The 46,036-nt window shown below is 44.2% G+C and carries 39 protein-coding genes and 1 pseudogene; 20 read left to right on the top strand and 20 right to left on the bottom strand.

The annotated features are described in order from the left end of the window. Nucleotides 1–298 precede the first annotated feature (298 nt). Both IQ263_RS14315 and IQ263_RS14310 read left to right on the top strand, forming a co-directional pair. The gene (locus tag IQ263_RS14315) at nucleotides 299–1,303 is read left to right on the top strand and encodes a multicopper oxidase domain-containing protein (RefSeq protein WP_194068010.1); all 1,005 of its coding nucleotides are present in this window, start codon (nucleotides 299–301) and stop codon (nucleotides 1,301–1,303) included. 162 nt (nucleotides 1,304–1,465) lie between these two features. Continuing rightward, nucleotides 1,466–2,491 carry a ComEA family DNA-binding protein gene (locus IQ263_RS14310; protein WP_194068009.1) on the top strand — a complete coding sequence of 342 codons (1,026 nt, stop codon included), beginning with the start codon at nucleotides 1,466–1,468 and terminating at the stop codon, nucleotides 2,489–2,491. A gap of 99 nt (nucleotides 2,492–2,590) precedes the next feature. Here the strand turns inward: IQ263_RS14310 and IQ263_RS14305 are convergent, their stop codons facing one another. After that, complete coding sequence (locus tag IQ263_RS14305) at nucleotides 2,591–2,785, bottom strand: hypothetical protein (protein WP_194068014.1); 195 nt, start codon at nucleotides 2,783–2,785, stop codon at nucleotides 2,591–2,593. On the opposite strand from IQ263_RS14305, the gene IQ263_RS14300 reads away from it, so the two are divergent. Together IQ263_RS14300 and IQ263_RS14295 are read left to right on the top strand one after the other, a co-directional pair. Further along, on the top strand, nucleotides 2,760–3,716 hold the full coding sequence (locus IQ263_RS14300) for an FTR1 family iron permease (protein ID WP_194068008.1): 957 nt from the start codon (nucleotides 2,760–2,762) through the stop codon (nucleotides 3,714–3,716). The two genes, IQ263_RS14305 and IQ263_RS14300, sit on opposite strands and share 26 nt — an antisense overlap. Before the next feature lie 81 nt (nucleotides 3,717–3,797). Further along, entirely contained in the window at nucleotides 3,798–5,270 is a 1,473-nt protein-coding gene (locus IQ263_RS14295; RefSeq protein ID WP_194068007.1) for a sensor histidine kinase, read from the top strand. Between the two features lie 406 nt (nucleotides 5,271–5,676). Here the strand turns inward: IQ263_RS14295 and IQ263_RS14290 are convergent, their stop codons facing one another. Further along, nucleotides 5,677–6,159 carry a hypothetical protein gene (locus IQ263_RS14290; RefSeq protein WP_194068006.1) on the bottom strand — a complete coding sequence of 161 codons (483 nt, stop codon included), beginning with the start codon at nucleotides 6,157–6,159 and terminating at the stop codon, nucleotides 5,677–5,679. A 437-nt stretch (nucleotides 6,160–6,596) separates the two neighbouring features. On the opposite strand from IQ263_RS14290, the gene IQ263_RS14285 reads away from it, so the two are divergent. Continuing rightward, on the top strand, nucleotides 6,597–6,905 hold the full coding sequence (locus IQ263_RS14285) for a hypothetical protein (RefSeq protein ID WP_194068005.1): 309 nt from the start codon (nucleotides 6,597–6,599) through the stop codon (nucleotides 6,903–6,905). Between the two features lie 521 nt (nucleotides 6,906–7,426). Here IQ263_RS14285 and IQ263_RS14280 read toward each other — a convergent pair. The 7 genes from IQ263_RS14280 to IQ263_RS14250 all read right to left on the bottom strand — a co-directional run bounded on the left by IQ263_RS14280 (nucleotide 7,427) and on the right by IQ263_RS14250 (nucleotide 17,060). Next, nucleotides 7,427–8,047 (bottom strand): phosphatase PAP2 family protein, encoded by a 621-nt coding sequence (locus tag IQ263_RS14280; protein WP_333192841.1) that lies wholly within the window; start codon nucleotides 8,045–8,047, stop codon nucleotides 7,427–7,429. A gap of 161 nt (nucleotides 8,048–8,208) precedes the next feature. Then, nucleotides 8,209–9,456, bottom strand: coding sequence for a sensor histidine kinase (locus tag IQ263_RS14275; protein WP_194068003.1), 1,248 nt, complete (start codon nucleotides 9,454–9,456; stop codon nucleotides 8,209–8,211). 175 nt (nucleotides 9,457–9,631) lie between these two features. Continuing rightward, a complete protein-coding gene (locus tag IQ263_RS14270) occupies nucleotides 9,632–10,309 on the bottom strand; it encodes a response regulator transcription factor (protein ID WP_194068002.1) in 678 nt (225 codons plus the stop codon). A 143-nt stretch (nucleotides 10,310–10,452) separates the two neighbouring features. After that, on the bottom strand, nucleotides 10,453–13,548 hold the full coding sequence (locus IQ263_RS14265) for an efflux RND transporter permease subunit (RefSeq protein WP_194068001.1): 3,096 nt from the start codon (nucleotides 13,546–13,548) through the stop codon (nucleotides 10,453–10,455). 213 nt (nucleotides 13,549–13,761) lie between these two features. Next, entirely contained in the window at nucleotides 13,762–15,690 is a 1,929-nt protein-coding gene (locus tag IQ263_RS14260; RefSeq protein ID WP_370589101.1) for an efflux RND transporter periplasmic adaptor subunit, read from the bottom strand. A gap of 189 nt (nucleotides 15,691–15,879) precedes the next feature. Then, entirely contained in the window at nucleotides 15,880–16,170 is a 291-nt protein-coding gene (locus IQ263_RS14255) for a hypothetical protein (protein WP_228050049.1), read from the bottom strand. A gap of 191 nt (nucleotides 16,171–16,361) precedes the next feature. Further along, entirely contained in the window at nucleotides 16,362–17,060 is a 699-nt protein-coding gene (locus tag IQ263_RS14250; RefSeq protein WP_194067999.1) for a DUF305 domain-containing protein, read from the bottom strand. Nucleotides 17,061–17,284: 224 nt separating this feature from the next. On the opposite strand from IQ263_RS14250, the gene IQ263_RS14245 reads away from it, so the two are divergent. From IQ263_RS14245 to gloA, 4 genes are all read left to right on the top strand, one after another. After that, nucleotides 17,285–17,530: a heavy-metal-associated domain-containing protein gene (locus IQ263_RS14245; protein WP_370589100.1), complete on the top strand. Its 246-nt coding sequence runs from the start codon at nucleotides 17,285–17,287 to the stop codon at nucleotides 17,528–17,530. A gap of 216 nt (nucleotides 17,531–17,746) precedes the next feature. After that, a complete protein-coding gene (locus tag IQ263_RS14240; protein WP_194067998.1) occupies nucleotides 17,747–20,002 on the top strand; it encodes a heavy metal translocating P-type ATPase in 2,256 nt (751 codons plus the stop codon). Nucleotides 20,003–20,021: 19 nt separating this feature from the next. Then, nucleotides 20,022–20,531: a cupredoxin domain-containing protein gene (locus tag IQ263_RS14235; protein ID WP_194067997.1), complete on the top strand. Its 510-nt coding sequence runs from the start codon at nucleotides 20,022–20,024 to the stop codon at nucleotides 20,529–20,531. Between the two features lie 110 nt (nucleotides 20,532–20,641). Then, on the top strand, nucleotides 20,642–21,067 hold the full coding sequence (gene gloA / locus IQ263_RS14230) for a lactoylglutathione lyase (protein WP_194067996.1): 426 nt from the start codon (nucleotides 20,642–20,644) through the stop codon (nucleotides 21,065–21,067). A 232-nt stretch (nucleotides 21,068–21,299) separates the two neighbouring features. Here gloA and IQ263_RS14225 read toward each other — a convergent pair whose 3' ends face one another. Both IQ263_RS14225 and IQ263_RS14220 read right to left on the bottom strand, forming a co-directional pair. After that, nucleotides 21,300–22,286 carry an SGNH/GDSL hydrolase family protein gene (locus tag IQ263_RS14225; RefSeq protein ID WP_194067995.1) on the bottom strand — a complete coding sequence of 329 codons (987 nt, stop codon included), beginning with the start codon at nucleotides 22,284–22,286 and terminating at the stop codon, nucleotides 21,300–21,302. 458 nt (nucleotides 22,287–22,744) lie between these two features. Then, the gene (locus IQ263_RS14220; RefSeq protein ID WP_194067994.1) at nucleotides 22,745–24,160 is read right to left on the bottom strand and encodes an MBOAT family O-acyltransferase; all 1,416 of its coding nucleotides are present in this window, start codon (nucleotides 24,158–24,160) and stop codon (nucleotides 22,745–22,747) included. Between the two features lie 384 nt (nucleotides 24,161–24,544). Here IQ263_RS14220 and IQ263_RS14215 point away from each other — a divergent pair, with 384 nt between their 5' ends. The 3 genes from IQ263_RS14215 to IQ263_RS14205 all read left to right on the top strand — a co-directional run bounded on the left by IQ263_RS14215 (nucleotide 24,545) and on the right by IQ263_RS14205 (nucleotide 28,071). After that, entirely contained in the window at nucleotides 24,545–27,505 is a 2,961-nt protein-coding gene (locus tag IQ263_RS14215; protein ID WP_194067993.1) for an AAA family ATPase, read from the top strand. 87 nt (nucleotides 27,506–27,592) lie between these two features. Next, nucleotides 27,593–27,823, top strand: coding sequence for a DUF433 domain-containing protein (locus tag IQ263_RS14210; protein WP_193972510.1), 231 nt, complete (start codon nucleotides 27,593–27,595; stop codon nucleotides 27,821–27,823). Continuing rightward, on the top strand, nucleotides 27,820–28,071 hold the full coding sequence (locus tag IQ263_RS14205) for a DUF5615 family PIN-like protein (protein ID WP_333192863.1): 252 nt from the start codon (nucleotides 27,820–27,822) through the stop codon (nucleotides 28,069–28,071). Before IQ263_RS14210 ends, IQ263_RS14205 begins: the two co-directional genes overlap by 4 nt. A gap of 214 nt (nucleotides 28,072–28,285) precedes the next feature. On the opposite strand, the gene IQ263_RS14200 is transcribed toward IQ263_RS14205, so the two are convergent. Next, the gene (locus IQ263_RS14200; protein ID WP_194061113.1) at nucleotides 28,286–28,513 is read right to left on the bottom strand and encodes a photosystem II protein, Psb35-related; all 228 of its coding nucleotides are present in this window, start codon (nucleotides 28,511–28,513) and stop codon (nucleotides 28,286–28,288) included. 465 nt (nucleotides 28,514–28,978) lie between these two features. Between IQ263_RS14200 and treS the strand changes: the two genes are divergently transcribed. Next, a complete protein-coding gene (treS, locus tag IQ263_RS14195; RefSeq protein ID WP_194067992.1) occupies nucleotides 28,979–32,374 on the top strand; it encodes a maltose alpha-D-glucosyltransferase in 3,396 nt (1,131 codons plus the stop codon). A gap of 149 nt (nucleotides 32,375–32,523) precedes the next feature. Here treS and IQ263_RS14190 read toward each other — a convergent pair whose 3' ends face one another. Then, nucleotides 32,524–32,844, bottom strand: coding sequence for a 2Fe-2S iron-sulfur cluster-binding protein (locus IQ263_RS14190; RefSeq protein WP_194010552.1), 321 nt, complete (start codon nucleotides 32,842–32,844; stop codon nucleotides 32,524–32,526). A 119-nt stretch (nucleotides 32,845–32,963) separates the two neighbouring features. Continuing rightward, the gene (locus IQ263_RS14185) at nucleotides 32,964–33,611 is read right to left on the bottom strand and encodes an RNA polymerase sigma factor (protein WP_194010551.1); all 648 of its coding nucleotides are present in this window, start codon (nucleotides 33,609–33,611) and stop codon (nucleotides 32,964–32,966) included. 221 nt (nucleotides 33,612–33,832) lie between these two features. On the opposite strand from IQ263_RS14185, the gene IQ263_RS14180 reads away from it, so the two are divergent. Further along, entirely contained in the window at nucleotides 33,833–34,621 is a 789-nt protein-coding gene (locus tag IQ263_RS14180) for a DUF5131 family protein (RefSeq protein WP_194067991.1), read from the top strand. Here the strand turns inward: IQ263_RS14180 and IQ263_RS14175 are convergent. The 3 genes from IQ263_RS14175 to IQ263_RS14165 all read right to left on the bottom strand — a co-directional run bounded on the left by IQ263_RS14175 (nucleotide 34,602) and on the right by IQ263_RS14165 (nucleotide 40,395). Next, complete coding sequence (locus IQ263_RS14175; RefSeq protein WP_194067990.1) at nucleotides 34,602–35,729, bottom strand: three-Cys-motif partner protein TcmP; 1,128 nt, start codon at nucleotides 35,727–35,729, stop codon at nucleotides 34,602–34,604. The genes IQ263_RS14180 and IQ263_RS14175 overlap by 20 nt on opposite strands. Nucleotides 35,730–35,766: 37 nt before the next feature. Further along, entirely contained in the window at nucleotides 35,767–39,465 is a 3,699-nt protein-coding gene (locus tag IQ263_RS14170) for a hydantoinase B/oxoprolinase family protein (RefSeq protein ID WP_194068011.1), read from the bottom strand. A gap of 69 nt (nucleotides 39,466–39,534) precedes the next feature. Next, a complete protein-coding gene (locus tag IQ263_RS14165) occupies nucleotides 39,535–40,395 on the bottom strand; it encodes a M20/M25/M40 family metallo-hydrolase (RefSeq protein WP_194067989.1) in 861 nt (286 codons plus the stop codon). 591 nt (nucleotides 40,396–40,986) lie between these two features. Here IQ263_RS14165 and IQ263_RS30110 point away from each other — a divergent pair. After that, a complete protein-coding gene (locus tag IQ263_RS30110) occupies nucleotides 40,987–41,175 on the top strand; it encodes an AAA family ATPase (RefSeq protein WP_228050047.1) in 189 nt (62 codons plus the stop codon). 490 nt (nucleotides 41,176–41,665) lie between these two features. On the opposite strand, the gene IQ263_RS28550 is transcribed toward IQ263_RS30110, so the two are convergent. Further along, nucleotides 41,666–41,809: a hypothetical protein gene (locus IQ263_RS28550; protein ID WP_228050046.1), complete on the bottom strand. Its 144-nt coding sequence runs from the start codon at nucleotides 41,807–41,809 to the stop codon at nucleotides 41,666–41,668. A gap of 17 nt (nucleotides 41,810–41,826) precedes the next feature. Here IQ263_RS28550 and IQ263_RS14150 point away from each other — a divergent pair. Then, nucleotides 41,827–42,228, top strand: a pseudogene (locus IQ263_RS14150) (hypothetical protein); the annotation flags it as partial. Nucleotides 42,229–42,454: 226 nt separating this feature from the next. On the opposite strand, the gene IQ263_RS14145 reads toward IQ263_RS14150, so the two are convergent. Further along, nucleotides 42,455–43,441 carry a DUF6263 family protein gene (locus IQ263_RS14145; protein ID WP_194067986.1) on the bottom strand — a complete coding sequence of 329 codons (987 nt, stop codon included), beginning with the start codon at nucleotides 43,439–43,441 and terminating at the stop codon, nucleotides 42,455–42,457. A gap of 4 nt (nucleotides 43,442–43,445) precedes the next feature. Beyond that, entirely contained in the window at nucleotides 43,446–44,135 is a 690-nt protein-coding gene (locus tag IQ263_RS14140; protein WP_194067985.1) for a polysaccharide deacetylase family protein, read from the bottom strand. 80 nt (nucleotides 44,136–44,215) lie between these two features. Between IQ263_RS14140 and IQ263_RS14135 the strand changes: the two genes are divergently transcribed. From IQ263_RS14135 to IQ263_RS14120, 4 genes are read left to right on the top strand one after another with little or no spacing between them, the layout of a single operon-like run. Then, a complete protein-coding gene (locus IQ263_RS14135) occupies nucleotides 44,216–44,509 on the top strand; it encodes a DUF433 domain-containing protein (protein WP_194067984.1) in 294 nt (97 codons plus the stop codon). Next, nucleotides 44,506–44,877, top strand: coding sequence for a DUF5615 family PIN-like protein (locus tag IQ263_RS14130; protein WP_194067983.1), 372 nt, complete (start codon nucleotides 44,506–44,508; stop codon nucleotides 44,875–44,877). The genes IQ263_RS14135 and IQ263_RS14130 overlap by 4 nt, the downstream gene beginning before the upstream one ends. Then, the gene (locus IQ263_RS14125; RefSeq protein WP_194067982.1) at nucleotides 44,870–45,055 is read left to right on the top strand and encodes a hypothetical protein; all 186 of its coding nucleotides are present in this window, start codon (nucleotides 44,870–44,872) and stop codon (nucleotides 45,053–45,055) included. The genes IQ263_RS14130 and IQ263_RS14125 overlap by 8 nt, the downstream gene beginning before the upstream one ends. Beyond that, nucleotides 45,052–45,819 carry a ChaB family protein gene (locus IQ263_RS14120; RefSeq protein WP_194067981.1) on the top strand — a complete coding sequence of 256 codons (768 nt, stop codon included), beginning with the start codon at nucleotides 45,052–45,054 and terminating at the stop codon, nucleotides 45,817–45,819. The genes IQ263_RS14125 and IQ263_RS14120 overlap by 4 nt, the downstream gene beginning before the upstream one ends. Nucleotides 45,820–46,036 lie beyond the last annotated feature (217 nt).

Genomic DNA, 46,036 nt, shown 5'->3' with positions numbered 1-46,036 from the left:
AGCTGTTGCTCATATAGATTGTGTATGGCGATTGAGGGTCCGATGGGGATCAGGGGAGAGGGGGAGAGAATTTGACGATTTTTGATTGTCATCAAAATATACAATGTTTATTTGCACAACAGCTTATTAGCTGCCGCCAGCGCTAACCCCCAACATATAAGTTGACACACTTAAATGAAATCGTTATGAAATTTCTTGAGTTCGCATAAAAAAATAACAGTTGACATAAATTGACAATAAGCTAAAAATGTCTTATACTCGGATGCAGCCCAAGTTTTGAGAATAATTATCAAGAAGTATGGCAGACTTATCCGATCGCTCCGCGAGCAAAAAGCCGGGGTACTGGACTCGCCGCCAACTCCTACAGCTAGGAATAGCTGGTGCTGGGGTAGCGTCCGGCGCGATCGCACTGCAAAATTTTACCCAAAAGCGATCGGCTGCACCGAGAATACCGCCAATGGCTGCCGATCCAGTCGCAGCTAGCACGATCAATCCGATGCAAATTGCGCGGGATTTTGATTACGGCACGGTGACGCGGGAAAACGGGCGCACGGTGCGGGAATTTCGCATGGAAGCGAACACATCGATCGTCCAACTTAACAGCGCCGTTAGTTTCAACACTTGGAATGTGAACAATCGCGTGCCCGGGCCGACATTGAGAGCAACTGAGGGCGATCGCATCCGGGTCATTTTTTCTAACAAAGCCGGACATTCTCATTCGCTGCACTTCCACGGCGTTCATCCCGTAGAAATGGACGGCGTTAAACCGATCCGAAACGGCTCTGCGTTTATCTATGAGTTCGACGCACTTCCCTATGGCGTGCATCTATATCACTGTCACATTGCCCCAGTGACCCGCCACATCGGTAAAGGACTTTATGGAATGTTCATTGTCGATCCGCCAAAACCTCGCCCACCAGCAGACGAAATTCTGTTAATCATGGGAGGTTACGACGTAAACGACAAACAAAAAAATGAGCTTTACGCTTTTAACGGAATACCCAATTATTATATGAAAAACCCGATCCAGATTTACAAAAATCAGCTTATCCGGCTGTATGTAATGAACATGATTGAGTATGAATCAGCCGTGACTTTTCACCTGCACGCCAATTTTTTTGACCTATATCGCACGGGAATGACTTTAACACCCAGCGAGAAAACAGATGTCATTACAATGGGAGTAGCTGAACGACATATTTTAGAATTTAGCTACAGCTACGGCGGAAAATATATGTTTCATCCCCATCAAGATGCGATCGCCGAAGCAGGCTGCATGGGTTTATTTGAAGTCATCGCTTAACCCAAATCGCGATCGATCTGCGCCGATTTTAGTTAAGAAAGTCTTAAATTATCTACCAAAATTTATCCTAAATAGGTAGAATCATTAACTCGCAAATAATTAAGAAACTTTCTTGATAACAGGCGAGTCAAACTGCACCCAACCCAAAAATCATCAACTGCCATGTTACCATCCTTTCGTCAATTACCGACAGCCGCTGCTACAGCCATCCTCGTTGCTTTGACTGGTTGCGTTTCCACCCCCACCAACACCAGCAGCACCGCCTCACCCACCCCCACTGCTACTACCGCAGCAACAAGCGGCCACAGCATGAATCACGGCGGCAAACCCGGTATTAACATTAATACCGCCATTCTTTCGGAGTTAGATAAACTCGAAGCCAAGTTAGGAATTCCGGCACTTTCTAACAAAATTCAAGCCAGCCGCCCCTACGGAAAAACCGAAGAATTGGTATCTAAAAATGTCATTAATCAAGCCCAATTTGACCAAATTAAAGACATGGTAACTATTGAAGATGTTGTCCTCACAGGGGAAGCTAAAGATGTAGACTACATGACTAAACTTGGCTTGATGAAAGGGCATCTTTTGGTAGCAAAAGAACTCTTGGATGCAGGCAAACCAGACCAAGCCGAACCGCACATCGGTCACCCGGTAGAAGAAATTTATGCCGATGTGGAAGACCAGCTAAACGAGCGAAAAGTTCCCGAATTCAAGACAACTTTAATTAAATTGCAGGATTTAATTAAAGCGGGTGCAAAAGATCCGGCTGAAGTAAATGCAGAATTTAACACATCAATGCAAGCTGTAGATGGAGCAATTGCCGCCCTTCCCGAAGCGCAGCGCCAAGATCCGAAATTCGTGCTGCAAGTGATTAACGGCTTGCTAGATACAGCTAATTCCGAATACGGAGCGGCAGTTGCTAACGGCAAAATTTCCGCAGTTATTGAATACCAAGATTCGCGGGGTTTCGTCATGTACGCGGAAACCCTGTACCAAAATATTGCCGCTCAAGTGGCTAAAACTAACCCGGATATCGACAAAGCAATTGTTGCTAACATGACTGAACTTAAGGCAAATTGGCCAACTGCGATCGCGCCACCAGCCCCGGTAAAAACCACCGAACAAGTGGCCGTGCTCATTAAGGCGATCGAAAACGACAGCCAAAAAGTGCTCAAACCCGCCTCTTAAAAACGGTTTGTAGTGCGGACTTAAGTCCGCACTACAAACCTTTCAAATATTATCGAAATTAAGTAAGTCTTTTTCCTTCTTCCTTAAGTCGCCGGATAACTAAAGCCTTCTTCCCTCTTCCCTCTTCCCTCTTCCCTCTTCCCTCTTCCCTCTTCCTTCTTCCGACGGACTTACATCCGTTACATCCGTTACATCCGTTACATCCGTTACATCCCGTACATTGCTCGTTGCCGAACTTCCTTCTTCCTTATTCCTTCTAATTAAAAAAATGAATTTCAGCGAAGCATTACCCACATTTGTAATTACCCTCCGCGAAGGAGTAGAAGCCGCCTTAGTTGTTGGAATCGTTCTAGCTTGCCTCAAAAAATCGGGACAAAGTTATTTAAGTCCTTGGGTTTATGGCGGTGTCGCCGTCGGACTTATTGCCAGCGCTTTGATAGGTGTACTGTTTGGCTGGACAATTCAAATTTTGTCCGCATCCAATCAACCCTTTGCACCAATTATGGAATCTCTGCTAGAGGCAAGTTTTGGAGTTTTAGCAATAGCAATGCTGAGCTGGATGCTGCTCTGGATGACCAAGCAAGCGCGATTTATGAAAGCCGAAGTCGAAGGCGCAGTAAGTGCTGCCTTAACGGACAAATCTCATGCAGGCTGGGGCGTATTTAGTTTAATTTTGATTGCCGTTTTGCGCGAAGGATTTGAAACCGTTTTGTTTGTCGTCGCTAAGTTTCAACAAGGCCTTCTTCCAGCCATCGGCGCTTTGGGAGGAATACTTTCAGCCGCCGGAATTGGCGTGCTGCTGTTTAAATGGGGAGTAAAAATTAATATCCGCCTATTTTTTAAGTATATGGGCATTTTATTGCTCTTTATTGTAGCGGGTTTAGTGGTATCTACTTTGGGATTATTTGACAGCGCTGTGAATATTTTATCGCAAGCCAATCGCGAGTCAGCAGGGATGTGTTTCTATTACGAAAGATTTGCCAAAGAGCACTCTTGCATTCTCGGGCCGATGGTGTGGAATACCTCGAAAGTGCTTCCCCAAGAAAAGTTTCCCGGCTTGTTGCTGAGCGCGATGTTTGGCTACACGGACAAACTTTATTTGGTGCAGGGCTTTGCTTATTTCGTCTTTCTAATCACCGTGGGTGGGATTTATCTCCAAAGTTTGAGCGGTAGAGTATTTTTTCCAATCAAATCAAAAAACAGGAGTAACGAAATAGGAAATTAAGTCCAAACAACAGGGTGCATCTATCTAGAAACTTAAAATTAGTGAGATTTAAACCCAATTCAAATTAACTAAGGATTGTTTATGATTGACTTAGCAATTGCTACGGTGTCAGCAAACTCTGGATTTTTTAATTCGGAATGGCTGCAAGTTATCATCGTAATTTCCTATTATGCAATTCCCACAATGCTGGTTTACTCGCTTTACAAAGGGCGAGATATCCCGTTTCAGTGGATGTTTCTGGTATTCGGAGCATTCTTCGTCGCCTGCGGCACAATTCACGTAATTCAAACATGGTATCTGTGGTTTCCTGAATCTTTAGTCTCACAATTCATGAAAGCAATTACGGCTTTTGTCGCTGGGAGTTCAGTTTTGTTGCTGTTAACATTGATGCCTTTTGCACTGGCACTTCCCAGCCCAGCAAGGCTAGAAGCCGCAAATTTAGCATTAGAAAATGAAATTGCAGAACGCCGGAAAGCTGAGACAGCACTGGCTGAACTAGCCGAATTATTGGAACAGCGAGTGCAAGCAAGAACTGGCAAACTTTCCCGAGCAAATAATTATTTAATTAAAGAAGTTCAAGAGCGAAAAAAAGCTAAAAAAGCTCTGCAACAATCTGAAGCAGAATTGAGAATAAAAGCCCGAGAATTAGAGCGAGCTTTGCAAAAACTTCAGGAAAGTCAAGCTCAATTAGTACATACCGAAAAATTATCAGCTTTGGGTGAATTGACAGCAGGAATTGCCCACGAAATTAACAACCCCATCAACTTTATTGATGCGAACATCGCCTACGCCCGCAATTATGTTGAAGATTTGTTGCGTTTGGTCAACCTCTACGGCGAACATTATCCGAATCCGGTAGAAGAAATTCAGGAGAAAATTCAGACAGTAGAATTAAATTTTCTCAGCGAAGATTTGCCCAAACTAATTACTTCAATGAAGGTAGGAACTGACAGAATTTGCGCGATTGTTTCGTCGATGCGTAATTTTTCGCGTTTGGATAAAGATGGCATGAGTGTGGCTTCGATTCACGAAGGAATCGACAGCACTCTGTTAATTCTCCAGCACCGACTGAAAGCGAACGGCAAACTTCCGGGTATCGAATTGATTAAAGATTACGGGAATTTGCCGCTGGTAGAATGTTATGCAGGGCAATTAAATCAGGTGTTTATGAATATTATCAGCAATGCCATTGATGTTTTGCGAGATAGTTCTAATGCGGGTGTTTTGAATTGTCACAGAGGCTGTCCTACAATTGAGATTAGCACGGAAGTCGCGGAGGGCGATCGGGTAATCATCCGCATTTCGGACAACGGCGCTGGAATGACTGAAGAAGTCAAGTCTAAAATATTTAACCACTTTTTCACCACGAAACCCGCCGGTAAAGGAACGGGTTTAGGGTTATCAATTAGCTGCGAGATTGTTCGAGAAAAGCACTGTGGCAGCTTGGAGTGCCTTTCGAGAGTTGGAGAAGGTACTGAGTTTGTAATTTCGCTACCAATCAGGCAGCAGAAGTCTGAAACTAGCAGGTTATTGGCAATGCAGGAAGCAGTTTGAATTTGATCTTTTTAACGGCAGGTAGCCCAACGGGCGGCACTGTTGGTATTAGCAAACAGGTCAAATTCGCTATTAAAGAAGGGTTTCAACCCCTGTCTAATAGCAAAAGTCCTTGGCGGTCTTTCTGGCTTAAGTTAACACTAGCTGGGCGGGAGGTTCGTGCTACAATAAACGGGAATTTTGACTTTTGTAAAATGAGAGGAAAGCACAAAATCTTTGAATAAGGTGAGGAATATTAGCATTTTGCATGGCTCCTCCTCCAATAGTAATGGGGGCATTAGATGCAAGCAGGATTTACGCATTTATACCAAAGAAACCGGGTTTTTTCACGAAAATCCTTCGTTGCACCCCAAAAATTAGGCAAAAAACCCGGTTTCTGGCTATCTGTGCCTCCAGGACTGTCAAACTACTGAGTGAATGTAAAACGACCGTCTACTTTTTCTCCGTTAATATCCGCATTCACCTTCACAGGATATTGACCCGGTTCTTTGCCGGGAAACACAACAGCGTAATGTTTGCCCTCTGGATCGTATTTGAGAGCTAGGGTTTGCTGCTTTCCATTCTGCAACTGCACTTGAGCCGTCACTTTTGCGTCAGGAACTGGTTCCTTTTTATCGCCTTTTTGCAGATACAAATCTAAGTGAGTTCCCGTAGCTTCTTTTTCAGGTACAAACTCTAAATGGTAAGCACCAGAATTGACAACTTGACCCCCGTTAGCTCCTTTCGCAGCAGAAGTCGTGGCGGGAGCGGAAGACGCAGGTTGAGAGGCCGCAGGTGGTGGTGGTGGAGTAGTATTTGTATCGCTTGTTTGGTCGGCTTTACCGCAAGCTCCCAAAAAGAGCAATCCGACACTGCCTAGAATAATTAAACTTGACTTGAGCGTTTTCATGTGATTTACTCTGGGCGGACAATGATTGGTAAATTATGGCACTTTGAGACAGCTAGTTAATAAAAATTATTAAAACTTATTCATAAATTAGCCAACATAACTGTTGAAACAATGCTGGGTGAATATCAGTAATTTAAAAACATATCGCCCTTGGATATGAGCAGAGACGACTATTAATTGAGAGATATTTTCACGGTTGATGGTATTTTGGTCTGTGGCTGCGAAAACTTGCACGCTTGATACTTGCTATCTTAAGTGCGATCGCACTCCTCACCGCGACAGCACCTCATTCATGTTCGATCGCCACTTAACCTAGGTTGACTCCCAAAAATGAAATCAAGATGAAATTTCTTAACTTTTAGACAGATAATCTTGCCAAGTTCTTGACATTTGCCCTGTAGAGTGAAATCGCCAACTCACATTGAAGGGATTTAACGGTGAAAACTTCAACTAAAATCACTCTTGTTGACAACTTAAGCAACGGCGAGATTAATGAAGACTCGTTAGCTGCGGATAATGCCAGCACAGACAAGATGCTGGGCGGGCAGACAAAAGATGTGGTTCCACCATTCATTAATAATTTAGACGGCAGAATGTGGCACGATCCACTCGATCGCGCAATAGGTAACGATTTGCTATCCGGTGAAGAAGAGAACGAGAAATCACTTAAAAAATTGCTAACTAAAATAAATCTTGCTAAGTTTTTGACTTTGGCGATCGACAGTGAAACTACCAACCTAAATTGAAAAAATTTAACACCATAAGACCTTCAACAAAAATCGCTCTAGCAGCACCTTTTGTCGGTAGTTGATAACTCAATCGATTAGTCCGAACTGTGTACAGCCAGCAAAATCTCTGGTTGCCGCCATGCCTCGCAATAGCAGCAATCCCCAAGCAGAAGCCAGTGATGGCGACGGCGAAACTAACGACGATGCCAAAGAAAAGCAAGAATTAAATCGCCTGCAATCTAACGATGAATAAAATTGGTTGGTAGTGAGGACTTTAGTCCTTATATTTTGATAAAAACTTCAGTTTTTACTACAAACACCTGCTGATTGCGAGCAACTAACCAAACATTATATAGCGGTAGCGGTTCTCACAAAAGTGAGGTATACCCTATGCTCTATGCCCTATGCCCTATGCCCTATGCCCTATGCCGGATAGTACCTCATATGAGAGCACAGAAAGGCTATATGATAGGGTAGCTTGATTTTTACCACAATCACAAGCTACCCTTTGGCATTCGCTGGAATTGAGCAAAGCAATACTAGACTTGTCTGGTTTGTAACCTCAGCATTGCGATGCAAAGCGTCAGCCAAAGATAGCCGATTCCGTAGCCACCAATGATATCTGTTGGCCAGTGTACTCCTATATACATCCGACTCAGGCCAATAAGAGCGATCGTCAAAACAGCTAAAGTATATATTAATTTGGAAAACTTCGGAAAGTGAGCGGAAAGCAGGTAAGCTAGAAACCCATACATTACAAAACTTCCTAAAGCATGACCGCTCGGAAAACTAAAGGATGTTTCTGCAATTAAGCTCGGAAAAAGATGTGGACGAGGTTTCGTAAAAAACAACTTCAATCCAGTATTTAGAATCAAGGCTCCCAAACAAGCAAGAGCAAAAAATTTAGCTTCCTCGCGGTGATGCTGCCACCATAGAATTCCTAGCGTGACTGCCACAATCACTATAACTACACGGGCATCAGCAAGCTGAGTAATTGTTAGCATCACAGCATCTAGACTCGGATTTGCATATCCGTGCAGCCAGTACAGCCAAGAAGTATCAAAAGCAAAAGCTTCTCGTTCTAATATTTCTTCAAATAGCCACGCTAAAATAAAACTGATTAGCAGACAACTGGTAAGTCCAACTACACCAATTGTCACAATTAAAGTATTTAAGCGTGGGTTGATATGCTGCAACCAAAATTCATATATTTTTCGTAACACAATCAATCCAACTCAACAAAGTTCAAATCATGTACAATTTATCTCACTATTTTTAAATAGTTTTTAATATTCATAAAACATCAATAAAGCGATGTATTTTAACTTATTTTAAAAAAGTGATCTGGCAATTTTACAGTGAAACAACTGCCAACTCCGAGCTTACTGGTGACGGTAATTGAGCCACCGTGATTTTGGGCAATGGTTTGGGCGATTGCTAATCCCAAACCAGAACCTCCATTCCAATAGGAACGAGATTCATCTGCTCGCCAAAACCGCTCAAAAATCAGCTTAATCTGCTCCGGTGCAATTCCCACACCCGTATCTCGCACGCTGACAATGCAATAGGAAACGAGACGGTTGACTGTAATTTCTACTGTTCCTCCAGATGGCGTGTAGTGAAGTGCATTTTGAATCAAATTGGTAAACAGTCGCGTTAGTTGGTTTGAATCACCTACTAAATTAATGTTTTCTGTTAGTTGAGATTTTAAATTAATTTGTTTGAGTTCGGCCCGAGACTGATAAAGCTGAACCAAATTCTCCAAAACTACAGTTAAATTGACAGAAGCTTTATGGATGCTGGCCACTTTATCGGTTCTTGCTAACAGCAGCAAATCTTCGGTTAGCTGCGTCATTTGATTCGCCGCACTAGCAATAGCCTGAAACTTTTCTGCATCTAACTCTCTCATCCCCTCTGGGTATTTTAGTGCTACGGCTAGATTACTTTTTATAGCCATCAAGGGGCTGCGAAATTCGTGAGAAGCATCGGCGGTAAACTGCTTTAAACTTTTAAAACTATCCTCAATTGGCTGCATCGCTAAACGAGTCAATATCACTCCGCCAACACCGCTAAAAATCAAGGCTATCAGGATTCCACTCCCTAGCCCTAAATTGAATTTATTTAAGGTTTCGTCAATTTCATCGAGGGATTGGCTTACTCTTATATAGCCGATTAGTTTACCATTTCCCCTCTCAATTATTGGTAAGGTAATTCCTTGAATTCGATTTTTTGCTGTTGGTAATTGTACTGTCTCGCTGAATGATAATGGTATGGCAAGCACAAACCTACCTTGTTGAATTATCGTATTTCCTTTAGTGTCAAATAATTCCAAACCTTGATTGTTATCAATTATAGTTTGCGCGCTAAAATCAGTATCAAATCTTATACGTCCGTTTTCCCATTCTGTATTGGCAGAGGCTCCTTCTCCTAAAACTGTCAGTTTGTCTGTTAGCTGGTCGGTGAGACTGCGAGCGAAGATTAGTCTAACGCCAATTGCAAAAATACTTAATATTGATGCCAGTACAAGCAGGTAAGATAATAGCAAACGAGAGCGAATTTTTTCAAACATAATGAGGACAAATTATTAGCTATAAAAATTTCAAATATATTGGGAGATCTTCAATATATTTGATCTCGAACAAGATTGCATAAATCTTTGATATAGAAACCGCAGATGCAACACAGATACAACGCAGATTTTTTGAAGTAATTGAAAAGAAAAGAGTGCTGTTTTTTTAGGGTTGTTAGTGATGGCTGCTGAGTCGATAACCAATGCCGTAAACTGTTTCGATAAAATTTTCTGAACTTCCGGCTGCTTTGAGCTTGCTACGCAAATTTGTGATGTGAGTTTTGACTGTTCCTTCTCCTGAAGCTTTATCAAAATTCCACAATTTATCTAAAATGGCGGAGCGTGTCAAAACTTGAGTGGGATTGTTTAAGAAACATTCTAATATCATATACTCTTTGGGAGTTAAAGATAAAGCGTTTCCTGCATAAGTAACGGTGCAGCTAGTGGGATTGAGTTGCAAATGACCGTGGGTTAGAATCAGGGGTTTGGTTTCTGGAATTCTCCGAGATAAAGCTCTAATTCGGGCGGCTAATTCTTCTAATTCAAAGGGCTTAACTAAGTAATCATCAGCTCCTGCATCGAGTCCAATGACTCTATCTAAGGTGGTATCGCGTGCTGTCAGCATCAAGATGAGAACGTGAGAGCGATCGGCACGCAGACGCTTACACAGTGATATACCATCTAATTTGGGCAGCATTAAATCTAACAAAATTAGGTCGTAATTGACCGATCGCGCATATTCCCAACCCTCTAGCCCGTCAGTCGCTATATCTACGACGTGGTTTTGATGCCTTAAGTCTTCTGCAAGGGGTTTGACAATGCGAAGATCGTCTTCAACTAACAAAATTCTCATTTTTTTATATCGAGATATCTTTCTCAACAGTATGATATCGTGCCTGGTCGATCGATCGCAATAAGATTAGTTCGCAGCATCGGACTTAAGTCCTATGCTGCTGTGGATGCAAGGTGGCACTACTAACTGTTTTTTATGATGGTCTATTTACCGGAGATGAGATTAGTCGTTTTAGGTGCTAAGAAGTTTCTAAATTGAGCGTACAAAGCTGGCAAAACTAACAGAGTTAAGGCAGTAGAAGTAAACAATCCTCCTAAAACTACGATAGACAAAGGTTGTAAAATTTCTTTGCCGGGGCCGCCTTCTAAAACTAAAGGTGCTAAACCCAAGGCTGAAGTTAAAGCAGTCATCAAGATGGCGTTGAGCCGTTCCATCGAGCCTTTAATAATAGCTTCTTGAAAGGGCATTCCTTCAGCAAATTTAGAGTTGTAGTTGTCTACTAACAGCAAGCCGTTACGGGTAGCAACGCCGAATAATGTGACAAAGCCAACCAAGGAAGCTACGGAAATTATACCGCCAGTCACAGCTACAGCAATCACTCCTCCAACTAAGCCGATCGGCAAATTAATCATGATCGTAGCAGTTGAAGCAATTGACTTGACAGACAAGTACATCAATACGGTAATTACCAAAAAGGCGATCGCGCTAAATACGATAATATTTTGGGAAGCCCTTTGTTCCGCTTCAAATTGACCGCCGTACTGGATAAAATAGCTAAACGGTAACTGTACCTCTCGTTTTACTTTAGCTTGAATTTCATTCACAACCGATCGCAAATCCCTACCTTTAGCATTAGCCGCCACCACAATCAACCGAGAAACATTCTCGCGGTTAATCGTATTTGGGCCCGTACCGTATGTAACAGTCGCAACTTGCGCCAGGGGAATTTTATTACCATTCGGAGTATCAACCAACAAATTCTGAATAGTTTCGAGGTTATTTCTGGCTTCGAGGTGCAACCAAACAACTAAGTCAAAAGTTTGCTGCACCTCCAAAACTTGTGATACAACTTTGCCATTTAAAGCTGTTTCAATGATTTCCGAAAGTTCTCCAATTTTCAAACCATATCTACCGGCAGCTTGGCGGTTAAACTTAATTTGAATTTGCTGCACCGGCACTTGCGGTTCTAGTTGCAAATCTACAATTCCCTTAACTGTTTTCATTTGCGCTTCAACTTGAGCGCCGAGGCTGCGAAGTTGATTCAAATCCGGACCAAAGATTTTGACAGCAATCTGACTCCTGACACCAGACAAAACCTCATCCATCCGGTGAGAAATAAAGCCGCCGATATTTGGTGCAACTCCCGGCAATTTAGCAAATTCTTGCCGCAGCGACTCCAAAGTTTTCGACCTATTTTTCATCCCTTCCTCGCTCAAACCAATATCGATGTGAGCTAAATTGACACCAGCAGCATCAGCATCGCCCGGAGCTCTGCCCGATCGCACTTGCACGTATTCAAACCTGCTATCATCCTTAAGTGCATCTTCCATAGCAAAAGCCGCGCTATCCGTCGTCTCCAAAGAAACACCAGGATAAAGTAGAATAGTATTCACCAAAGTTTGCTCCTGAAACTCCGGCAAAAATACCCGTCCAAAGGAAGGTAAAATAACTAAGGCAGCCACCATACTAGCAGCAGCTAAAGCTAAAATTATCGACGAATATCGCATTGAAAACTGGATCCAAAAATGATAGATATGCTTGCAAAATCTTGGCAACCAAGGTTCTTTCACACTCATGGATTTGTTGGGCAACAAAATAGCACAAAGGGCGGGAGAAATTAACAGCGATTCTAGACTAGAAATCACCACAACAACCAAATAAGTAATACCCATAGGGGTAAAAATTCGCCCTTCTACACCGGGCAAAGTAAAAATTGGAGAAAACACCACAATCCCAATTACAGTTGCTCCAATTAAAGAATCGCGCACCTCTTGACTGCCGTCAAAAATCACATCCATCACCGGGCGCGGATGCAGAGAAGACGTATTTTCCCTCAAGTTGCGGTAGGTATTTTCTGCATAGACAATAGCATCATCGATCGCAGTTCCGATCGCCACCGATAATCCGCCCAAAGTCATCGTATTCAATCCCAGTCCCAGCCAATACATCGCCAGCAGCCCGAACAGCCAAGTTAGGAAGAAATCGAGCAAAACCACCGTCAGAGTCCGCCAATTCATCAAAAACGGGATGAGAATAATGGTGACAATAATACTGCCTTCCACTAAAGCCGATCGCACATTTTCCACCGAAGATTTGATATATTCTTCCTGCCGGAAAGTCACTGTTACCTTAATATCCTTGGGTAGAGATTGCTGCACTTCAGCCATTGCTGCTTCAACCGCCTTCGTTACCGTGGGAGTATCAGCAATTGGCTGTCTGTTTACCATCACAATCACAGCTTTTTTGCCGTTAAAACTACCGTTTCCCCGCTCGATCGCACCACCAATCTTGACATCAGCAACATCACCAATTATGACTGGCGTTCCGTGGCGAGATGCGATCGCAGATTGCTGCAAATCTGCCACAGACTCAATCCGCCCCACGCCTCGAATTAACGTTTCGCGATCGGGCGTAATTAAATACCCCCCAGGCGCGTTAACATTCGCAGCGGCTGCCGCTTCTGCCACTTGCTGTAACGACACATTAAAAGCTTGTAGTTTAGCGGGATTAACTAATACTTGATACTGCCGTTGTTGACCTCCGTAAGCGATAACTTGAGCAACACCATTCACTGCCAAAAGGCGATTTGTTACTTGCCAATCTACGAGGCGGCGCACTTCCATTAACGGAGTAGTTTCTGATGTGAAAGCATAGGAAATAACAGTGCCGACAGGAGAAGTTGTAGGAGAAATTTGCGGTGTTTCTACCCCAGCCGGGAGTTTGCTTTGAGCTTGCTGCAACCTTTCAGTTATCAACTGGCGTGCTTGATATATTTCTGTTCCCCAATCAAAGATGACTTTAATGGCAGAAAGGCCCACGGCGGAAGACGATCGCACTGCTGTTACTCCCGGTGTTCCGTTAATCGCACTTTCGATCGGCAGTGTTACTAAAGACTCGATTTCTTCCGGTGCGAGACCCGGTGCTTCTGTCTGAATTTCGACTTGCGGAGGTGCGAAAGGCGGGAAGACATCGAGGGACATTTTCGGGAGGATATATAATGTCCAAAGACTAATAATAATGGTGGCGAGAACGACTAGCCAGCGGCGGTTAATTACCAATCTGAGAATTGTGCTGAACATTTTATTAGCTTTGAGTTTATAGAGCAATAAGGCTCAGTTAGCGCTATTTATAAGCTGGAAATTCCCCTAAATCTCCCTTGAAAAGGGGCACTTCAAGAAATCTCTTCCCCTTTTTTAAGGGTGTTAAGGGTAATCAGCCTTAACCCAAGCGTATTGGTTTGTAGAGGCGGAGTTGTGAAAAATAAATTTCTCAAATATAGCAATCTTTTACTTTTAATTTTTGACTTCTGCCTGTTGATTTTTAACGTGATGGTTGTCATTGTGTAACAATTCATCGTCAATGGCTGGTTGAGAGATGGAAAAACTATTATTTGCAGCATCTGCTATTACTGGGAATTGGCGCCGATTTCCCCAAAAGACTCCGGCGGCAAAAGTTAGGGATGCGAGCGCAATTCCTCCCCCAACTCCCGCCCACAACGGCACGGGTAAATTATTCAAATTAGCTGCTGTTACTTTCGGAGTTGCCTCTTGCTTTTCCCCGGTTTTTGAGGGTTGGCTTCCGCCCCGCAAAGATTGTGCGTAAAGTTGAGGCGCGCGCTGCGTTACTATCAAATCTCCCTCAAACAAACCGCTTTTAATTTCTACTAAATCCCCAGAAGTTTGACCGAGTTCAACTTCAACTGACTGAAAGGCATTGCCATTTTGAATGTAAACCATTTTTTTGCCGTTGGCTTCAACTAAAGCAGCAGCCGGAATTGCCAAAACATCTGTTGCTGTTTTGTCGGTTAAGATGTCCAACTCTGCAAACATCCCCGGCTTTAACTCTCCTTCAGTGTTGTTTAGTTCGGCTTTCACTGGAACTACCCGTGTTTCCTCTCCTACAACCGATCCAATGAAGCTAACTTTTCCCGTAAAAATGCGATCGCCCAAATTAGCAACTTTCACCCTGACTTCCTGGCCCTGTTTTACCTGATTTAGGTCTTTTTCGTAAATATTGGCTGTGGCAAAAACGCGGCTGTCATTTAAGAGAGTCATCAACGGTTTTTCAGCGCTTACGGACTCTCCTGGGGTGATAGCGCGATCGGCTACCGTGCCAGAAATCGGAGTGATAATAGTAACAAATCCTTTGTCATTGGCAATAGTTCCTAATTGTTGGAGCCGCGCTTGATAGGCTGCATCAGCCAAGCGAATCCGCGACTGAGCGACTTCCACGGCAGTTTTGGCGCGTTTGACTTTGTTCTCCGCTTCCAACACTTCCCGGCGGCTCAAAGCCTTGGTAAGTTGAGCTTGTGCTTCTGCTGCTCGGCCTTGAGAATCGCGCAATTCCCGCATTGGCAGGTCTACTTCGGCTTGTTTGATTTCGGTTTCCGCTTTGATAACTTCGGGACGGCTTTTTGCCTTAGCAACAGCCGCTTTGGCTTGGGCGAAGTGCGCTTGCGATTCCAGCATTGTCCGCCGCGCGATCGCCCCTGCGGCTACTAATTCTCGATCGCGATCGAACTGTTCTTTTGCCACAGTTAATTCTGTTTCAGCTTGGGCTATTTCTGCTTGCGCTATTTCAACTTGACGCTGATAGTTTTCTTTAGCAACTTTCACAACCGAACGCTTGTTTACTAATTCTTGCTCTCGGTGGTACTGCTGAGTTGCTGCTGTCAGTTGAGTTTTGGCTTGGGCGATTTCCGCTGCGGATATTTGAATTTGGCGATCGTAATTTTCTGCAGCTAGTTTCAAATCACCTTGCGCTTGCTGCAAATCCGCCTCAGCTTCGGCACGTTTTGAGAGAGATTCAACCCGCAACTGTCCTAATTCTGAACTCGACAAAACAGCAACCGGTTGATCTTTTGATACTTTGTCCCCAGGCTTAACTAGCAACTCTACCACTTTGCCAGCAACCGAAGCCGTCACTTCTACCTTTTGGTTGGGCAAAGTTTCAATTTCTCCCGTGGTTTTGATGCCTATATCTAGTCGCTGGTGAACCGCTGGGGAGACTTTAATTCCTAACCGTTTTGCTGTGACGGCATCGACAGAAATAGCAGCAGGAGCTTGAGAGGTTTCGCCGCTTTGGTTAAATTCATTTCCGTGTCCCGCGTGGGCGAAAACAGCCGCGGGAGAAGTTAGCACCATTAGGCTGAAAAAAGTTCCCGAAAAGGTACTAATAATTGCCTGAGACTCAGAATATTTGTGCAATATCATTGTTGGCATTTTCCTTGAAATCAGGTTGAGTGCCCAAGGCTTAGCGGTTGGTATTTTGCCAAAGTAAGTTAACCGAATTAACGGGAGCTACTTATGAGCCTTTTTCAATAAACGACCGCTAAGCAATGACCAAGAGCTAAAATTTCTCTCCTCAACCTAGTCTTTCACTGCCAAATGAAATTAGGATGAAATTTAGCCTCAGCAGCCCAGATGCCCTCCAGATTCTAAAATACGAATATAAATTTTGCCTAAGGTCAAGGGATTGTGCTTTTTATTTTCTTTCACTGTTGCCAGATATTCTTGCGATTTAATTTCTTTTGTCCATCCGTTCACTAGCTCCTGTACTGCTGCATTTGATTGAGATGTTGTGTTTAGTTCCAAGCTCTGCAACATCATGCAATACCCCTTTATATTTTTTTTTGAGTGACTGTTATACTTTATAATGACTGCTGTTGAATTGTCTACAGTGATTTTACGTAAAAAATGCAATAAAAGGAAGTAGTAAAACTGCTGATAGTCGTAAAGAAGCGATATTATGGTTGATCCCTAACCCTTGTGCTACTATTTCCTTAGCTTAATTTCTGGCTGTTGTGATGCAAGTGTTTCCTGAACAATTAACAGAATGTGATTCATGTCACTCATTTTCTGGCTTTGTGTCACATTTGGTTGAGCCAGCTAAATTACTGTTTGTACCAATTTTGTCGCCACTCTTTCATTTGTTCGATTTCTTGCTTTTGCGAAGTTATAATCTCTTGAGACAATTTCTTCATTTCCGGGCGTTTTGACTTCTTCAAGGCATCTTGGGCCATCACCAAAGCTCCTTCGTGGTGGGGAATCATGGCATTCAGAAACCGCAAATCAAATTGGTCGTCAGCAGCACCTAAATCCATGCTCATCATCATACTTTGCATCTGTTCGGGAGTCATTGCCATCATGTGACCCATTTGAGCTTGATAAGCCATTGGCGTACTGCTGGCTTTGGGATACCAATTTGTTCGCCACTCTTTCATTTGATTAATTTCGCGGTTTTGAGCAGCGATTATATTAGTAGCAAGTTTTTTCATTTCAGGACGTTTGGATTTTTCCAGCACCTCTTTAGCCATGTTTACAGCACCTTGATGGTGTACTTTCATGCCATCAATAAATCGCAAATCGTAGTCGGCATCAGCCGGGCCTAAATCCATTGACATACCGTGATCCATGCCACTCATGTTGTGGTTTTGTGCCATGTTTTGCTGGCTGCTAGCAGGGGTTGCTGTCGTAATATTTGGGGCTTGGGTTTCGCTGGAAGGAGCTTTTGAACAAGCTACTAGCACGCCGCTGGTGAGGGCGGTTAATGTCAGCGCTGCAAAGCCTGTTTTTAATGAGATTGATTTCATAGACTTTAGTTAAATCCTTAAAACTGCCATTTATATTGATATTTTCACAGATAAATGAAATTAGGATGAAATTTTGATTCAGATTTGTAAATAATTATTACATTGCCATTATTTAAATAAATATGTAAGGCGTGCAATGCTAAGCCCTACAAGTAGAATCGGTATAAATCTCAAATCTTAAATCTCAAATTGACTTGACTCTCCTCCTTACAGGAGAGTTTACAATGAAGTTAATTAATTTATTGAGCAGGGTAGTTTCTGCTGAGGTTCACATTATGACTCTACAATTAAAAGTTCCCAAGATGGCTTGTTCTGCTTGTGCGACTACAATCACAAAAGCAGTCCAAACAGTGGATTCAGAGGCAACTGTTGAGGTGGATCTCAAGACAAAAGCGGTCACGGTTCAAACCGCTAAATCGGAAAGTGAGGTTAGAAAAGCGATCGCATCTGCTGGCTATCCTGTCGATTAATATTAAGGCTAACGCCAGCGAGTTCTAACTTTAGGAATAAAGCAATTTCATTGTAATTTCATCTTAGGGTGAAATGCTGAATATTACAAATGTAGCGTCCAGCCACCGCACCACTCATTTTGATCGCAATTCTCCTATGTAATTGGTCAACTCGGTTAGGCCAATTACTAAATACCTTGACAACCTGCACTCTTATTTAGTTTAGGAGTAACCCCTATGGACAATCTCACACTTAAATTGCGGGGCATGAGTTGTGCTTCTTGTGCTTCTTCTATCGAACAAGCAATTCAGTCTGTTCCCGGCGTAATTGAGTGTCATGTCAATTTTGGCATGGAACAAGCAAGCATTCAATACGACTCTCAGCAAACCAGTGTAGCAACAATTCAAGAAGCTGTTGATGCAGCGGGATATGAAGCTTTGCCACTTCCAGAAATGGCGGCGGAAGAGGATGACAGCGAGCGAAAACATCGTCAAGCTGAGTCTCAAAACTTGCAGCGAAAACTCTGGACAGCCGGTCTCATCAGCATCCTGCTATTTGTGGGCGGTATTCCGGCGATGACAGGCTTGCACCTGTCATTCATTCCCGCATGGCTGCACAATTTTTGGCTGCAATTAGTGCTGACATCTCCGGTACAGTTTTGGTGCGGAAAATCGTTTTATGTGGGAGCTTGGAAATCCCTAAAACGCCGCGTCGCGACAATGGATACTCTGATTGCTTTGGGAACGAGTGCAGCCTACTTTTATTCGGTATTTGTGACATTTTTCCCCGGTTTTTTTACGGCTCAAGATTTGACTCCTAGCGTTTACTACGAAGTTGCAGCCAGCGTTGTCGCTTTAATTTTGTTGGGGAAAACCTTAGAAAGTCGGGCGAAGGGAGAGACTTCGGAAGCTATTCGGAAACTCATGGGTTTGCAAGCAAAAACGGCTCGGATTGTTCGCAACGGGCAAGAGTTGGAAGTGCCGATCGCCCAAGTGGAAATTGGCGACATCGTGCAGGTGCGGCCCGGCGAACAAATTCCCGTAGACGGAGAGGTGATTGAAGGTGCTTCCACCGTAGACGAAGCAATGGTTACGGGAGAAAGTTTGGCTGTCAAAAAGCAGCTTGGCGATGAAGTTATCGGCTCGACAATTAACAAAACGGGCAGCTTTAAGTTTCGCACTACTAAGATTGGTAAGGATACTTTTTTAGCTCAAATTGTCAAGATGGTGCAGGATGCCCAGGGGTCAAAGGCACCAATTCAAAAGTTGGCAGACGAGGTGACTGGTTGGTTTGTTCCGGCAGTAATTGCCGTCTCTTTAGCTACTTTTGTAGTCTGGTTTAATGCGACGGGCAACTTGACTTTGGCAACGATTACAATGGTGGAGGTGCTGATTATTGCTTGTCCTTGTGCTTTGGGTTTGGCGACTCCGACTGCTGTGATGGTCGGCACTGGAAAAGGTGCAAGAAATGGGATTTTAATTAAAGGAGCCGAAAGTTTAGAGTTGGCTCATAAAATTCAAGTCATTGTGTTAGATAAAACAGGAACTATTACTGAGGGTAAGCCGACTGTTACTGATTTTGTCACAATTAAAGGAACGGAGAATAGCAATGAGTTAAAATTGCTGCAATTGGCGGCATCTGTCGAGCGAAATTCCGAGCATCCTGTGGGGGAAGCTGTTGTTAGATACGCTCAATCTCAAGAGGTTGATTTGACGGATGTTAAGGATTTTGAGGCGATCGCCGGGAGTGGTGTGCGAGGGGTTGTCGGCGGAAAGCCGATCGCCCTGGGAACGCTGAGGTGGATGCAGGAACTAGGCTGCGATACTGAATATCTGGAACTGCGCGCGAAAGCTTTGGAAGGTGATAGCAAAACAGTTGTTTGGATGTCTGTAGATGGCAAAATAGAGGCAATTATGGGCATTGCCGATGCCCTCAAACCGTCCTCAGCGCAGGCGGTGAAAGCACTGCAAAAACTCGGTTTGGAGGTGGCGATGCTGACTGGGGACAATCGATCGACTGCGGAGTCGATCGCCCGATCCGTTGGTATTACTCGCGTTTTTGCGGAAGTTAGACCCGACCAAAAAGCAGCTAAAATCCAAGCCCTGCAAGGGGAAGGAAAAATTGTCGCGATGGTGGGAGACGGGATCAACGATGCACCGGCTTTGGCCGCTTCTGATGTGGGAATTGCGATCGGCACCGGGACTGATATTGCGATCGCAGCCAGCGATATCACCCTAATTTCTGGAGACTTGCAAGGCATAGTTACAGCAATTCAACTTTCGCGCGCCACCATGCGGAACATCCGCGAAAATCTGTTTTTTGCCTTTATTTACAACATCGCTGGAATTCCGATCGCAGCGGGCGTTCTGTACCCGATTTTTGGCTGGCTGCTAAGTCCAATTCTCGCCGGTGCAGCAATGGCTTTTAGTTCAGTTTCCGTACTTACTAATGCTTTGCGCTTGCGAAATTTCAAACCAAAGTCTCTGGCCTAAATTAGGAGTAATTAGACAAATGTTGCACCATCGTCAAATGTGGGGAACTCTCGCGAGTTTAGGAATTGCGATCGGAATGGCATCGGGAGTTCAAGCTGCCGAACCCGTCGCTGCTTCTAATTCAACCACTCAATTTCGCAGCATCGAACAGCCGCTAGGTTTAAAAGTTGGTGTCACCCTCGGTGGTTTGACATTAATTGGTTTGGAGTTGTGGTGGTTTTTGTTCAGTAAAGCAAAAGGTCAGCAAGCTGAATCTATTCAGGGGATACAAGAGTTGACTATTACTGTAGATGGGGGTTACGAACCTGCTAGTGTAGTTGTGAAATCCGGTCAATTAGTCCGGCTGAATTTCTTGAGGCGCGACCCGAATAGTTGTCTTGAAAAAGTGTTGTTACCAGATTTTCACATTGTGCGAGAATTACCTTTAAATCAGGTAACGGCTGTTGAATTCACCCCTGAAAAACCCGGACGATACCTATTTACTTGCGGCATGAATATGTTTCGGGGTGTGGTAGAAGTAAAAAGGTAAATCAAATAGACAGTTGTCAACCTGCGGCAACTGCGACGGTTGAGGCGCGAGTTTTTTTAGCAAGAAATCGCTAAAATAGATGAAAGCTTAAAAAATTTGGAGTGAGCTAAATGCAACTACTACACACGATGCTCCGAGTCGCCAACCTGGAAGAATCTCTCAAATTCTACACGGAAGTGTTGGGCATGAAACTGCTGCGGCAAAAAGATTATCCTGATGGCAAATTTACCCTGGCTTTTGTGGGCTACGGCGACGAATCAGACACTACGGTTTTGGAATTAACCTACAATTGGGGCGTAACAGAGTACAATTTAGGAGATGCTTACGGTCATATTGCGATCGGCGTTGACGACATTTACGGTACTTGCGAACAAATTAAAGCCCGCGGCGGTAAAGTCAGCCGCGAACCCGGGCCGATGAAACACGGCTCAACTGTTATTGCTTTTGTGGAAGATCCAGATGGATATAAAGTTGAATTAATTCAACTGGAAAATCAAAGCAGCAGTCAGAAAAGAGCTGCAACAAACCCATCCTAGAAACTCTCTTTTTAGGATACCCGGAAACCAACTTTTGGAGTTAGTTTCTAACTCTAGTTCTGGCGCATCCTAGTGATAGCAAATCCGGGGAAGATAACCCCTTTACGATCCGGCGGTTGAAACCGCGTCTACACAAACAAAGTCGGCCTGCGCCGACTGGTCGATCGAGGGTATCCAAAACCCGGATTTGATATAACAATGCCGCGCCCCTGCACCGTTAGCAAACTGAAGTTTAGGGTTTCTTTTTGGGAGATTTGGGAGGTTGGGGAGATTTTAATATTTTGTCGGCGGCCATTTTGTCAACGATTACGTCGCTGATAATGTGAGCTCCGTGGGAGGTAAAATGCACGCCGTCATTAATTTTTACATAGCCTCGCTTCCCCGATTTATCAGCAACTATCGGAACAAATTTTCCCGATTCTGCAAAGGTTTCCCAAGTAGAAATAAATTCAATTTTGGGAGAAGCTTTTTTAGCATTTTTATAAATATTGTTCAGGACAGGAAAAGCTTTGATATACCGCGATTTATTAGAGTTAGATTGACCTATCCAATACACTTTTCTCACGGAGGACGAGCCAAGTAACTTAGCATATTTGTCAACTCTTTCTTGATAAGCTTTTTGCCATTCTGGGGTCAGAATTGCCCGATATTTTCCTTGAGAATCAATGATATCTTGAGGGTCGTTTCCTCCAAACAAAATTATCACTACATCTGGGCGGTAATCCTGGATGATTTTGCTGGTTCTGGCATACCAGTCATAATAATCTATCCGATTTAATCCGCTGGATACTTTGTAGTCAAGTTTTGTATCAGCGATGTTGTATTTGTTCTTAAGAGTGTTCTGGAGTTGAATTCCTAAGTCGAACATTACGGAATCTCCAATAAATAAAAATTTGCGATAAGGTACGGTTAGTTTGGGTTTGGCTGGAGTTGGTTTTTTTGCAGGTTTTGGGGGAGGAGGTGCGGATTTTGTGGCGGTTTGGACTGGAGAAGTTTCGGCTTTTTTGGGGATGCTATCGAAATTGATATCTTTGATTTTGCTCCAAAAATCTTGTTCTGATTTCCTGAAACTGTCTATTTCTATCTGCCGCGCTGCTTGTTTGATTTCGGGAGTTGCGAAAGGAGTTGAAGCAAAGCTTTTGAGAAATAAGGATAAGTTGGAAAATATTAAAGTGAGAATTACAGAAGTAACTATCAGTAAGATTTCTCGATCTTTCATAGGAAGTCATTAGTTATTGGTTATTAGTTATTGGTTATTGGTTATTGGTTATTAGTTATTGGTTATGGGTTATTAGTTATTAGTTATTGGTTATGGATTATTAGTTATTGGTTATGGGTTATTAGTTATTAGTTATTGGTTATTAGTTATTAGTTATTGGTTATTAGTTATTAGTTATTAGTTATTAGTTATTAGTCATTAGTGCTGTCCCCTCCTAGCGAACGTCCAACGTCATCAGGAAGAAGGAAGAAGGAAGAAGGAAGAAGACATATAGCCTTTCTCAGTAAAGTGAGGTATGCCCGGTTTGGCCGGTTTGGCCGGTTTGGCCGGTTTGGCCGGTTTGGCCGGTTTGGCCGGTTTGGCCACGAGAGTACCTCATGTTTCTGACAAATGCTATATACAGGAATCTTTTTAGCGATCGCTATTTTACGTTTAATTAGGTGGATTTATTTGCTTTTTTAGAAATTAAAGTAAATAAAAGGTGGGACGGTGCTCGGCCCCAACATCAAAATAGCATACACGAACAGCGAAACTAAGACAACTCTCAAGAATATATTTTTTAAGGAAAATACTCTTTGCAAGAGTTGGGAAATTCTCTCGCCCCAAATGTTGATCGCGCCAATGATGGCAATTACTAAATACAATTGCCAAAAGTTAAATTGAAAAGTTGCAGCGGAAAAATTCAGAATTCCCTGAAAAAAATTCATTGCAGTTTCCCAGTTGGGCGTGCCGAAAAATACCCAGCTACAAGTCACAAAGCTAAATGTTAGCAGCCAACTGCAAAATTTAGCAAGTCGGGGAAAGGAATAGTCTAATTTTAGGTGGATAGCTTGGGGAATATCTTTGCATAAATGGTTGACAATCAATCCTAAACCGTGAATTGTTCCCCAGACAATAAAGTTTAAACCTGCGCCGTGCCAAAATCCGCCGATCGCCATTGTTATCAGTAAATTTACGTACTTCCTTAATTTCCCGTATTTATTGCCGCCCAAGGGGAAGTAAACGTAATCTCTCAGCCACTCGGAAAGACTGATGTGCCATCTTTTCCAAAATTCTTGCAAGCTGAGCGATCGGTATGGCATATTAAAGTTGGCAATGGGTTTGAAACCCAGCAAACAAGAGATGCCGTTAGCTAAATCCGAGTAGCCGCTAAAATCTACGTAAATTAAACAGGAATAGGAAATTGCCGCGAGAATTAAATCGATGCTGCTGTATTGCTGGGGAACTGTGAATGGGAGTTGGGTGAAGTTAAATAAAAAACTCGATAAAGTATATTTTTTGAATAGTCCAGACAAAATTAAAACGATGACTTCTTCGATTTGATAGTCGTATTTTTTGGGTGAATTTAGCTGGGTGTAAAACTCCCTAGGCCGCGATATGGGCCCGGAGGCAATTTGGGGAAAGTAGGTAATGTATGTGGCGTAGTCTACAAATTTCGGACAGGGGATTTTCTTTTGGTAGCAGTCGATTAAATGGGAAATCATTCTAAATGTGTAGAAGGATACGCCGACTGGGGCGATTATTTGCAACATTTGAATGCTGGCGGGAATTTGTAGTTGGTTGAGTACCTCAAACAAGGATGTTACAAAGAAGTTGCAATATTTAAAGATGCCGAGGTTGGCTATGTTGAAAATTATGCCGGAAATTAAGGCAAGTTTTTTATATTTGCCGTAGCAGGTGGCTCGGAGAATGATATAATTGTAGGCAGTACCTAAAACTAGGAGTAAGAGAAAGTCGAAACTCCAAAATGAATAAAATAATAAACTGGAAATGAGCAAGACGATTTTATATAAACCGACTTGGGACTTCAAGGATATAATTATGCTAAAAATAATCAGAAAAAATACTAGGAATTGGTAAGTTGGAAATAGCATAAATTTTAGAATATCAAACAACGTTATGGCAATCTATAAAGGTTAAACATACCAATAAAAAGGTTCGTAGGGAGGACTAAAGTCCTTCATGAATGCGGACTAAAGTCCTCACTACGAACTTAGGGGAATGGCGATTCTCTGGAGTAGTTGAGAGAATGGGGAACTACTGTATTTTCATAAGTTCGATCGCGCGCTGCGGTCGCAGAGTACAAAAAATCTCCTTGGATTGCGGGCTGCAAGCTTTTGCAAAAGCTCAATTATGTTGCAACTTCGGCAGAATTAACCGCACTCATAGATTCACAATCGTGTTTAAAGATTATGATGGTTGTGAGACGATATATTAACGGATAACAACAGGAATCCCCTTGATTGCGAGGAAGCAACGTGCAGCCAACAGACCCTAGCAAATTTACCGATGAAGCCTGGGAAGCGATTGTCAAATCCCAGGATGTAGCCCGCCGCTTTGCCAATCAGCAGCTAGAGGTTGAACATTTAGCGATCGCCATTCTCGAACAGCTCGCGACAGCAAACACGATTCTCAGCTTGGCTGGAGTAGATGTAACCCGCTTAGCGCAACAGTTAGAAGCTTTTGCCAAACGACAGCCCAAAGTTACCAACGCTGACCAACTATACCTCGGTCGCGGCTTAGACGTGATGTTAGATGCTGCTGAGTCTGCCAGACAGACTGGGCAAGATAATTTTATCGCCATTGAACATTTATTAATTGGCTTAGTAGAAGATGAACGAGTTGGTAGGCGATTGCTGACTAGGGGCGATGGGCCCCCCGGTCGCCCCGGTTACGATCGCAAACCGGCCCCAGGGACGATCGATCGACCAAAACTCGAAGAAGCAATCAAATCAGTCCGCGCCGCCGCTAAAGTCTCAGAAAAAAGTTCCGAAACGGGGAAAGCGGGCCTCCGCAACCCTAAACCCCAAGGAGATAGCGAAGCCAATTCCGACGCCCTCAGCAAATACGGCCGGGATTTGACCGAAGCCGCCAAAGCAGGAAAACTCGATCCAGTAATCGGCCGCGACGAAGAAATTCGCCGCGTCGTCCAAGTTCTTTCGCGCCGTCAAAAAAACAACCCAGTATTAATTGGCGATCCCGGAGTCGGAAAAACTGCGATCGCCGAAGGTTTAGCGCAGAGAATTGTTAACGGCGACGTGCCCGAATCTTTGAAAAACCGCCAGCTATTCAGCCTCGACATGGGCAGTTTAATTGCTGGGGCAAAATTCCGAGGTGAATTTGAAGAAAGATTGCGATCTGTCCTGCGAGAAGTTATCGATTCCGACGGGCAAATTGTCCTATTTATTGACGAATTGCACACCGTAGTTGGGACTGGTGGCGGCGGCAGTTCCGGTTCGGGAATGGATGCCGGAAATTTGTTGAAACCGATGTTGGCCAGAGGCGAATTGCGCTGCATCGGCGCTACAACTCTCGATGAATTCCGCAAGAATATTGAAAAAGATCCGGCACTAGAACGCCGCTTTCAACAAGTATTTGTCGGCGAACCGACTGTGGAAGATACGGTTTCAATTTTGCGCGGATTGAAAGACCGCTACGAACGCCATCACGGGGTGAAAATTACCGATTCGGCCCTAGTTGCTGCTGCAACTCTGTCTTTTCGCTATATTTCCGATCGCTTTTTGCCGGATAAGGCGATCGACCTCGTAGATGAAGCGGCCGCCCATTTGAAAATGGAAATTACCTCCAAACCCGTGGAACTGGAAGGGATCGACCGCCGGGTGATGCAGTTGGAAATGGAAAAATTGTCGATTGAAGGCGAGGGAAAAGGTTCTCCCAGCCCCACCATCAGCCCCCGGATCGAACGCATCAAAACAGAGATTGACATCTTAAAAGTCAAGCAGGAAAAATTGTCCTCTCAGTGGCTGGGCGAAAAGCAGTTATTGGATGGCATCAATAAATTGAAAGCAGAAGAAGACCAACTGCGAGTGCAAATTGAGCAAGCAGAAAGAGCTTACGATTTGAATAAAGCCGCGCAGTTGAAATACGGTAAACTTGAAACAGCGGTGCGCGATCGCGAAGCCAAGGAAGCCGAACTTTTGAAACAGCAAGCTCAAGGTTCTTCCCTGCTGCGGGAAAAAGTTACTGAGGGCGATATTGCCGAAATTGTGGCGAAATGGACGGGAATTCCGGTCAACCGATTGTTAGAGTCGGAACGCCAAAAATTGCTGCAATTGGAAAGCCATTTGCACAAAAAAGTCATCGGTCAAGAGGAGGCTGTAACGGCGGTTGCTGCGGCGATCCGGCGGGCGCGGGCTGGTATGAAAGATCCCGGTAGACCGATCGGTTCTTTCTTGTTTATGGGCCCGACAGGCGTGGGAAAAACTGAGTTAGCGCGGGCGTTGGCGGAGTTTTTGTTTGACAGCGATGATGCGATCGTCCGCATCGATATGTCGGAATACATGGAGAAGCACAGCGTCTCTCGGTTGGTAGGAGCTCCCCCTGGATATGTCGGTTACGACGAAGGTGGACAACTTTCCGAAGCTGTGCGGAGACATCCTTATTCGGTAGTGCTGTTTGACGAAGTGGAAAAGGCGCACCCGGATGTATTTAACATTTTGCTGCAAGTGTTGGATGATGGCAGAATTACCGATTCTCAGGGTAGAGTGGTTGACTTTAGAAATACCGTAATTGTGATGACTAGCAATATCGGTAGCGATCACATTTTAGAGGTGTTTGCGAAGAAGGAAAAAACTCCCAAAAAACCTGCTAGTCGCAAGCAGGAAACGAAGGAGGTATCAATTCCCAAGACAGATTATAAAGTTGCTGATGATGGTACTGTCGAGGTGTCAGCTCAGCGAGTTGATATTGATAGTGAAGGTAAGACGGAAAGTAAGTCTGAAAGTAAGTCTGAAAACAAGTATGACAATGAAAAATCCTTGACTCAAGAACGGGAGACAGACGAAGAGTACGAACAAATGTTAAAACGGGTGATGACTGCTTTGCGATCGCACTTCCGACCCGAATTTCTCAATCGGGTAGACGAGATAATTTTGTTCCACACTTTGAGCAAGACGGAACTGCGGCAAATCGTCACTATTCAAGTCAAGCGGATCGAGCGGTTGTTGGCGGAGCAAAAAATTACTTTGGAACTGTCAGATGCGGCGAAAAACCACATCACTGATGTCGGTTACGATCCAGTTTACGGCGCTCGTCCCTTGAAACGCGCCATCCAGCGGGAGTTGGAAAACCCGCTGGCTAACAAGATTCTGGAAAATGCGTTTGTCGAAGGCGATACAATTGCGATCGACTGCAAAAATAACAGTTTGCAGTTTCGCAAAAAAGACTCTCTCCCCGCGCTAGTAGGTAACAGTTTGTAGTTACCGAACAGCTAGGAACAGGCTGTCCGGCCTGTTCCACCAAAAATAAATCTTCTTGTTTCCCAGAAAGCCTGGTAGTTTAAAATTATGAAACAACTAACTAGAATCACTCTGAATCCAGAAGTAATGGGAGGAAAACCCTGCATTCGCGGCTTGCGAGTCACTGTTGGCACGATAGTCGGACTGATGGCATCGGGACACTCACCGTCAAGCATTTTGCAGGCCTATCCCTACCTGGAAGAAGCAGATATATATGAAGCGCTTGCTTATGCAGCCTGGCGAGTTGAAGAAGTAGAAATTCCTCTCAAAATAGCGTGAAAATTTTGATTGATATGAATCTGTCACCTGAATGGACTATCGTATTTACTAAATACGGAATAGAGTCTCTTCATTGGTCTACAGTCGGCGATCCTCGTGCCACAGATCGTGTTATTATGGAATGGGCGCGAGTAAATGACTATGCCGTATTCACTCATGATTTAGATTTTGGCGCACTGCTGGCCGCAACCCAAGCTGATGCTCTAGCGTGTCATTCAAGTACGTATTCAAGACGTGCTGCCTGCTAATATAGAGAGTTTGATTGTGGAAGTGTTCCATCAATTTGAGGCACAAATTGATTCGGGGGCATTCATTTCTGTGGATGAAACGCGGTCTAGGGTGAGAATTTTGCCGATTACACTTCGATAATTATTTATTACCTGTTCCACAAAAATTAATCTGCTTGTGGAACAGGTCAGAAAGCCTGTTATTCAAAATAGTCAAGCCTGCTACTTAATATTACTAATTGCCCATCGTGCGGCTGCCGTAAGCATCCATGCTGTAAGCCGGAACGCGAACGCTGTAATCAATATCTGTTCCAGTCACAGCTTTTGCCAGTTGTTCAAAAGATTCGTCGTTCCAGTTGCGATCGTGGATGGGCTTTGACTGTTCGCCGAGGAAGTATGCTTGAGTGCCAATCACTGAGGCTGCTACCCAACCGACGATTAAAAGGGCGATTACGATAGTCATGGCTGTTTTTCCTTAACTTATGTTGCGTTATGTAAACAAATGTAACAAACCGTGAATGAGAATGTCAAGGTAGTGTATGTTCGTGGCAACCGTCCGGGAGGTAGTAAATACCACACCTTTGAGGAAACTGAGAGAAGGTGAGGACTTGACCGGAAATTTGCGCGTGTAGGGCCTGCAGCGCCGCCAGTATGTAGCGTCTGCTGAGCCCGCACCGATGCAGCATCCGCCACCAGAATCGAATTTTATGCTGTATCCGCGATCGCAGAATTCATGGCATCTTATGATGAAATTTTAGTTAAGAATTTATAATTTTTGCGTTTAAAATTTACGATTAAAACTATGCCGCTAGCATGAGGAACTGGGCAAAGATATGAGTTATGATCTATCAGTTTGGATTTGAAACAACAAATCTTAATTACTAAATCTCAATTACCAAATAACCATTACCAATTACCCCGACAAATTATGGCAATCTCAATGTTAAATGACGATCCCTTGTGGTTCAAAGATGCTATCATTTACGAAGTACCAATTCGCGCTTTTGCCGACAGCAATGCAGACGGCATCGGCGACTTTCAAGGACTGACAAAAAAACTCGATTACCTGCAAAATTTGGGAGTAACAGCCATTTGGGTGCTGCCATTTTTTCCCTCACCGCTCCGAGACGACGGCTACGATACATCTCACTATACCACCGTCAACCCGATTTACGGCACCTTAGATGACTTTAAAAACCTTTTAGAAGCAGCGCACCAGCGGGGAATTAGAGTCATTATTGAGTTGATTGTCAACCACACTTCCGACCAGCACGAGTGGTTTCAGCGAGCGAGGCGCGCTCCGAAAGGCAGTAACGAAAGAGATTTTTATGTGTGGAGCGACACGCTGGAAAAATATCAAGATGCTCGGATTATTTTTCAAGATTTTGAAACATCTAATTGGGCTTGGGATGGGGTAGCAAAAGCTTATTACTGGCACCGTTTTTATTCCCACCAACCCGATTTGAATTACGACAATCCGGCGGTTCGCCAAGCCATCTTAGATGTGGTAGATTTCTGGTTGGCATTGGGCGTAGACGGATTGCGAATGGATGCTGTACCTTACCTGTACGAGCGCGAGGGTACTAACTGCGAAAACTTGCCAGAAACTCACGCTTTCCTCAAACAGTTGCGCCAGCACGTAGATGAGAAATTCCCCAACCGGATGCTACTAGCGGAGGCGAATCAGTGGCCGGAAGATGCGGTTGAATATTATTCGGCTGGGGATGAATGTCACATGAACTTTCATTTTCCGTTGATGCCGCGTCTATTTATGGCTTTGCACATGGAAGATAGCTTTCCGATTAGCGACATTCTCCAGCAAACTCCGCAGATTCCTAATAACTGTCAGTGGGCATTGTTTTTGCGGAATCACGATGAATTGACGCTGGAAATGGTGAGCGATGAAGACCGAGATTATATGTATCGGGTTTACGCTCAAGACACTCAGGCGAGAATTAATTTGGGTATCCGCCGCCGCTTGGCTCCGCTGATGGGAAATAACCGCCGCCGCATTGAGTTGATGAATGCTTTGTTGCTGTCTCTTCCTGGTACGCCGGTGCTTTATTACGGCGATGAAATTGGCATGGGCGACAATATCTATTTGGGCGATCGCAACGGGGTGAGAACTCCGATGCAGTGGAGTGGCGATCGCAATGCCGGTTTCAGCCGCGCTAACCCGCAGCGACTGTACGCGCCGCCAATTGTTGACCCTGAATATCACTACGAATCTGTTAATGTGGAAGCGCAGCGGGGGAATCCGAGTTCTCTGTGGTGGTGGATGAAACGCTTGATTGCTGTGCGCCAGCGCTTCCAAGCATTCGGCCGCGGAACCTGCGAGTTTCTGTACCCAGAAAACCGCAAAGTTTTAGCTTTTGTTCGCACCTATCAAGACGAACACATCCTCGTAGTGACTAATTTATCGCGCTTCGTCCAGACGGCAGAATTAGACCTTTCGCCGTTTAAAGGTGCTGTTCCAGTAGAGATTTTCGGCCGGACTGAGTTTCCGCCAGTTGGCGAATCGCCTTATTTTTTGAGCTTGAGCCCTCACACGTTTTACTGGTTTACTCTTACTGTCAAGCAAGAGGATTTTTCGGTGAACGGTTTGAATACAGATTTGCCGAGTTTGGCGATCGTCGGTACTTGGGAAACTGCTTTTTCTCCTAAAAGTCAGCTCAGCAATATGTTGATCTCTCTTTTGCCGAATTACTTGCAATCCAATCGCTGGTTTAGCGGTGCAGACAGGATAATTCAATCATTAGAAATCAATGAAATTGTGCCTGTTGGATATAAAAATAATGCTGGGGAGCAATCTACGGTTTACATTCTGTTTTTGCATTTGAATTATACCGAAGGTATGGCGGAAACTTACGTTTTGCCTTTAGGTTGGGAAGAACTCAAAAACGAGCCGGACGATCGACCGACGATCGCGCGGCTGCAATTCCCAGAAACCAAGGAAGTCGGAGTGCTATTTGATGCTGCGGGGGACAAAGGTTTTCTGAGCGAGCTGCTGGGGGCGATCGCCACCAATGCCAGTTACCAAGGTACAGCGGGCGAACTCGTAGGAATTGCCGACAATTTCTTGAACTCAGAACAAGATTTATCGCAACTAGAACCGTACCTGTTCAAAAAAGAACAAAGCAATACATCGGCAGGTTACGGCGATCGGTTAGTCCTCAAAATCTTGCGAAAATTCGAGGAAGGAATCAACCCAGAATTAGAAATCGGCCACTTTTTAACCAATCGCCACTTGCTCGAAAACTACGCTCCCATTGCCGGAGAATTGGAATATCGCACAGCCGGTCAAAAAGCAGTTACAGTCGGAATACTGCAAAAACTAATCCCCGACAGCAGGGATGCTTTGTCTTATACATTAGATGCGCTGCGGGACTATTTCGAGCAAGTAATGACAGTAGAAGCAAAGTATGCCAGCGATATTTTATCTACTTCCCCCGAAGATTATTTACCGAGCGCTTTGACCGCACAAATGCGACAGTCAAGCTCGCTACTAGCCGATTTATCCCTAGAAGTACCCGCATTAGCTCGCGAACTAATCAGCTCTTACCTAGCATCAGCAGAACTTTTAGGTCAGCGGACAGCCGAACTCCACCTCGCTTTAGCTTCGGACACAGAAAATCCCGCTTTTGCTCCAGAAAATTTCACCTCATTTTACCAGCGTTCCATCTATCAATACATGAGAAATCTGGCAGGAAGAACTTTGCTGTTGCTGAAAAAGCGGCTATCTAAACTGCCGCCAGAAACGCAAAAGTTGGGACAAATTCTTCTCAACCGCGAAGACTTGCTGATGGAACGTTTCAAGTCTATTTTGAACTTGAGAATCACCGCCGACAGAATTCGCTGTCACGGAGATTTTCATTTCGGACAAGTTCTGTATACAGGGAAAGACTTCGTAATAATTGATTTTGAAGGAGAACGGAATCGACCGTTAAGCGAGCGGCGGATGAAGAGGTCGCCTTTGCGAGATGTTGCCGGAATGCTGCAATCTTTCAATTACGCCGTTACTATGGCGCTGCGGAACGAAGTAGAAAGTGGGATGATCCGCCCTGAAAACTTACCTGAAATGCAGCAGTGGGCGAATGTTTGGCACCGCTGGGTTAGCCTGACTTTTCTCAAGAGCTATTTGTCAACAGCAGCGGATGCAAGTTTCTTGCCAAAATCTGTACCGGAATTGGAAGTTTTGCTGAATGCTTACATTTTAGAAAAAGCGGTTTCTGAGTTGTCAGATGAACTCCAGTACCGCTTGGATTTGGCAGAAATTCCGCTCCAACGAATTCTGCAATTGCTTCATGTCGAGCGTCAGTCCTAGCTGATTTTTAAGTATTAATAAAAGGTGCGCGCTGCGCGCACCTTTTATTAACTAAATCTGCTTTGATAACGATTTTATCGGCGAATATAATTCGCGACTATACAAACAAAGTCCGCGCAACGCGAGACTCAAGCATAAACAACTTTGCATTACTTAAAATAAAGAGCTGCTTGATACAAAACTTGTTCTTGATGCGTTAACAAAGTACAATCAGAAAGTGGGTAAGCTACACAGGTAACAGCGTAGCCAGCTTGCGATTCTGACGGCTTCAAAAACTTTTGTTCGCTTTGGTCGATTTCACCGCTGAGCAGTTTAGCAACGCAAGCAGAACACTCTCCTTGCTTGCATCCATTGGGCAAGCGGATGCCGGCATCTTCTGCCATATCTAAGATATACTGGTCGTCCGGTACGGCGATCGTGCGATCGAGGGCGAGAGCTTCATTCACCAGCCGAACTTGATAAATTGCCATTTCCACCTCTTATATTATTTCCGAGTTTAAGAAGGAGGCGGTTGAAACTGCTTCTTGTCAAAGGAAGTCCGCGCAAGGCGAGACTGAAGAATAATTGATATTAGCGGAATTATCGGCTGCTAGACAAGTGCTTGTTGATATTCTAGATGTTCATCTAGATAAATAGCGCGAATATCCTCCGGCAGATTTGATTCTAAAGTTTGATATCCTTTTTGGAGCAAAGCCTTGACTTGAGCGGGCGAAATTGCTTCACCTTCTGCTTGCAAATAAGCTGCGATTCGAGTTTCGCTCCAGCGGAAAGTCTGAGCCATCAACACGACTAAACGCGGTAGTGGCGCTAACAATTCTAAGGCTTGTTTGACGTAACACCAGAGGGGAGGCGGAGCGGATTGCAAGGAGTAGTGAATCGACTCTACAGGTGGCAATTCGGCTTGATTGATGCAGATAGCGGTGACATTAATCAGCCAGTTTTGGAGGCTGAGATTTTCGCCCTCAGACTCTGGGATTTCGTGGCGCAAATCGAGGCCTCGGAGCTCGTGATAGATGTGTAGCCAAGTGTGGGCGAACAGGTAATCGCCTTGTACGGGCGATCGCACGGAATGGCGGATCAGGGAGTGGACAATTTGAGCGTAGCGGCAAAAAATTGCCGTGAAGAAGCGACCTTGATCGGGATGGTTTTGAAACAAAGTCAATAATTCGCGATCGCTGTGGTGGAACAGGGATTTAACCACAGGATGGTTGAGTTCGGAAAAAACAGGTGTTTGCACAATTGTTCTGGAAAGGTTGTGGGAATAAATGCTGGTGCAGCATGATTCTACACTAGGATCTACAGTTCATGCAACTGCTTAAAACTTGTTGATATTTACGTCAATTAATTATATAATAGAGTTGTAGGCGATGCTGCATCAATCTAAATTGATACATATAAACTATATGTATCCAGCGCACATCAAAAGATAATTTATTGTTTCAAGGGTAAGATTCTTGTATGTCTAGCATTAATACTGGTATCGAATGGTGCGATCGCACATGGAATCCCACAACTGGCTGCGATAAAGTCAGTCCCGGCTGCACTCATTGTTATGCGGAAGCATTAACAAAGCGATTCCATACTAATTTTCCTAATGGGTTTACTTTAACGGAATACCCAAAGCGGTTGAACGAACCTAAGAGTTGGCGAAAGCCGAGTCGCATTTTTGTTAACTCAATGAGCGATTTGTTCCATGAAGATGTTTCTATTGAATTTCTGAAACAAGTCTTTGAGGTAATGCGTGAAACTCCTCATCATATTTATCAAATCCTTACCAAGCGAGATAAACGTTTAGTAGAGTTAGCGCCTCAACTTGAATGGTCTGATAATATTTGGATGGGCGTGTCTGTTGAAAATCAAAATTATGTTCATCGTGTGGATTCTTTGCGACAAGTCGATGCAAAGGTACGCTTTCTATCCTGCGAACCACTTTTAGGGCCGTTACAGCTTGATCTAACCGGAATTCATTGGGTAATAGTTGGTGGAGAGTCGGGGCAAAAACACCGTCCGATGCAGGAAGAATGGGCACAAAGTATTCGGGATCAATGTCAAGAGGCTGAAGTCGCGTTTTTCTTCAAGCAATGGGGAGGTAGAACACCTAAAGCTGCTGGGAGACTTCTCGATGATAAAATCTGGGATGAGATGCCGGAAGCATGGAATAAACATCAAAAGCAATTCAATGGCTACACTTTCAGCGTGAGTCGAAACTCCAATAAGGTAGTAAAACCTACTTTTGTGAGAATGTAACTTTCACCTTATCTCCAAATGTAATTTCTCCTTGGTGCTTCCTTCGTTTACTGGCAGGTGGATCTGCTATAATTTTACCTTGTTGTTCTAGTTTCCGCAGAGCTGCCTTGTAATTTTTACTAATGTAACGCTTGCCAACATGATGCTGATTATAAATTTCTTCCATTGTTAGTGTTTTACCCGCAAATTCATCCAGCAACAAACTTTCAAGCTCATCCAGAGGACGATAAAGCTCGTATAATAGAGGATATTTAGGTGGAGCAGGATTGTATTCAAAAGAAGGAACTCCTTGTTTAGCAGTAGAGCTTTCTCCTGCCATAATTTCTTTCATAATTGAATAACCCCGTACATTCTTGGAGACAAAAATCAGATGATGAGTAGTCCGATTGCCACTCTCATTTTTAAAACAAAATGGGAGGACAAACTCGCCACCTATTTCTTTTAAAGCCTGACAAATTGCCTCCACAATTATTAATTCTCGCTCATCAGGTTGCTTTGATGCAAGCTGTTCCCTAAGATTTTCAGCCCGTTCTTTACCGAAAAGAGAATCCATGTGGTTCTTGACGGCCGTGTTTTGCAAACCCATATTAATCCGGTTGTAGTTAAAGAAAAATATGCAATCGCAACCCCAATCTTTAATAACTGCTCCAATTAGCCGAAGAGATAAACCTTTATAACCCCAAGGATCGATAAAAAACAGTGTAGGAACATTCTTATTAATTTGTTTGATTGCTTGAATAATTTCTTCTCCAACCTCTTTATTGAAAACTCTTGGCTTAGAGCTTAATCTACTTATATCTGGGATGGATTCTATAGCCTGTTGTAGAGACTGAGTATTATTTGAGTCTTTATCATTAAACAGCGTTACTAGCATTTGTGACATATCTGGATCGGCAATAGCGCGTTCCAAGATAAGTAGTGGAGTAGACTTAGAACCGTCTTGATAGCGACCAGGCCCAGAGAACAAATCAATATAGGCAATGTTATTATTCCATTTCTTAGCTGTTGGTATAATTACCTTTGCCCAGGCCCAAAAGTATTTAGCAACTATTTCTGATTTTACTAAAGAATTATCTCTGGATTCATCAAAGAAAGAACTGTCAGCCATCACAGTCACCTATAAACTTTAGTTGATTTTACTGGTTTTACACAATAGTACCATAACCGCCGCCGCCCGGAGTCTCAATTACAAACACATCACCAGGGTGCATTTCCACACTCGCCGTACTTCCCAACTCCTCAACATTTCCATCAAATCTCTCAACATAATTCCGCCCAACTTTCCCCGATTCACCCCCATGCAAACCGCAGGGAGAAATCACCCGCCGCCCCGATAAAATTCCCGCCGTCATCGCCTCCAAAAACCGCACTCGCCGCACCACTCCATTACCCCCGCGATGACATCCATTCCCGCCGCTATTAGCCCGGATTGCAAAACTTTCTAACAACACCGGAAACCGCCATTCTAATACTTCTGGATCGGTTAAACGCGAATTAGTCATGTGAGTTTGCACCGCATCAGTACCGTCAAAATTTGCACCAGCACCCGAACCGCCACAAATTGTTTCATAATATTGATAGCGGTTATTTCCAAATGTAAAATTATTCATGGTGCCCTGGGAAGATGCGATCGCCCCCAGCGCACAATACAAAGCATCCGTAATATTCTGGGACGTTTCCACATTTCCCGCCACCACCGCCGCCGGATAGCGCGGATTCAGCATACAGCCCGCAGGATTGATGATTTCCAGAGGTTTCAAACAGCCCGCATTCAGAGGAATATCGTCATCTACCAAGGTGCGAAAAACATACAACACAGCCGCTTTACACACCGCAGCCGGAGCATTGAAATTGTTAAATTGCTGAGGAGATGTGCCAGTAAAATCTATTTTTGCACGGCGCGCCGACTTGTTAATTGTAATAGCTACCTTAATCTGTCCGCCACTATCCATCGGATAAGTAAACTCGCCATCTTGCAAAACCTCAATTACCCGCCGCACCGATTCTTCAGCATTATCTTGCACGAAGCCCATATAAGCTTGTACCGTTTCTAATCCGTAACATTCTACCATCTCCATCAGTTCTGCTACACCGCGATTGTTGGCAGCAACTTGTGCTTGCAAATCCGCGATATTTTGTGCGACATTGCGAACAGGAAAATCTCCGGCTGTGAGAATTTCCAGTAATTCTGGTTCGCGAAAATTTCCCTCGCTTACTAGCTGAAAATTGTCCAGTAATACGCCTTCTTCAGTTACAATTTTACTATTCGGAGGCATGGAACCGGGAGTGATGCCGCCGATGTCGGCGTGGTGTCCCCGCGAGGCTACATAAAACAAAGGAAGGGAGGAAGAATCATCAAATACGGGAGTAATTGCGGTGATATCTGGCAAGTGCGTGCCGCCGTTGTAGGGATTGTTAGAAACATAAACATCCCCAGGTTTAATTGTATGACTTTGTGCTAAAATCAAAGCTTCTACGCTTTCGCTCATCGAACCTAAATGCACGGGAATGTGCGGCGCGTTGGCAACTAATTGCCCGTTTTTGTCGAATATTGCACAGGAAAAGTCGAGGCGTTCTTTGATGTTGACGGATGAACTTGTATTTTGTAATGTAACGCCCATTTGTTCGGCGATCGCCCGAAATAAATTATTAAAAATTTCCAGCAAAACAGGATCTGATTTAACCACAGATGAATGGGTGTTAACTGCATTCATTTGTGTGGATCTGCGGTTCAAAATTAAATCATTATTTTCGGTGATGGTCGCTTCCCATCCAGGCTCTATAATATTAGTTCCAGTTGCTTCTACGATCGTAGCCGGGCCGCTAATGCAGTCGCCCGATCGCAAATCGTCCCTCCGATAAACAGGCGTTTCCCGCCACTCGCCAGCGACATACATTTGCACGGTAGAGATTGGCTGTTGGGCGATCGATTCCGCGTCACGAGAATTAGCAACTATCGATTCATCCGGCAGATTCATGGTTTCTACAACTTCCACCGAAACCGCTTCCACAATCAGCGATTTTTCCGGCATAATAAAACTGTATCGCTGTCGGTGCAATGTTTCAAACTCAGCCTGCATATCCTCAATATTTCCCGCAGAATTGACCATCAAAACCGAATCACTTCCCTGATATTTAAGATGCAGCTTCCTCACAACCAAAACCTCAGACTCCTTCTCTGTGTTCTCTGCGTCTCTGCGGTTCAATTCCCTCTTTCCCTCCGCCTCCAATTGCGCTAAAACATCCTGTAAATCACCAATTAATTCATTAGTTAATAATTCCTCGATCGCCCTTTCGCGAATAGCCCGCACATCAGCCAAACCCATACCGTAGGCGGATAACACCCCCGCATAAGGGTGAATAAATACCCGTTTCATGCCCAAACTATCGGCGATCGCACAAGCGTGTTGACCGCCCGCGCCGCCGAAACAGCACAATGTATACTCCGAAACATCATAACCGCGCTGAAGCGAGATTTTTTTCACCGCATTAGCCATCTTTTCCACGGCGATCGCCAAAAAACCCTCAGCCACCTGTTCCGCCGTCCTCTCGCCCCCAATTTCCCCCGCTAACTGCACAAATTTTTGCCTGACTACCTCAGTGGCGATCGGCAAATCTCCATCCAATCCAAACACTTTCGGGAAAAAATCCGGTTGAATTTTCCCCAACATCACATTACAATCAGTCACCGTCAAAGGGCCGCCCTTCCGATAGCAAGCGGGGCCTGGATTAGCGCCAGCAGACTCCGGCCCGACGCGGTAGCGCGCCCCGTCAAAAAACACAACGGAACCGCCACCGGCTGCTACAGTGTGAATTGCCATCACGGGCGATCGCAATCTCACCCCAGCAATTTCTGTCTCGAATTCGCGTTCGTATTCCCCGTTAAAATGGGCGACATCCGTCGAAGTTCCGCCCATATCAAAGGTAATAATTTTATCGAAACCTGCTTTTTTGCTGGTTTGAACTGCACCGACAATTCCCCCAGCAGGCCCGGATAAAATACTATTTTTTCCTTGGAATTTGGCGGCATCTACTAAGCCGCCGTTTGACTGCATAAACATTAATTTGGGGAATTGGGAATTGGGAATTGGGCATTGGGCCTTGGGAATTAATAATCCTTCATTCCGAGGATCTACCTCAATTAACTCACTGGTTACTTGTTCGACATAACGCCGCAAAATCGGAGACAAATAAGCATCGACAACCGCAGTATCTCCCCGCGCAACTAATTTCATTAAAGGGCTGACTTCGTGAGATACTGAAATTTGAGTAAAGCCAATTTCTCTGGCTATCTTAGCAACTTGTTTTTCGTGTTCCGAGTAGCGGTAGCCGTGCATAAAGACGATCGCACAACTGCGAATTCCCTCATCGTAGGCTTGCTGCAAAGACGGGATAAAATCGGGATTGACAGCAGTCAACTCCTCACCTGTAGCGCTGTAACGTTCCGCAACTTCGATCGCGCGATCGTACAGCATTTCTGGTAAAATAATGTGGCGGGCAAAAATATTCGGGCGGTTTTGATAGCCAATTCTCAGCGCATCGCCGAAACCTTTAGTAATTAGTAGAATAGTGCGATCGCCCTTACGTTCCAGCAAAGCATTTGTCGCCACCGTCGTACCCATTTTAATCGCTGCAATCTCCCCCGCCGGGATCGATTCCCCCGCCCCAATCCCCAAAATATCGCGAATTCCTTGCACTGCTGCATCCGTGTAGCGATCGGGATTTTCCGACAGCAGCTTGTGAATTACGAGCTTACCATCGGGCTTTTGGGCTACTATATCGGTAAAAGTGCCACCGCGATCGATCCAGAATTGCCAGGAAGTGCGATCGTAAAAAACATTCATATCTTCTTCTCCCATCTTCTTCTTTCTTCCTTCGCGCCCTTCGCGTCTTCGCGGTTCGTTAAAATAAAATTATAGATACCCAATAGCCTCAACCAAACCCCGACAAACACCAGCAAGAAAATCCAAATCCAAAGTCTCAATCTTATCACTCGCTTGATGATAATGCGGATTCCGCATATTAGCCGTATCCGTCACCATAATAGCCGGATAACCATTATCCCAAAAAGGAGCATGATCGCTGCGGCGAGTATCCGGCACAATCAAACCTCGATTCGGCACCGGCAACCACTCGCAAGGCTGACCAGATTTGCGAATATTCCCGCTCAAAGTAATCATATCGCGAACAGTCCGCAAGTTCCCAATTAAAGCAATAAAATTGCCAATATTAGGATAAAAATATTTTAGTCCCGCCGGATAGCTTTGGGAGTTGGGTTTGTTGTTGCAATAACCCAACATTTCCAAAGAAATCATCAACCGAATCTGCTGTTTTTGTTTTTTTAAGTTAGCAGCATGATGGCTGCTTCCCCAACAACCGTATTCTTCCATATCGAAGGCCACTAATTGTACTGGATATTTTAGCGGTTGAAGTGCGAGATTCCTTGCGAGTTCCAGCAAAACAGCCAGCCCAGTAGCATTATCATCAGCCCCAGGCGTACCGGGTACAGAATCGTAATGAGCACCAATTACGATCGGCAAATTTTCTTGCTTCCCCCCCTTAGCAAGGGGGAGATTGAGGGGGGGTAAATCCAAGATAAAATTGTGATGAATTCGCCCGCGCACTGCAAAATCGTCGATTTCTACAGTACCCCACTGTCCCAACTGTTCGCGGATGTATTGCTGGACATAGAAATGTCCTGCGGAGGCTAAGTAAGGATTGCGATCGCGTACAATTTGAATTAGGTGGCCCTGCAGGCGTTCTTTGAGATCCATGCGATCGCAGATACAATGAGTACACTCAGATTATATGGGATTGAATTATGATTGGAGAAGTCAGAATCGAAAATTATAACTCCATAGGATAATTATCCTTATTCTCAGTGGGTTAGTAATTTTTTTTTTGATTATACTGAAACCTCTATAAAAAATGCTGCTATTTTCTTTATTTGGAAACATGGGGCCTAGATAAATTTACATCTCTTTTGAAAAAAAACAGAGTTTTTTAAACAAAAATGGTTTAACCTTCAAAAGGATGCCGAATCCTTGATTCCCATATTTGAATTAAATGAATTTATAATTTACTCACCAGAAAACCAAAGGTTACGAGTTTGTGAAAAAGTAGGACAAATTCAACCATTAGGCATTAATGGCGAAGGTTTATTTAAACTTATAAATGTCTTGAGTGCAGACCAAAATAAAGACAAGCTTAATCTAATCAAAACACAGCTGCAATTGATAGATTAGTTTAAAGATTTTGAAATTCCTCACAATTTAGCAGCACTGCAAAATTCTATCCAAATCACACATAGGTACTTAGATACAGATTTAAGTTACTTTGACCAAAGAAGCTCGAATGAAGGATTTTTGTTTTTACTTTTTTACTTTACCTTATTCGTCAGCGATATCACACCTAAATTTTTTGCAATAGATAACATAGATGCTTCCCTCAACCCCCGATTGTGCCGCCGATTAATGCAAGAATTAGTCCAATTAGCAAAAAAACATGACAAACAAGTCATTATTACAACCCCAGGGCTATTTCATTCAGATTGAGTAGCTGATATGATAATAAACTATCGTAGTCATTCACAGGATATGTGATGTCTCAAATTGCCATTGTCGAAGCCTTTGCAGACCTACCCAATACCCGTCGAAGAGCAGGAAAACGCCATCATCAAGCACTGTGACACCGCCTTGTTTACCTTAGGTGTTGCTGCCGGAAATCGTGGATTTCTGGCGATTGGGGATTGCTTAAAAGCCCATCACGAGCAATTAGTAACTTTATTTCAACCGCCTTCGGGGCCCTTACCCTCCGGAGGGCACGATTCGGCGGACATTATTGCGGTTAGAATATCAGACTTATTCTGGTTGTTTATCGAGGTTTTTCGGGATTCAACCTTTGCCAGGAGAAACGATTGCATTGGATGGGAAAGTATTGCGCGGCTCCTATGAATGTCAAGGTGACGACCCAACAGTCGATTCCCATGCAGCAATGATGCTGGGTTTGTGCCTACATTGTAGAACGTGGGTTGATTCTCGAGCCCTATGACGTAGATTCAAAAACCCATGAAATCCCGGCAATCCCTGCTTTTATTGAGCAGATGGCACTCAAAGGTGTTGTGTTCGCTTTTGATGCCATCAGCACCCAAAAACAACTGCTCACACCATAATTGATAGTAGCAATCATTACGTGCACTCCCAGGTAATCAATCTGGATTATTGACCGCAGTACAAGCCACATTTCAAGCACAAGAAACGTCATTCCAGATTAATAAAGGGCATGGTTGGATTGAAAAACGTACCGTCAGCATCAGTCAAGACTTGACGGGAATTCCTGCTTTTCCGGGACTAAAAACCTTAATTAGAATTGCATCCGAACGCCATGTCTATCGAGCGAACATCATTGAATTATCTACCGAAACTCGCTACTACGTCACTTCATTAACTGAAACAGCAGCTTGCCTTGCTCAAAGAATTCGAGGCTATTGGGGAGTCGAAAACAAAGTCCATTATGTCCGTGATGTCACCCGGCCTAGAAGATGCTTGTCGCATTCGCACCGTTGGACTCGTTCAGTATTGGGCAATCCCACGAAACTTTGCCCTTAATTTGTATCCCGAGCATGGCTTTCAAAACATGGCTCAAGCTCAACGTCTCGCTGGCTTTAGTTGTAGCATACTCAAAGATATATTTAGAATGAAATAGCCCTGAGTATAGCAGTCGCCAAGGCCCTTTGGTCATTGCTCCCTGAGCGTAGTCGAAAGGTTCCATAACCATAAATGCTTTAACAACCTTGGCGGTTGCTATATCAGGTATTCCAACCCGATGGAGCGCTTATTTAGAATCCAAAGTCATCTCCATCAACAATTTTGTTTTAATTGTTACTTCTTCGGGCTTCCCTGCCACTTTAATGCTTATTTCAGAATTAGAATTGATAGAGACGACAGAACGAACAGGCATTAATTGATTCAGTCGCATTATAACTTCTCCCTGACCCTGAGACGCAAAATATTTTATGGCCATAGTAGAGCCAGCAGGTAATTGGGATAAAGTCAAATTTTGGGGATTTGCTTGTTGTTCTACGCTAGTTTTGAGAGTAGCAACTCCATCTTGCAAGCCAATCAATTCATAGGTAGCAGTTTGATTCACATTCATGCCACTGACATTAGATGGAAAAGAGATGCGCCATTTAGCGCCTTTCCCAACTGCTTCTGCCGGCAGAGGCGAGGCAAGCTGTTGTAAAGATTTAGACATATTTTGAACCATTTGTTTGGTGTTGTTGTCCGCTTCTTCCGGCAAAGTAAAGCTACCTCCTTTACTCGCGCCCCGACTATCCATGATGAAAGAACCTTTCAATCCAACTAACTTTTTAACTGCCGATCGCATACTATCTAGGGCCGCAGTTGGCAAATTTGGAGTATCAGCAGCAATATCGGCGCTAGCGTATAAAAAATCGTAGTGAATATCTCCATTAGTATCAAGTTTCGTGGCTTTTGTGTCTATAGTTAAGACCATTGTCGGAACTTTATTCACCTTCGTACTTCTGTCGGCTGTAGAGACTTCCATCTCCATTTTTACAGCCATAGTAGTCGTTTGTTTAACACCTAAACTTGGTTTTAAACGCAACTGTTGTCGGGGTTCCACTCCGGGATTTAGCAGTTCGACTTGAACGGGTTTCGCGTCGCTCCTAGGCTCGGATACGTCACCGGCTGGCTGCTGAACGACAAGTGGAATCTCAGCACTGAGGGACGCAGGAGAAAGCTCGATCGCCCATCCGGCACTTGCCAAACAAAGAGATGTAATAAACAGTGTTTTTTTCATTGACTTAATTTCCGGTTATTTGAATATTTGCCTGTTGCCACAGTCGATCGATTGTTACAAACTTGTAACCTTTATACAAAAGCAATGGAATTATTTTATCAGCAGCAGCCGCAACATCTTCGCCGCCAGAATAGCCGTCGTGGAGTACAATAATTGAACCGTTTTCTGTTTGCTGCACGACGCGGCTAGTAACTTTCATCACCCCCGGCCGCACCCAATCTTCCGGGACGACACTCCACATTACGGGACGATATTCCCACTGTTGCAATAACTCTAATGTTCGCGGCGTAAAAATGCCGTTCGGCGGCCGCACGTCGCGGATTAATTTTCGATCTAAATCGCAAGCTTTGGCAATTGCTTTCTGCGTGTCTTCTAAACTTTGTTTTAGTTCGTGGGTTTTGAGTTTGGCAAACGATACGTGCTGGTAGCCGTGGAGGCCTATCCAGTGTCCGCGATCGCACACTTCTTTAGCCGTTTCTGGATGCCTGTCCACGCAAAAACCTAGCCAGAAAAAACTAGCTTTGATGTCGTATTTATCTAAAATTTTTAACAGTTGAGGTGTGTGCTGACGGTGCGGCCCGTCGTCAAATGTTAGGGCAATTTCTCGGCTGTTGATATCTCCCGTCCACAGACATCTGGGAAAAGCAGATTTGAGGATGGGATGAACGACAGGAAACAAAGGTGCTAGTGGCATTGGTTAATGTTGCGAAAGTGCGATCGGGTAGAAATGAAGCTGCGCTACAATAAAATAAAGTTAACTCAATCGAGGTAAATATGACAACTGCCGTTGATATAGGAACGCTAATTGTCCGCACGCCGGGAACTTGCGGCGGCCGTCCCCGCATCGCCGAAACTCGAATTACCGTAGAAAATATTGCTATTGATTTCAATGCTGGGCTGACTCCAGAACAAATTCTTGATGAAAAACCGCACTTGAATTTAGCACAAATTTATGGCGCATTAGCCTACTATTATGCGAACAAAGACCAAATCGACGCGGATATAGCAGCAGAAAATGCTGAGTGGGAGCGCTTGGAAGCAGAATCTATGGTAGGTAATGTATCGTGACTCAAATTCGTTTGTATCTAGATGAAGATATTCAGAAACAAGCTCTGATATTGGCTCTGCGAAATTCTGGAATAGACGTGTTGACTACCTCAGAAGCTAACAGAGTCAGCTATGTAGATGAAGAACAGCTAATTTGGGCAACTGAGCAAGGGCGAGTCATTTACAGCTTTAATAGGAGAGATTTCAGCAGTTTGCACAGTCAATTTTTAGCGGAAGATAGAAATCATGCCGGAATCATTATTGCACAACAACAGCGTTACTCAGTGGGCGAGCAAATGCGAGGAATTGTGACTATGATGGCTACTAAATCAGCAGAGGAAATGATAAATAACTTGGAATATTTGGGGACTTATATCAGAGATGAATAAGTCTTTGTCAGAGTTGAACGATCGCCAATTACAAAATTCCTTAACTCTTTTGATAGAGCCTCAAACTATCTCCGATCGCATTCACCTCTATCTCAAGATCGATGCGATCGCCCTACAGTGTCCTCCTATACTAAATACCAGCACAACTAATCGACAAACCATCAAGGAGAAACAATGACAGAGGAATATCTAGCAGAACGCACAGTTTCAGCCGTATTTAAGGAAGAAGAACAATTAGACGGCGTAATTCGGCGGTTGCTCGATCGCGGAGTCTCCCGCGACCACATCTCCGTAATGGGCAAAAACTTTCAGTCTAAAACTAAAATTGCCGGCTTTCTGACTAAAAAAGATGTAATTTTAGGAGGCTTGCGAAGCGGGGCGATTTTTGGTTCCTTATTCGGTTCTTTTTTGGGTTTGCTAACTGGCGTGGGCGTGCTGTTTATTCCCTTTGTCGGTGCAGTAGTATCCGCAGGCCCGCTGGGTGCTGTACTGTTGGGTGCAGCTAGCGGCGCGATCGCAGGTTCGGCCGGTGCTGGTCTAGTTTCCGCTTTAGTCGCTTTGGGAATGCCCGAAGACAAAGCAACTATCTATCAAACCCGCGTTGAAGCAGGCGAATTTCTCGTGATGGCAGAAGTCGCCGCAGATAAATCGGGCGAATTTCAACTATTGCTAGAAAGTGCAGGTGGCGAAGAAGTTTCAGTTAGCGAGATGACGCTGCCGCGCGCCGTCAAAGGTCGCTGCAACAGTCCGGCAGACTTATCTCCAGAAGTGCGATCGCACCTGTCGGAAGCAGCACAAAAAACCTTCATCGAATCCTACAACACCGCATTTGACGAAAGCAACGACTCGATACAAGCAGAACACACCGCCTGGGAAGCCATTCACCAGCAGTACGAAGAAGATGAAACCGGCGTTTGGACTAAGCCTTTAGCGAAAGTCTAGTCTTGCAATCGCGCAGTAAACTAATAAAAAACACCATCAAGCCTCTAGAACTGCTGTTCTGGAGGCTTTGAAGATTTTAGATTTTAGATTTAAAAATGGTGCACAACTTAATTCGTAAAGACTTGGAAATTACCGAAAGTCTCATTACTTTTTGAAAGTGATATAGCAATCCTAAATCATTTGTGAATTTCTTAGTCCCTCCCCTTGGTAAGGGGAG

This window comes from Tychonema sp. LEGE 06208, assembly GCF_015207505.1.
In the GTDB taxonomy this organism is placed as follows: Bacteria; Cyanobacteriota; Cyanobacteriia; order Cyanobacteriales; family Microcoleaceae; genus Microcoleus.
The sequence above is the reverse complement of the archived record's forward strand: the minus strand, read 5'-3'. Positions and strand labels throughout refer to the sequence as shown.

What these genes read in the sequence shown, in the direction of transcription:
- IQ263_RS14315 (WP_194068010.1), top strand. Translation starts at nt 299, where the DNA reads ATGGCAGACTTATCCGATCGCTCCGCGAGCAAAAAGCCGGGGTACTGG.
- IQ263_RS14310 (WP_194068009.1), top strand. Translation starts at nt 1,466, where the DNA reads ATGTTACCATCCTTTCGTCAATTACCGACAGCCGCTGCTACAGCCATC.
- IQ263_RS14300 (WP_194068008.1), top strand. Translation starts at nt 2,760, where the DNA reads ATGAATTTCAGCGAAGCATTACCCACATTTGTAATTACCCTCCGCGAA.
- IQ263_RS14295 (WP_194068007.1), top strand. Translation starts at nt 3,798, where the DNA reads ATGATTGACTTAGCAATTGCTACGGTGTCAGCAAACTCTGGATTTTTT.
- IQ263_RS14290 (WP_194068006.1), bottom strand. Translation starts at nt 6,159, where the DNA reads ATGAAAACGCTCAAGTCAAGTTTAATTATTCTAGGCAGTGTCGGATTG.
- IQ263_RS14275 (WP_194068003.1), bottom strand. Translation starts at nt 9,456, where the DNA reads ATGTTTGAAAAAATTCGCTCTCGTTTGCTATTATCTTACCTGCTTGTA.
- IQ263_RS14270 (WP_194068002.1), bottom strand. Translation starts at nt 10,309, where the DNA reads ATGAGAATTTTGTTAGTTGAAGACGATCTTCGCATTGTCAAACCCCTT.
- IQ263_RS14265 (WP_194068001.1), bottom strand. Translation starts at nt 13,548, where the DNA reads ATGTTCAGCACAATTCTCAGATTGGTAATTAACCGCCGCTGGCTAGTC.
- IQ263_RS14260 (WP_370589101.1), bottom strand. Translation starts at nt 15,690, where the DNA reads ATGCCAACAATGATATTGCACAAATATTCTGAGTCTCAGGCAATTATT.
- IQ263_RS14250 (WP_194067999.1), bottom strand. Translation starts at nt 17,060, where the DNA reads ATGAAATCAATCTCATTAAAAACAGGCTTTGCAGCGCTGACATTAACC.
- IQ263_RS14245 (WP_370589100.1), top strand. Translation starts at nt 17,285, where the DNA reads ATGAAGTTAATTAATTTATTGAGCAGGGTAGTTTCTGCTGAGGTTCAC.
- IQ263_RS14240 (WP_194067998.1), top strand. Translation starts at nt 17,747, where the DNA reads ATGGACAATCTCACACTTAAATTGCGGGGCATGAGTTGTGCTTCTTGT.
- IQ263_RS14235 (WP_194067997.1), top strand. Translation starts at nt 20,022, where the DNA reads ATGTTGCACCATCGTCAAATGTGGGGAACTCTCGCGAGTTTAGGAATT.
- gloA (WP_194067996.1), top strand. Translation starts at nt 20,642, where the DNA reads ATGCAACTACTACACACGATGCTCCGAGTCGCCAACCTGGAAGAATCT.
- IQ263_RS14225 (WP_194067995.1), bottom strand. Translation starts at nt 22,286, where the DNA reads ATGAAAGATCGAGAAATCTTACTGATAGTTACTTCTGTAATTCTCACT.
- IQ263_RS14220 (WP_194067994.1), bottom strand. Translation starts at nt 24,160, where the DNA reads ATGCTATTTCCAACTTACCAATTCCTAGTATTTTTTCTGATTATTTTT.
- IQ263_RS14210 (WP_193972510.1), top strand. Translation starts at nt 27,593, where the DNA reads ATGAAACAACTAACTAGAATCACTCTGAATCCAGAAGTAATGGGAGGA.
- IQ263_RS14200 (WP_194061113.1), bottom strand. Translation starts at nt 28,513, where the DNA reads ATGACTATCGTAATCGCCCTTTTAATCGTCGGTTGGGTAGCAGCCTCA.
- treS (WP_194067992.1), top strand. Translation starts at nt 28,979, where the DNA reads ATGGCAATCTCAATGTTAAATGACGATCCCTTGTGGTTCAAAGATGCT.
- IQ263_RS14190 (WP_194010552.1), bottom strand. Translation starts at nt 32,844, where the DNA reads ATGGCAATTTATCAAGTTCGGCTGGTGAATGAAGCTCTCGCCCTCGAT.
- IQ263_RS14180 (WP_194067991.1), top strand. Translation starts at nt 33,833, where the DNA reads ATGTCTAGCATTAATACTGGTATCGAATGGTGCGATCGCACATGGAAT.
- IQ263_RS14175 (WP_194067990.1), bottom strand. Translation starts at nt 35,729, where the DNA reads ATGGCTGACAGTTCTTTCTTTGATGAATCCAGAGATAATTCTTTAGTA.
- IQ263_RS14170 (WP_194068011.1), bottom strand. Translation starts at nt 39,465, where the DNA reads ATGAATGTTTTTTACGATCGCACTTCCTGGCAATTCTGGATCGATCGC.
- IQ263_RS14165 (WP_194067989.1), bottom strand. Translation starts at nt 40,395, where the DNA reads ATGGATCTCAAAGAACGCCTGCAGGGCCACCTAATTCAAATTGTACGC.
- IQ263_RS28550 (WP_228050046.1), bottom strand. Translation starts at nt 41,809, where the DNA reads ATGATTGCTACTATCAATTATGGTGTGAGCAGTTGTTTTTGGGTGCTG.
- IQ263_RS14145 (WP_194067986.1), bottom strand. Translation starts at nt 43,441, where the DNA reads ATGAAAAAAACACTGTTTATTACATCTCTTTGTTTGGCAAGTGCCGGA.
- IQ263_RS14140 (WP_194067985.1), bottom strand. Translation starts at nt 44,135, where the DNA reads ATGCCACTAGCACCTTTGTTTCCTGTCGTTCATCCCATCCTCAAATCT.
- IQ263_RS14135 (WP_194067984.1), top strand. Translation starts at nt 44,216, where the DNA reads ATGACAACTGCCGTTGATATAGGAACGCTAATTGTCCGCACGCCGGGA.
- IQ263_RS14125 (WP_194067982.1), top strand. Translation starts at nt 44,870, where the DNA reads ATGAATAAGTCTTTGTCAGAGTTGAACGATCGCCAATTACAAAATTCC.
- IQ263_RS14120 (WP_194067981.1), top strand. Translation starts at nt 45,052, where the DNA reads ATGACAGAGGAATATCTAGCAGAACGCACAGTTTCAGCCGTATTTAAG.